The sequence below is a fragment of the Amycolatopsis sp. H20-H5 genome (assembly GCF_035828755.1).
Lineage (GTDB): Bacteria > Actinomycetota > Actinomycetes > Mycobacteriales > Pseudonocardiaceae > Amycolatopsis.
This window is the reverse complement of record NZ_JAYMZS010000016.1, coordinates 55915-111479: the sequence shown is the minus strand read 5'-3', so window position 1 is coordinate 111479 and position 55565 is coordinate 55915. Positions and strand designations below refer to the sequence as shown.

56 protein-coding genes and 3 pseudogenes (2 of these 59 only partly in view) are annotated in these 55565 nt (G+C 70.3%); 30 read left to right on the top strand and 29 right to left on the bottom strand.

Annotated features, from left to right (window positions below; translation table 11 throughout):
* The 6 genes from QMK34_RS12655 to QMK34_RS12630 form a co-directional block, all read left to right on the top strand.
* Positions 1–566: the final stretch of an acyl-CoA carboxylase subunit beta gene (locus QMK34_RS12655; RefSeq protein ID WP_326414024.1), read on the top strand. Its footprint begins 1033 nt before the window's first position; 566 of the gene's 1599 nt are visible here — the last part of the coding sequence; its start codon lies off the left edge, out of view; its stop codon occupies positions 564–566.
* Positions 567–740: 174 nt separating this feature from the next.
* Positions 741–2696, top strand: coding sequence for an acetyl/propionyl/methylcrotonyl-CoA carboxylase subunit alpha (locus QMK34_RS12650; protein ID WP_326414023.1), 1956 nt, complete (start codon positions 741–743; stop codon positions 2694–2696).
* 2 nt (positions 2697–2698) lie between these two features.
* Positions 2699–3856, top strand: coding sequence for an acyl-CoA dehydrogenase family protein (locus tag QMK34_RS12645; protein ID WP_326414053.1), 1158 nt, complete (start codon positions 2699–2701; stop codon positions 3854–3856).
* Between the two features lie 14 nt (positions 3857–3870).
* Positions 3871–4701 carry an SDR family oxidoreductase gene (locus tag QMK34_RS12640; RefSeq protein WP_326414022.1) on the top strand — a complete coding sequence of 277 codons (831 nt, stop codon included), beginning with the start codon at positions 3871–3873 and terminating at the stop codon, positions 4699–4701.
* Complete coding sequence (locus QMK34_RS12635; protein ID WP_326414021.1) at positions 4701–5324, top strand: TetR/AcrR family transcriptional regulator; 624 nt, start codon at positions 4701–4703, stop codon at positions 5322–5324. The genes QMK34_RS12640 and QMK34_RS12635 overlap by 1 nt, the downstream gene beginning before the upstream one ends.
* 105 nt (positions 5325–5429) lie before the next feature.
* Positions 5430–5690 (top strand): hypothetical protein, encoded by a 261-nt coding sequence (locus QMK34_RS12630; RefSeq protein WP_326414020.1) that lies wholly within the window; start codon positions 5430–5432, stop codon positions 5688–5690.
* Positions 5691–5723: 33 nt separating this feature from the next.
* Here the strand turns inward: QMK34_RS12630 and QMK34_RS12625 are convergent, their stop codons facing one another.
* Together QMK34_RS12625 and QMK34_RS12620 are read right to left on the bottom strand one after the other, a co-directional pair.
* Positions 5724–5957, bottom strand: coding sequence for a hypothetical protein (locus tag QMK34_RS12625; RefSeq protein WP_326414018.1), 234 nt, complete (start codon positions 5955–5957; stop codon positions 5724–5726).
* A gap of 729 nt (positions 5958–6686) precedes the next feature.
* Positions 6687–7280 (bottom strand): annotated as a pseudogene (locus QMK34_RS12620) (chitinase); the annotation flags it as partial.
* A gap of 230 nt (positions 7281–7510) precedes the next feature.
* Here QMK34_RS12620 and QMK34_RS12615 point away from each other — a divergent pair.
* Positions 7511–8821, top strand: coding sequence for a GGDEF domain-containing protein (locus QMK34_RS12615; protein ID WP_326414016.1), 1311 nt, complete (start codon positions 7511–7513; stop codon positions 8819–8821).
* Here QMK34_RS12615 and QMK34_RS12610 read toward each other — a convergent pair.
* Positions 8818–9774, bottom strand: a complete 957-nt coding sequence (locus tag QMK34_RS12610) for an isopenicillin N synthase family dioxygenase (protein ID WP_326414015.1) — start codon at positions 9772–9774, stop codon at positions 8818–8820. The two genes, QMK34_RS12615 and QMK34_RS12610, sit on opposite strands and share 4 nt — an antisense overlap.
* A 9-nt stretch (positions 9775–9783) precedes the next feature.
* Positions 9784–10245: a nucleoside deaminase gene (locus QMK34_RS12605; RefSeq protein WP_326414013.1), complete on the bottom strand. Its 462-nt coding sequence runs from the start codon at positions 10243–10245 to the stop codon at positions 9784–9786.
* Between the two features lie 109 nt (positions 10246–10354).
* On the opposite strand from QMK34_RS12605, the gene QMK34_RS12600 reads away from it, so the two are divergent.
* Entirely contained in the window at positions 10355–10771 is a 417-nt protein-coding gene (locus QMK34_RS12600) for a class I SAM-dependent methyltransferase (protein WP_326414012.1), read from the top strand.
* Positions 10772–11004: 233 nt separating this feature from the next.
* Here the strand turns inward: QMK34_RS12600 and QMK34_RS12595 are convergent, their stop codons facing one another.
* Both QMK34_RS12595 and QMK34_RS12590 read right to left on the bottom strand, forming a co-directional pair.
* Positions 11005–12369 (bottom strand): MFS transporter, encoded by a 1365-nt coding sequence (locus QMK34_RS12595; protein WP_326414011.1) that lies wholly within the window; start codon positions 12367–12369, stop codon positions 11005–11007.
* A 175-nt stretch (positions 12370–12544) separates the two neighbouring features.
* Positions 12545–13159, bottom strand: coding sequence for a TetR/AcrR family transcriptional regulator (locus QMK34_RS12590; protein ID WP_326414010.1), 615 nt, complete (start codon positions 13157–13159; stop codon positions 12545–12547).
* 117 nt (positions 13160–13276) lie between these two features.
* Here QMK34_RS12590 and QMK34_RS12585 point away from each other — a divergent pair, with 117 nt between their 5' ends.
* Positions 13277–14029 (top strand): SDR family oxidoreductase, encoded by a 753-nt coding sequence (locus QMK34_RS12585; RefSeq protein WP_326414009.1) that lies wholly within the window; start codon positions 13277–13279, stop codon positions 14027–14029.
* On the top strand, positions 14026–14817 hold the full coding sequence (locus QMK34_RS12580) for an SDR family oxidoreductase (RefSeq protein WP_326414008.1): 792 nt from the start codon (positions 14026–14028) through the stop codon (positions 14815–14817). Before QMK34_RS12585 ends, QMK34_RS12580 begins: the two co-directional genes overlap by 4 nt.
* Before the next feature lie 132 nt (positions 14818–14949).
* Here the strand turns inward: QMK34_RS12580 and QMK34_RS12575 are convergent, their stop codons facing one another.
* Complete coding sequence (locus QMK34_RS12575; protein ID WP_326414006.1) at positions 14950–15765, bottom strand: enoyl-CoA hydratase-related protein; 816 nt, start codon at positions 15763–15765, stop codon at positions 14950–14952.
* A 126-nt stretch (positions 15766–15891) separates the two neighbouring features.
* Between QMK34_RS12575 and QMK34_RS12570 the strand changes: the two genes are divergently transcribed.
* The 3 genes from QMK34_RS12570 (at position 15892) to QMK34_RS12560 (ending at position 19260) form a co-directional block, all read left to right on the top strand.
* Complete coding sequence (locus QMK34_RS12570) at positions 15892–17544, top strand: class I adenylate-forming enzyme family protein (protein ID WP_326414004.1); 1653 nt, start codon at positions 15892–15894, stop codon at positions 17542–17544.
* Positions 17545–17580: 36 nt separating this feature from the next.
* Positions 17581–18561, top strand: a complete 981-nt coding sequence (locus QMK34_RS12565) for a phosphotriesterase family protein (RefSeq protein ID WP_326414003.1) — start codon at positions 17581–17583, stop codon at positions 18559–18561.
* Between the two features lie 72 nt (positions 18562–18633).
* A complete protein-coding gene (locus QMK34_RS12560) occupies positions 18634–19260 on the top strand; it encodes a TetR/AcrR family transcriptional regulator (protein WP_326414002.1) in 627 nt (208 codons plus the stop codon).
* Between the two features lie 8 nt (positions 19261–19268).
* Here QMK34_RS12560 and QMK34_RS12555 read toward each other — a convergent pair whose 3' ends face one another.
* The 3 genes from QMK34_RS12555 to QMK34_RS12545 all read right to left on the bottom strand — a co-directional run bounded on the left by QMK34_RS12555 (position 19269) and on the right by QMK34_RS12545 (position 21665).
* Entirely contained in the window at positions 19269–19664 is a 396-nt protein-coding gene (locus tag QMK34_RS12555; RefSeq protein ID WP_326414001.1) for a DUF7715 family protein, read from the bottom strand.
* Between the two features lie 66 nt (positions 19665–19730).
* Entirely contained in the window at positions 19731–20723 is a 993-nt protein-coding gene (locus QMK34_RS12550) for a helix-turn-helix transcriptional regulator (protein ID WP_326414000.1), read from the bottom strand.
* Positions 20724–21104: 381 nt separating this feature from the next.
* On the bottom strand, positions 21105–21665 hold the full coding sequence (locus QMK34_RS12545) for a TetR/AcrR family transcriptional regulator (RefSeq protein ID WP_326413999.1): 561 nt from the start codon (positions 21663–21665) through the stop codon (positions 21105–21107).
* Positions 21666–21702: 37 nt separating this feature from the next.
* Between QMK34_RS12545 and QMK34_RS12540 the strand changes: the two genes are divergently transcribed.
* Positions 21703–22767 carry an alpha/beta fold hydrolase gene (locus tag QMK34_RS12540; protein WP_326413998.1) on the top strand — a complete coding sequence of 355 codons (1065 nt, stop codon included), beginning with the start codon at positions 21703–21705 and terminating at the stop codon, positions 22765–22767.
* An 80-nt stretch (positions 22768–22847) separates the two neighbouring features.
* Here the strand turns inward: QMK34_RS12540 and QMK34_RS12535 are convergent, their stop codons facing one another.
* The 8 genes and pseudogenes from QMK34_RS12535 to QMK34_RS47815 all read right to left on the bottom strand — a co-directional run.
* Entirely contained in the window at positions 22848–23981 is a 1134-nt protein-coding gene (locus QMK34_RS12535; protein WP_326413997.1) for an acyl-CoA dehydrogenase family protein, read from the bottom strand.
* Positions 23978–25171: an acyl-CoA dehydrogenase family protein gene (locus QMK34_RS12530; RefSeq protein ID WP_326413996.1), complete on the bottom strand. Its 1194-nt coding sequence runs from the start codon at positions 25169–25171 to the stop codon at positions 23978–23980. The genes QMK34_RS12535 and QMK34_RS12530 overlap by 4 nt, the downstream gene beginning before the upstream one ends.
* Positions 25168–26391, bottom strand: coding sequence for an acyl-CoA dehydrogenase family protein (locus tag QMK34_RS12525; protein ID WP_326413995.1), 1224 nt, complete (start codon positions 26389–26391; stop codon positions 25168–25170). The genes QMK34_RS12530 and QMK34_RS12525 overlap by 4 nt, the downstream gene beginning before the upstream one ends.
* Positions 26391–27416, bottom strand: coding sequence for a phosphotransferase family protein (locus QMK34_RS12520; protein ID WP_326413994.1), 1026 nt, complete (start codon positions 27414–27416; stop codon positions 26391–26393). Before QMK34_RS12520 ends, QMK34_RS12525 begins: the two co-directional genes overlap by 1 nt.
* Before the next feature lie 85 nt (positions 27417–27501).
* Positions 27502–27954: a MaoC family dehydratase gene (locus tag QMK34_RS12515; protein ID WP_326413993.1), complete on the bottom strand. Its 453-nt coding sequence runs from the start codon at positions 27952–27954 to the stop codon at positions 27502–27504.
* Between the two features lie 11 nt (positions 27955–27965).
* The gene (fabG, locus tag QMK34_RS12510) at positions 27966–28727 is read right to left on the bottom strand and encodes a 3-oxoacyl-ACP reductase FabG (protein ID WP_326413992.1); all 762 of its coding nucleotides are present in this window, start codon (positions 28725–28727) and stop codon (positions 27966–27968) included.
* Between the two features lie 174 nt (positions 28728–28901).
* Positions 28902–29765, bottom strand: coding sequence for an MFS transporter (locus QMK34_RS12505; protein ID WP_326413991.1), 864 nt, complete (start codon positions 29763–29765; stop codon positions 28902–28904).
* An 82-nt stretch (positions 29766–29847) separates the two neighbouring features.
* A pseudogene (locus QMK34_RS47815) lies at positions 29848–30144 on the bottom strand (MFS transporter); the annotation flags it as partial.
* A gap of 287 nt (positions 30145–30431) precedes the next feature.
* Here QMK34_RS47815 and QMK34_RS12495 point away from each other — a divergent pair.
* The 3 genes from QMK34_RS12495 to QMK34_RS12485 all read left to right on the top strand — a co-directional run bounded on the left by QMK34_RS12495 (position 30432) and on the right by QMK34_RS12485 (position 32070).
* The gene (locus QMK34_RS12495; RefSeq protein WP_326413988.1) at positions 30432–30812 is read left to right on the top strand and encodes a Na-translocating system protein MpsC family protein; all 381 of its coding nucleotides are present in this window, start codon (positions 30432–30434) and stop codon (positions 30810–30812) included.
* Positions 30813–31054: 242 nt separating this feature from the next.
* Complete coding sequence (locus QMK34_RS12490) at positions 31055–31642, top strand: cysteine dioxygenase (protein WP_326413987.1); 588 nt, start codon at positions 31055–31057, stop codon at positions 31640–31642.
* A complete protein-coding gene (locus QMK34_RS12485; RefSeq protein ID WP_326413986.1) occupies positions 31639–32070 on the top strand; it encodes a rhodanese-like domain-containing protein in 432 nt (143 codons plus the stop codon). Before QMK34_RS12490 ends, QMK34_RS12485 begins: the two co-directional genes overlap by 4 nt.
* Here the strand turns inward: QMK34_RS12485 and QMK34_RS12480 are convergent.
* Together QMK34_RS12480 and QMK34_RS12475 are read right to left on the bottom strand one after the other, a co-directional pair.
* Complete coding sequence (locus QMK34_RS12480) at positions 32044–32754, bottom strand: DUF998 domain-containing protein (protein ID WP_326413985.1); 711 nt, start codon at positions 32752–32754, stop codon at positions 32044–32046. The genes QMK34_RS12485 and QMK34_RS12480 overlap by 27 nt on opposite strands.
* A gap of 49 nt (positions 32755–32803) precedes the next feature.
* Complete coding sequence (locus QMK34_RS12475; protein ID WP_326413984.1) at positions 32804–33421, bottom strand: LysE family translocator; 618 nt, start codon at positions 33419–33421, stop codon at positions 32804–32806.
* Between the two features lie 77 nt (positions 33422–33498).
* Between QMK34_RS12475 and QMK34_RS12470 the strand changes: the two genes are divergently transcribed.
* Positions 33499–34128: a TetR/AcrR family transcriptional regulator gene (locus tag QMK34_RS12470; protein ID WP_326413983.1), complete on the top strand. Its 630-nt coding sequence runs from the start codon at positions 33499–33501 to the stop codon at positions 34126–34128.
* A 79-nt stretch (positions 34129–34207) separates the two neighbouring features.
* On the opposite strand, the gene QMK34_RS12465 is transcribed toward QMK34_RS12470, so the two are convergent.
* On the bottom strand, positions 34208–35305 hold the full coding sequence (locus QMK34_RS12465) for a J domain-containing protein (protein WP_326413982.1): 1098 nt from the start codon (positions 35303–35305) through the stop codon (positions 34208–34210).
* Positions 35306–35489: 184 nt separating this feature from the next.
* Here QMK34_RS12465 and QMK34_RS12460 point away from each other — a divergent pair, with 184 nt between their 5' ends.
* Positions 35490–36167 carry a TetR/AcrR family transcriptional regulator gene (locus QMK34_RS12460; RefSeq protein ID WP_326413981.1) on the top strand — a complete coding sequence of 226 codons (678 nt, stop codon included), beginning with the start codon at positions 35490–35492 and terminating at the stop codon, positions 36165–36167.
* A 48-nt stretch (positions 36168–36215) separates the two neighbouring features.
* Here QMK34_RS12460 and QMK34_RS12455 read toward each other — a convergent pair whose 3' ends face one another.
* On the bottom strand, positions 36216–37391 hold the full coding sequence (locus QMK34_RS12455) for an ROK family transcriptional regulator (RefSeq protein WP_326413980.1): 1176 nt from the start codon (positions 37389–37391) through the stop codon (positions 36216–36218).
* A gap of 112 nt (positions 37392–37503) precedes the next feature.
* On the opposite strand from QMK34_RS12455, the gene QMK34_RS12450 reads away from it, so the two are divergent.
* The 5 genes from QMK34_RS12450 (at position 37504) to QMK34_RS12430 (ending at position 45254) form a co-directional block, all read left to right on the top strand.
* Positions 37504–38964 (top strand): APC family permease, encoded by a 1461-nt coding sequence (locus QMK34_RS12450; RefSeq protein WP_326413979.1) that lies wholly within the window; start codon positions 37504–37506, stop codon positions 38962–38964.
* Positions 38961–41891 (top strand): glycosyl hydrolase 2 galactose-binding domain-containing protein, encoded by a 2931-nt coding sequence (locus tag QMK34_RS12445; protein ID WP_326413978.1) that lies wholly within the window; start codon positions 38961–38963, stop codon positions 41889–41891. The genes QMK34_RS12450 and QMK34_RS12445 overlap by 4 nt, the downstream gene beginning before the upstream one ends.
* The gene (locus tag QMK34_RS12440) at positions 41888–42790 is read left to right on the top strand and encodes an ROK family protein (RefSeq protein ID WP_326413977.1); all 903 of its coding nucleotides are present in this window, start codon (positions 41888–41890) and stop codon (positions 42788–42790) included. The genes QMK34_RS12445 and QMK34_RS12440 overlap by 4 nt, the downstream gene beginning before the upstream one ends.
* A 237-nt stretch (positions 42791–43027) precedes the next feature.
* On the top strand, positions 43028–44710 hold the full coding sequence (locus QMK34_RS12435) for a peptide-N4-asparagine amidase (RefSeq protein WP_442785143.1): 1683 nt from the start codon (positions 43028–43030) through the stop codon (positions 44708–44710).
* Between the two features lie 136 nt (positions 44711–44846).
* A complete protein-coding gene (locus tag QMK34_RS12430; RefSeq protein ID WP_326413976.1) occupies positions 44847–45254 on the top strand; it encodes a winged helix-turn-helix transcriptional regulator in 408 nt (135 codons plus the stop codon).
* Here QMK34_RS12430 and QMK34_RS12425 read toward each other — a convergent pair.
* Positions 45243–46409, bottom strand: a complete 1167-nt coding sequence (locus QMK34_RS12425; protein ID WP_326413975.1) for a glycosyltransferase — start codon at positions 46407–46409, stop codon at positions 45243–45245. The genes QMK34_RS12430 and QMK34_RS12425 overlap by 12 nt on opposite strands.
* 245 nt (positions 46410–46654) lie before the next feature.
* On the opposite strand from QMK34_RS12425, the gene QMK34_RS12420 reads away from it, so the two are divergent.
* Positions 46655–47929 (top strand): cytochrome P450, encoded by a 1275-nt coding sequence (locus tag QMK34_RS12420; protein WP_326413973.1) that lies wholly within the window; start codon positions 46655–46657, stop codon positions 47927–47929.
* A 138-nt stretch (positions 47930–48067) separates the two neighbouring features.
* The gene (locus QMK34_RS12415; RefSeq protein ID WP_326413972.1) at positions 48068–48463 is read left to right on the top strand and encodes an STAS domain-containing protein; all 396 of its coding nucleotides are present in this window, start codon (positions 48068–48070) and stop codon (positions 48461–48463) included.
* On the opposite strand, the gene QMK34_RS12410 is transcribed toward QMK34_RS12415, so the two are convergent.
* Positions 48441–49076 carry an alpha-ketoglutarate-dependent dioxygenase AlkB gene (locus QMK34_RS12410; protein ID WP_326413971.1) on the bottom strand — a complete coding sequence of 212 codons (636 nt, stop codon included), beginning with the start codon at positions 49074–49076 and terminating at the stop codon, positions 48441–48443. The two genes, QMK34_RS12415 and QMK34_RS12410, sit on opposite strands and share 23 nt — an antisense overlap.
* 45 nt (positions 49077–49121) lie before the next feature.
* Between QMK34_RS12410 and QMK34_RS12405 the strand changes: the two genes are divergently transcribed.
* The gene (locus QMK34_RS12405; protein WP_326413970.1) at positions 49122–49580 is read left to right on the top strand and encodes a hypothetical protein; all 459 of its coding nucleotides are present in this window, start codon (positions 49122–49124) and stop codon (positions 49578–49580) included.
* A gap of 10 nt (positions 49581–49590) precedes the next feature.
* On the opposite strand, the gene QMK34_RS12400 is transcribed toward QMK34_RS12405, so the two are convergent.
* Positions 49591–50178: an ArsR/SmtB family transcription factor gene (locus QMK34_RS12400; protein WP_326413969.1), complete on the bottom strand. Its 588-nt coding sequence runs from the start codon at positions 50176–50178 to the stop codon at positions 49591–49593.
* A gap of 54 nt (positions 50179–50232) precedes the next feature.
* On the opposite strand from QMK34_RS12400, the gene QMK34_RS12395 reads away from it, so the two are divergent.
* A complete protein-coding gene (locus QMK34_RS12395) occupies positions 50233–50661 on the top strand; it encodes a hypothetical protein (protein ID WP_442785144.1) in 429 nt (142 codons plus the stop codon).
* Between the two features lie 9 nt (positions 50662–50670).
* Here QMK34_RS12395 and QMK34_RS12390 read toward each other — a convergent pair whose 3' ends face one another.
* Together QMK34_RS12390 and QMK34_RS12385 are read right to left on the bottom strand one after the other, a co-directional pair.
* The gene (locus QMK34_RS12390) at positions 50671–51624 is read right to left on the bottom strand and encodes an RluA family pseudouridine synthase (RefSeq protein WP_326413968.1); all 954 of its coding nucleotides are present in this window, start codon (positions 51622–51624) and stop codon (positions 50671–50673) included.
* A gap of 28 nt (positions 51625–51652) precedes the next feature.
* Positions 51653–51971 (bottom strand): annotated as a pseudogene (locus tag QMK34_RS12385) (DUF5313 family protein).
* A gap of 69 nt (positions 51972–52040) precedes the next feature.
* Here QMK34_RS12385 and QMK34_RS12380 point away from each other — a divergent pair.
* Positions 52041–52754, top strand: coding sequence for a 2OG-Fe(II) oxygenase (locus tag QMK34_RS12380; protein WP_326413967.1), 714 nt, complete (start codon positions 52041–52043; stop codon positions 52752–52754).
* 3 nt (positions 52755–52757) lie between these two features.
* Here the strand turns inward: QMK34_RS12380 and QMK34_RS12375 are convergent, their stop codons facing one another.
* Positions 52758–53510: a thioesterase II family protein gene (locus QMK34_RS12375; RefSeq protein WP_326413966.1), complete on the bottom strand. Its 753-nt coding sequence runs from the start codon at positions 53508–53510 to the stop codon at positions 52758–52760.
* Positions 53511–53850: 340 nt separating this feature from the next.
* On the opposite strand from QMK34_RS12375, the gene QMK34_RS12370 reads away from it, so the two are divergent.
* Positions 53851–54747, top strand: coding sequence for a TIGR03854 family LLM class F420-dependent oxidoreductase (locus QMK34_RS12370; protein ID WP_326413965.1), 897 nt, complete (start codon positions 53851–53853; stop codon positions 54745–54747).
* Positions 54748–54750: 3 nt separating this feature from the next.
* Here QMK34_RS12370 and QMK34_RS12365 read toward each other — a convergent pair whose 3' ends face one another.
* Positions 54751–55565, bottom strand: partial view of an MDR family MFS transporter gene (locus tag QMK34_RS12365; protein WP_326413964.1) — the 3' portion only. 709 nt of this gene lie beyond the right edge of the window; 815 of the gene's 1524 nt are visible here — the last part of the coding sequence; its start codon lies beyond the right edge, outside the window — the gene reads right to left on this strand; it ends in the stop codon at positions 54751–54753.

The following is a 55565-nucleotide window of genomic DNA, read 5'->3' as shown; positions in this document are numbered from 1 at the left end:
TCGGTGAAGAGGCGCAGAAGGCGGCGCAGTTCATCCAGCTGGCCAACCAGATCGACACGCCGCTCGTGTTCCTGCACAACACCACCGGCTACATGGTCGGCAAGGAGTACGAGCAGAGCGGCATCATCAAGCACGGCGCGATGATGATCAACGCCGTGTCGAACTCGAAGGTCCCGCACCTGTCCGTCCTCATGGGAGCGTCCTACGGCGCCGGGCACTACGGCATGTGCGGCCGGGCCTACGATCCGCGCTTCCTGTTCGCCTGGCCCAGCGCGAAGTCCGCGGTGATGGGCCCGGCGCAGCTAGCCGGGGTGCTGTCCATTGTGGCGCGCGCCGCGGCGGCGAACCGGGGCCAGGAGTACAGCGAGGAGAACGACGCCGCCATGCGGGCCATGGTGGAGGGGCAGATCGAGGCCGAGTCGATGCCGATGTTCCTGTCCGGCATGCTCTACGACGACGGCATCATCGACCCGCGCGACACCCGCACCGTGCTCGGGCTCAGCCTGTCCACCATCCACAATGGACCAGTGAAGGGCGCCGAAGGCTTCGGCGTCTTCCGGATGTAGGGATGGGAAAGAACCGATGTCGCGGCAGTCAACTGAACCACGGCGCGCGCACTTGGCCGGAGGCCCCGCTATCGGGGCGGCAGGGCGCCCGTGCGAGACGTTCCTGTCAGCTTGGTCCTGGCGCCCTGGCGACACTATCGCGGAGCGCGCAAGCTCGCGAAAGGAAGGAGTGACATGATCCAGAACCTGCTGGTCGCCAACCGCGGCGAGATCGCCCGCCGTGTCTTCCGGTCCTGTCGTGACGCCGGGATCGGCACCGTCGCCGTCTTCTCCGACGCTGACGCCGACCTCCCGCACGCGCTTGAGGCCGACGTCGCCGTCCGCCTGCCGGGCAACGCGCCGTCCGAGACGTACCTGCGTTCCGAACTGCTGGTGAAGGCCGCGGCCGACACCGGCGCGGACGCGATCCACCCCGGGTACGGCTTCCTGTCCGAGAACGCCGCGTTCGCGCGGGCCGTGCTCGACGCCGGGCTGACCTGGGTCGGCCCGCCTCCCGAGGCCATCGAGACCATGGGCTCCAAAGTGGAGTCGAAGCGGCTGATGTCCGCCGCTGGTGTGCCCGTGCTGTCCGAACTGGACCCCGCCGAGGTCACCCAAGCCGATCTTCCCTTGCTGGTCAAGGCTTCCGCCGGTGGTGGCGGCCGCGGGATGCGTGTCGTCCGCGAACTGAGCGAACTCGCCGAGGCTGTCGAAGGTGCGAGTGCCGAGGCGGGTTCCGCGTTCGGTGACTCGACGGTGTTCTGCGAGCGGTACCTGGAGACCGGGCGGCATATCGAGGTCCAGATCATGGCTGATCGCCACGGCACGGTGTGGGCGCTGGGGGAGCGGGAATGCTCGATCCAGCGGCGGCACCAGAAGGTCGTCGAAGAGGCACCTTCGCCGCTCGTCGATTCCGCGATGCGTGAGGAACTGTTCGGGGCCGCGCGCAAGGCGGCCAAGGCCATCGACTACGTCGGTGCCGGGACAGTCGAGTTCCTCGCCGGGCCGGACGGCCGGTTCTACTTCCTGGAGATGAACACCCGCCTGCAGGTCGAGCACCCGGTCACCGAGTGCACCACCGGCGTCGACCTGGTCGCGGTGCAGCTGAGCGTCGCCGAGGGGGCGCACCTGCCGCTCGACCCGCCGCCCACCACCGGGCACGCCATCGAGGTCCGCCTCTACGCCGAGGACCCGGCCGCCGGGTGGCAGCCGCAGAGCGGCACCCTGCACCGCTTCGAGGTACCGGACGTCGACCTGGAATTCCGGCACGGGCCGGGTTTGCGTGTCGACTCCGGGTTCGTCAGCGGTTCCGTGGTCGGAGTGCACTACGACCCCATGCTCGCCAAGGTGATCGCCTGGGCGCCCGACCGGGCCGAAGCCGCGCGCAGGCTCGCGAAAGCCTTGGCAGGGTCGAAGATCCACGGTGTCGTGACCAATCGGGATCTGCTGGTCACCATCCTCCGGCACGACGCTTTCCTGGCGGGGGAGACCGACACCGCGTTCTTCGACCGGCACGGACTCGACGTCCTGTCGACACCATTGTCCACTGAGGACTCTGTGAAGCTGTCCGCTCTCGCCGCCGCGTTGGCCGAAGCGGCGGGCAACCGTGAGGCAGCCACGACCTGGGGACGGCTTCCCAGCGGCTGGCGCAACGTCCGGTCCCAAGGACAGCAGAAGCGGTACAGCCACGGCGATACCGAGTTCGAAGTGCGCTACTCGCTGACCCGCGACGGCCTGAAAGCCGAAGGCTACGAGGACATCGCGTTGGTGAGCGCCGAGACCGGCCGCGTCGTGGTCGACGTTTCCGGCGTGCGCAGGACCTTCGAGGTGGCTCGCTACGGCGACGCCGTCTACGTGGACTCGTCGCTCGGGGCGGTCACCCTGGCCGCCGCGCCGAGGTTCGCCGACCCGTCGGCCGCGCTCGCCGCGGGCTCGCTCGTGGCGCCCATGCCGGGAACGGTCGTCCGGCTCGCGGTGTCGGCTGGTGACACCGTCGCCGCCGGGGATCCGTTGCTGTGGCTGGAAGCGATGAAGATGGAACACAAGATTTCCGCGCCCGCCGACGGCGTGGTCGCGGAGCTGCCGGTGCGGGTGGGACAGCAGGTCGAAGTCGGAGCAGTGCTCGCGGTCGTGGAGGCGAAAGACGCATGACGATGAACTTCAGTGAGTCCGAGGAGCGCGTGGCGCTGCGCAAAGCCGCGCTGGACCTCGGGAAGAAGTACGGCCACGAGTACTACCTCAAGCAGGCCCGCACCGGTGGCAAGACCACCGAGCTGTGGGACGAGGCCGGGCAGCTGGGCTACCTCGGCGTCTCCGTGCCCGAGGAGTACGGCGGCGGTGGCGCGGGCATCGGCGACCTCGCGGCGGTGTGCGAGGAGCTCGCCGCGGCCGGGGCGCCGTTGCTGCTGATGGTGGTCTCCCCGGCGATCTGCGCGACGGTCATCGCGCGATTCGGTACCGACGAGCAGAAGAAGCGCTGGCTGCCAGGGTTCGCCGACGGCAGCGTGCGGATGTCCTTCGCCATCACGGAACCCGACGCCGGGTCGAACTCGCACCGCATCACCACCACCGCCAAGCGCGACGGCGGCGACTGGGTCCTCAATGGACGCAAGGTCTACATTTCCGGCGTCGACGAGGCGGACGCGGTGCTGGTCGTCAGCCGCATGGAGGACGCCAAGACCGGCAAGCTGAAGCCCGCGCTGTTCGTCGTCCCGACCGACGCGCCTGGGTTCGAGTTCCGGCAGATCGACATGGACATCGTGGCGCCGGAGAAGCAGTTCGGCCTGTTCCTCGACGACGTCCACCTGCCGTCCGAGGCGCTCGTCGGGTCAGCGGATGCCGCGATCGCGCAGCTGTTCGCCGGGCTCAACCCCGAGCGCATCATGGGCGCGTCGTTCTCGCTCGGCATCGCGCGGTACGCGCTCGACAAGGGCGTCGCCTATGCCAAGGAACGCAAGGTGTGGGGCGCGCCGATCGGCACGCACCAGGGCCTCGCGCACCCGTTGGCGCAGGTCAAGATCGAGACGGAACTCGCGAAGCTGATGACCCAGAAGGCCGCCGCCCTGTACGACTCGGGTGACGACTTCGGCGCGGGCGAGTCGGCCAACATGGCGAAGTACGCGGCCGCGGAGGCCGCGATTCACGCTGTCGACCAGGCCGTGCAGACCCACGGCGGCAACGGGCTCGCCTCGGAGTACGGCCTCGGTACGCTGGTTTCGGCCGTGCGGCTGGGCCGGATCGCGCCGGTGAGCCGCGAGATGGTGCTCAACTTCGTCGGCCAGCACAGCCTCGGCCTGCCCAAGTCCTACTGATCCTGGAGACACCCATGACCACGCTCGCCGGTAAGACCCTCATCATGTCCGGCGGCAGCCGGGGAATCGGCGAGGCCATCGCCCTGCGCGCGGCCCGCGACGGCGCCAACATCGCGCTGCTCGCGAAGACGACCGAGCCCCACCCGAAGCTGCCGGGCACGATCTACACCGCCGCGAAGGCCATCGAAGAGGCGGGCGGGCACGCCCTGCCGATCGTCGGCGACGTCCGGGACGACGAGGGCGTCGCGTCCGCCGTGGCCCAGGCGGCCGCGCAGTTCGGCGGCATCGACATCGTGGTGAACAACGCCAGCGCCATCGACCTCACGCCGACCGAGTCCGTCAGCATGAAGCGCTACGACCTCATGCAGGACATCAACGCGCGCGGGTCGTTCCTGCTGGCCAAGACCGCTATCCCGCACCTGAGGAAGTCGTCGAACGCGCACATCCTGACGCTTTCGCCGCCGATCAGTCTCGACCCGAAGTGGTTCGAGGCCGGGCACCTCGCGTACAGCATCGCGAAGTACTCGATGAGCCTCGTGACGGTCGGGCTGGCCGCCGAGCTGCGCAAGGACGGCATCGCGGCGAACTCGCTGTGGCCGCGCACCACCATCGACACCGCGGCGATCCGCAACGTCGTGGGCGCGGAGCTGGCCGACCGCTCGCGCACGCCGGAGATCATGGCCGACGCCGCGTACGTGGTCCTGACCAAGCCGAGCACCGAATCGGGGAACTTCTACCTCGACGACGAGGTGCTGGCCGCCGAGGGCGTCACGGACTTCGCGAAGTACCGCGTCGGCGGCACCGAGGAGGACCTCCAGCTCGATTTCTGGGTCGAGCGGGCCTGATGCTCCGCGAACCCCAGCAGGAACGCAGCCGCACCACCCGGCGGCGGCTGGTCGAGGCCGCCGTCGAGTGCATCGGCGAGCTGGGCTGGAACGGGACCACGGTCGCGGTCATCGCCGAGCGCGCCGGGGTCTCGCGGGGCGCGGCCCAGCACCACTTCCCGACCCGTGAGGACCTGGTCGCGGCGGCCGTCGACCTCGTCGGCGAGGTGCAGATCCTCGAGCTGCGGGCCAGGGCGGCGAAACTGCCGTCCGGGCCAACGCGGATCGAGCACGCGGTCGACATGGTGCTCGGCCTCTACGCCGGGCCGCTGTTCCGCGCCGCGCTGCACCTGTGGGTCGCCGCGTCCACGGACGAGGCCCTCAGAGCCACGCTGGTGCCCTTGGAGGCCAGGGTCGGCAGGGAGGCACACCGGGTGACCGTCGAGGTCCTTGGCGTCGACGAGACGCACGAAGGCGCCCGCGAACTGGTCCAGGCCACTCTGGATCTTGCCCGTGGCCTGGGCCTGGCCAACCTGCTCACCGACGACACCAAGCGACGCAAGCAGATCGTGCGGCAGTGGGCGAGGGTGCTGGGGGCGGCCGTGGGGGAAGAGCCGCCGGTCCAAACGGGCACTACAACCTAGGTGAACCAAGTAGGTCTGAACAACGTATGTAATCTCGTTAACACTTTTGGAGCAGCGGGCGATAACCCCGAGTAAGTGCTCCTGTTGCGAGAGAGGTCGAGTCCGGTGTCCGGATCAAGCGTGGAACTGTCCCACCGAGCCATGGCGATGCTGCGAGCGGTCGCGGCCCGCCGAGCCAAGATGTCCTGCAGCTGCGAGCCCGACCTGTTCATCGACGGTTTCGCGTGCTGCGACCAGATGACGGCGCACGACCTCGCCCGCGGCGGCTACATCCGCCCGGCCGACCTCACCGTCGCCACGGGCCTCGTGCCCGCCGAGCTGACCGAGGCAGGCGTGGCCGCGATCGCGATCACCGCGGCCGCCTGAACCACTTCGCCCGTTTAGGCCATTCGTGGCGTTTCACCTGCCGTAGTCGGCGCGATATGACTCAGCGTGGCCTACGCCGTAGAGCGCTTGGTTGGCGAACAGGCCGATGAAGACGAGCAGCCCGGCGAGGAACGCACCGAAGCCCGCCCAGTCGCGACAGCCGCGGTCCAACAGGAGCGACCCGAGCGTCTCGCCGCGCCGGAAGTACTGGTCCAGGAGCACCGGCCGTCGGCACCGACCCGCGGACGACTTGGCAAAGATGACCACGCGGGTGACGTCCTCACGTCACTAGACCACAACACAGACCACCAGACCAGCTCACCACAGTTTGCCGCAACCACAGCGTCTTCCCGAGCCCCGCGAGGGAAGACTTCACCGCCGCGCGCCCTCTTTCGGGCCCGCCAGGGCCCCCGCTAGTGCGACGGCACCCCGGCCCCGTCCCTCCACAACCCGCGCGCGCATGCGGAAGTCAGGGCCGGGGTGGCGGCGCACTCGCGGAAGCGCGCTGGCCAAAAAACACAGGCTTCTCACCGCGTCTCAGGACGTGACCACGGTTTTTGGGGATACGTCACGAACTTTGGTCGCGTCCAAAGGTCTGTCTAGGAGACCGCTGAATAAGTCGATCTGAAGATCAATTGAAGTCGCCTGACCAGCGCTTTCATATTTGATCAATCATCCGAACGCTGTTATTCAGCAGTCTCCTAGAAGCCTGTGTTTGTTGGCCAGCGCGCTCACATACTCGCGCCGCCACCCCGGCGCGACCTTCGTACGTAACTCACGTTGAGCTCGAAGGGCGCCGGGGTACCGTCGCGATTCTGGACGACCCTTCGGGTCGTGAAAGAGGGCGCGCGGCGGTGAAGTCTCCGCTCGCGGAGCTCGCGGAGACGCTGGGGTTGCGGCAAAACTGTGGTGGGCGGGTTTGGTGGTTTGTGTTGTGGTCTGGTGATGCGGGATTGGGGCCGGTGGCCGTCGCCGATGTGGTGACGGCCGGTGAGGCTTGCTGTGGTTGATCAGGCGCTTGCCGGTGGCGCTCGGGCCGCCGGTCTCGGTGCCGATCGTGATGACGGCCTTGAGGCCGGGGTTGTTCTGCTTGACGATCTTCACCGCCTTGAGGATCCGGTCCTGCACGGTGTTGTTCTTGAACTCGTCGGTGTTTTCGATGTCGAGGTCGATCGCCTTGAGCTTGTACTGGGTGATCACCTTCTGGTACGCCCCGGCCGGCGCGGCGGCCGGGGTGCACTTCGTGCCGAGCTTGGTGCCGGACCAGCCGCCGAACGACGGGATCACGTCACCGCCCGCGGCCCGGATGTTGTTGATCATCGTGTTGTCGGTGCCGGTCAGCGACCGGGAGCCGTCCCACTGGGGTTGCAGGTCCCGTCGGACAGCATGAAGGCCAGAGTAAACGCTTTCACGCCGGTCGCGCTCATGGCCGTCGTGGGGCTCGTCTGGCCGCCCCAACTGGTATAGGTAGGGCGAAGCGAGCACCGGGTCGGGCGCGGCGGCCGAAGTCGGCGGGGCGAGCACTACGGACGTGGCCAGCGCCGCGCTGGCGGCGGCCACCAGGGTGACCAGGCGTCGTATGGATTTCATCGGTCCTCCAACGAGATTCACGCGCCCATGACGGGCGCGGTGAGTGGAGCACCCTCGATGCCTGACGCGGCGGAATCAACCAGGAGGTCACTATGTGCTTGTCACGGTGGACTAGACCAATAACGGTGTCAAGAGAAACCGTGCTGTCAAGGGGCAAAGGTCGGATCTTTATCGCGTCATGACCCGGAAGACGGAGTGACACCGCACGGCGTATCCGCTAGTTTGCCGTGATGGTGGGGGATTCCACGGTCGCAGCGGGCACGGGAAGCCGTCGTGGTGCGCTTTTTTCGTTCCGGGCGATCCCGATGTACCTCGGGCGCTGGACGCTGTGGAGCCTGCCCCGCCGTGGGCTCATCTGCTACCTGATCGCCGTCGAACTCCTCGCGTCGTCCGCGACGGTCTTCGCCCTCGTCCGCGTGCCGCCCGCGAAGACGACGTTGCTGCCGTTCGTGGTCCTGGTCGTCGGCATGCTCGTCTCCGCGGAACTCGCCCGCCCGCTCGAGCGTGTCCACTCCGACGGCGACACCGCGGCCGGGCTGGACGCGATCTGGCTGTTCGCCGGGGTGCTCCTGCTGCCGCCGGGACTGGCCGTGGGCCTGATCGTGATCGCCTTCCTCTACCGCGGAATCCGGTTGCGCCGCCGGGTGCCGCACCGCCAGGTCTTCGGCGCGGCCGCGGCCGTCGTCGCCGGGCTGCTCGCTTTCAGCGTGCTCGCCGCGACCGGCGTCCATCCCCTGATCGGGGCGACCAGGGACGCCAGGACGTTCTTCTTGATCGTGCTCGCCGGTGCGGCTTTCCTCGCCTGCACCACCGCGCTGGCCGCCGCCGCGGTGTTCGGCGGGGCGCCGGGGTCGAGCCTGCGCTCGTCGTTCGGGGAGCCCGCCTGGTACGCCTTCGACGCGGTGGCGCTCGCACTCGGCGTCCTGCTCGCCTGGACGCTGGCCGACTGGCCGCTCGCCGCCGTCCTGATCATCGGCATCGTCCCGGTGCTCCAGCGCGGCGGGCTCGTGCGCGGGCAGCGGGAGCAGTCCCGCGTCGACCCGGCGACCGGACTGCTGACGGCAGGCTCCTGGGCCCGCGCGGCCCAGGTGGACCTGGAGCGGGCGGGACGGCGTGAGGCGAGCCTGCTCATGCTCGACCTCGACCACTTCGACCAGCTCAACGAACGGCATGGCCGTCGCGTCGGCGACGAGGTCTTGCGGGCCGTCGCGGACACGCTGCGCGCGGAGGTCCGCTCGGCCGACCTCGTCGGGAGGCTCGGCGGGGACGAGTTCGTGGTGCTGCTGCCCGGCAGCACGCCGTTCGACGCGATGGCGATCGCCGAGCGCATCCGGCTGCGGATCGCGTCCACCGCGGTGGCGCTGCGCCCGCGCGCGGGCGGCTCCCAGTTCGCCGGATCGACGGTGTCGATCGGCGTGGCCGCCCAGCCGGGCGACGGGACCACAGTGGACGGACTGCTCGAAGCCGCCGAACACGCGCTGCGGCGGGCCGAACAAACCGGCCGCAACCGGACGGTCTGCACCGACGCCCTCGGTTTTTAGGACAGGGTGATCGCGTCCAGCTTCTCGCGCAGGTAGTCGGCGGCGACCACCTCGGGATAGCGCGTGTGCCCCAGCGGCGGCGCCAGCGAGCTGATGCGGGCGTCGTGATCGGTCTCGTAGAAGAAGATCAGCGACACCAGGTCCTCCTCGGGCGCACTGGCGTCGGGCGGCAGCACCCGATGCCGGGTCGAGCGCCAGCGGTCGCCCGTCCAGCGGGCCATCAGATCGCCGATGTTGACCGTGAACGCGTCCGGATCGAACGGCGCGTCCTCCCAGCGCCCGTCGGCGGCGCACACCTGCAGCCCGCCGACCCCGGCCTGGCGATCGAGCACGGTGACCGTGCCGAAGTCGGTGTGCGGGCCGATCCGGAACTGCCCGGCCTCCGGGGCGCCGACCCTGGTCAGCGGCGGATACCAGTTGATGTTGAACGTGTACGTCGGATGCCCGGTGTGCCGGGTGAAGTGGTCCTCCGGAAGCCCCAGCGCGACGGCGAACACGGTCAGCAGCTCGTCCGAAAGCGCCCGCATCCGGTCCATGTACTCACTGGCCGCGGCGGCGAGCGCGGGCACCTCGGCGGGCCAGGCGTTCGGCTGGAACCAGAACGCGTCGGCCTCGGTGTCACCGGTTTCCGTGTCCGCTCCCGCGGAGAAGGACTCCTTGAGGTCGGGCGGGGTTTCGGTGCCCTCGGCGTAGCCGTTGGCCTCGACGCCCGGCGGCAGCCAGCCGCGGCCGCCGACAGTCACGGCGTAACGCCGCTTGGCTTCCTCTGGCAATGCGAAGAACCCGCGGGAGAGCTCGCGAGTCCTCGCGCGCAGCTCGGCGGGAACACCATGGCCGGTGATGAGCAGGAAACCGGAGTCACGCAGGGCGAGGTCGACCTGCGCGGCCACCGCGGCCCTGCCCTCGGGGGTACCTTCGAACCAGGGAGCCAGATCGACGAGCGGGACGGGCATGGCTGCTCCTCAGGTGTCCTGAGTGGACTTACCGATGTCCTCGAACCACAGCTCGGGACGTTTCTCGATGAATTCCGACATCAGCGCGATGCACGCGGGGTCGTTGAGCAGCGTGATCTCCACGCCGTTCTCGGCCAGCCAGGTGTGCCCGCCCCAGAACGTCGTCGCCTCGCCGATGATCACCTGACCGATGCCGAACTGGCGGACCAGGCCACTGCAGTACCAGCACGGGGACAGGGTCGTGACCATGATCGTGTCCCGGTAGTGCGGGCGGCGGCCCGCGTTCCTGAAGGCCGCTGTTTCGGCATGGGTCGACGGGTCGTCGTCCTGGATCCGGCGGTTGTGGCCCTGACCGAGGAGTTCGCCCGCGGTGGTGAACAGGGCTGCCCCGATCGGGACCCCGCCCTCGGCTTTGCCGAGCTCCGCCTCGGTGCGAGCTGTCGCCAGGAGGTCCAGAGGGGATTTGTGCATGGCTGATTGTATTTGCTTTTCTTGATGGTCGCGTCCTGAAGTGCGGGTGAGGTTCGCCGCCGGACCGGCCGTGGCCGGGTACGCTCCCAGGTCGACAGAGGAAGGGCCGATGCCGAGCCCCGATGAGATCCGAGACGGTCAGCGAGCGACGTGGGCGGGGCTCTCCGCGGGTTGGGAGAAGTGGGACTCGGTCATCATGGATCAGCTGGGCCCGGTCGGCACGGCGATTGCCGAGCGTCTCGACATCGCCTCGGGCACGGGCGAGCCGGGTTTGAGCATCGCGAGACTCGCGCCTGAGGGACGCGTCGTGCTGACCGACCTCGTGGCGGAGATGCTGGACGTGGCCGCGCGACGAGCCAGGGCGCAGGGGGTCACCAATATCGAGACGAAGGTGTGCAGCGCCGAAGACTTGCCGTTCGGCGACGCCGCCTTCGACAGCGTCTCCGTGCGTTTCGGCTACATGTTCGCGACCGAGGCGCGGGCCTGCGCGACATCGCTGAGTGGGACGTCCCCGTCGAACTCGTGACGGGATCGCCCGCGCAGTATTGGGAGATGATCAGTGAGCACGTCTCGCTGGCGGTCGCGGCGCTTGCGCGGGTCGACGCACCGGCGCGGGACGGATTCGGGCACAGGCCATGTCGGCGGTGAGCGCGTTCGAGACGGACGGCAAGATCCGGGTTCCGGGCGTGGCACGGTGCATCGTGGGAACGAGACCGCGCGATGAACGGACCTTTTAAGGCGTTTCCGCCGCGGGAGCGGTTACGGCTGGTCGCCGACCGCCTCGCGCGCGCGATCCGTGGACCGGGCCGGGATCGGTGGCACCGCCCGCGCCCGCTTGGCGAGCACCGCGATCGACGCGAGCGCGATGACCGCCAGCCCGATGATGTACGCCGAGACCGACATCGACGTCCCGGTGGCTTCCAGCAGCAGCACCATCACGAACGGCGCGAGCCCGCCGCCGACGACAGCGCTGAGCTGGTAGCCCAGCGAAGCGCCCGTGTACCGCATTTCCGGGGTGAACAGCTCGGCGAACAGCGCCGCCTGCGGGCCGTACATGATGCTCAGGAACAGGCTCCCGACGAACGACGCCACCACGAACCACAGCAGTGACGCGGTGTCGATGAGCAGGAACATCGGCACCGCCCAGACCAGCAGCCCGACGGCGCCGAAGGCGTAGATCCTGATCCGGCCGATCCGGTCGGACAGGCTCGCCGACAACGGGATGATCGCCAGCTGGGTGCAGCTGATGAGCAGCGTCGCGGTGAGCACCGTGGTCCGTGACATGCCGAGATCACGGGTGGCGTAGTCGAGGGTGCCGGTCAGCAGGATGTAGAACGTCGCCGTGTTGACCGCGAACGAGCCGCCGGCCAGCAGCACCGTGCCGAGGTGGTGGCGCAGCACCTGCCGCAGCGGCGACGGGCCGCGCTCACGCTGCTGCGAGGCGAGTTTCGCTTCCGCCGCAAGGTATTCGGGCGTCTCGTCGACCTTGACGTGGATGTACCAGGCCAGCCCCAGCACGAGGATGCCGATCAGGAACGGGATCCGCCAGGCCCAGGACAGGAAGTCCGACGGCGGCGCGAACTTGGCCGCCAGCAGGAACACGGAGTTCGCGAGCACCACACCGATCGGGACGCCCAGCTGCACCAGGCTGCCGTACAGCCCGCGCTTGCCCGGCGGCGCGTATTCGGTCGCCAGCAGCATCGCGCCACCCCACTGCGCGCCGACGGCGATGCCCTGCACGAGCCGCAGCAGCACCAGCAGGATCGGCGCGGCGATGCCGATCGAGGCGTACGTCGGCAGCAGGCCGATGCCGGTGGTCGCCAGTCCCATCAGCGCGACCGCGAGCACCAGCACCGGTTTACGGCCGCGTTTGTCGCCGAGGTTGCCGGCGATGGCGCCGCCGATCGGCCGGGCGAGGAACCCGACGGCGAAGGTGGCGAAGGAGGCGAGCACTCCCGCCGCAGGGCTGGCGGAGGGGAAAAAAGTCTTGCCGAACACGAGTGCCGCGGCGATGCCGAAGACGAAGTAGTCGTACCACTCGACCGAGGCGGCCAGTGCCGCCGCGGTGGCCGCGCGACGGCGTTGCCGGGTGGAGGTGGACAGGGTCGGGGAGAGCTCGGCCATGTCTTGCGCCCTTCGGTCGAAGGTGACCACGGCTTCGTGGTCCGTGCGGCAGTCCGCGCAAGTTACCAACCGCTTAGTATGTGGTCAACGTCTCATCGGGGGTACTTCTGGATACCGACCAGTTGGTATGCCGGGTGAGTGCCGGTAGGGTTCGGCCGAGTCGGCGCGGACGAGGTCAGGAGGTGCTGGTGCCCAGCATGCGCAGCACGAGCTCGCGGTACTCCTGCCCGAGTTCCTGCGGGGTCTGCCGCGAGCGGTCGCTGTACCAGCGCGCCACGTCGACCCCGAGCGAGAGCACGGCCCGTGCCGCGGTGTGCGGGTCGCCCACGGTGAACAAGCCCGAACCGGCGCCCTCGGTGATGACCTCGCGCACGATCCGCTCGATGCCGCGGCGCAGCTCGGCGACGACCTCGTACTCCTCGTCCGGCAGGGCCTGCAGCTCGTACTGGACGACCCGGGCGACGGTGTGCCGCCGCGCGTGCCAGGCCACGAAGTCCTCGACGATCAGGCCGATGCGCTCCACCGGGTCGGCCACCCGCGCGACGACGTCCTCGACCAGCCCGAGCGTCTGCTCGTGCCCGCTGCGGCTGATCGCGAACAGCAGCGCCGCCTTCGACGGGAAGTGCACGTACAGCGCGGCGGGGCTCATCCCGGCCGCGCTCGCGATGTCCCTGGTCGTGGTCGCGTGGTACCCCCGGCGCGCGAAGGACTCGACCCCGGCCAGCATCAGCCGCCGTGCCGCTTCGGGCTGGACCTCCGGCCACAGCTCCGCGGACAGCGAGATGGTCATCGGCCGATCCTTCCAGATTCCCGCGTCAGCGGTGGCGGGCTTGACAGGTCTGCCCGATCCTTTCCATTGTAAGCGGGCGCTTAGCCAGCATAGGCGGCAAGAACAGGAGACACAGCAGTGAACTCGTTCAAGGATCGCGTCGCGATCGTCACCGGCGCCAGCCGCGGTATCGGGCTCGGCATCGCGAAGGAACTGGTCGAGCGCGGCGCCAAGGTGTGCATCACCGCGCGCAAGCCCGAAGCGCTGGCCGAGGCCGTCAACGAGCTCGGCGGGCCGGGCGTGGCCATCGCGGTGCCCGGCAAGGCCGACGACACCGCCCACCAGGCCGACGCCGTCGAGAAGACGATCGAGGCTTTCGGCAGGCTGGACATGCTGGTCAACAACACCGGCATCAACCCCGTCTACGGCCCGGCGCTCGACGTCGACCCCGAGGCCGCGGCCAAGATCCTCGCGGTCAACGTGCTGGCCCCGCTCGCGTGGACCAAACGGGCCCGCGACGCCTGGATGGGTGAACACGGCGGCTCGGTGGTCAACGTAGCCTCGGTCGCCGGGATCCGCGCCTCGCAGGGCATCGGCATGTACGGCGTGAGCAAGGCCGCGCTGATCCGGCTGACCATGGAACTCGGTGCCGAGCTCGGCCCGAAGATCCGCGTCAACGCCGTAGCCCCGGCCGTGGTGAAGACGAAGTTCGCCACCGCGCTGTACGAGGGCCGCGAGGAGGAGGTCGCCTCGGTGTACCCGATGAAGCGGCTCGGCGTGCCGTCCGACATCGCGGGCGCGGTCGCGTTCCTGCTTTCGGACGAGGCGGGCTGGATCACCGGGCAGACGCTCGTGCTCGACGGCGGCATCACCCTCGGCGGTGGCCTGTGACCAGCGGGATCTCCGGCGCCGGGGTGGTCATCACCGGCGGTGGCGGTGGCATCGGCCGGGCACTGGCCCGCCGCTTCGCCGCCGAGGGCGCGAGACTGGTCGTGGCTGACCTCGACGAGGGCAAGGTCACCGAGACCGCGAAGGAGGTCGGCGGCACGGCGATCGTGGGCGACGTCGCGGGCGAAGCCGGTGTCGCGAGCCTGATCGAGCAGGCGCGTGAAGCGCTGGGCGAGATCGACGTCTTCTGCGCCAACGCGGGCATCGCGCCGCGGGGCGGTGAAGAGAGCCCCGAGGATGTGTGGGCGCGCACCTGGGACGTCAACGTCATGGCGCACGTCCGCGCCGCGAAGCTGCTGCTGCCGACCTGGCTCGAGCGCGGTCGCGGGCACTTCATCGCGACGGTCTCGGCCGCCGGGCTGCTCAGCAGCCTGGGCTCGGCGCCGTACTCGGTCACCAAGCACGGCGCGCTGGCGTTCGCGGAGTACCTGTCCGCCACCTACCGCCACCGGGGCCTGACCGTGCAGGCGGTCTGTCCGCAGGGCGTCCGCACCGCGATGCTGGAGGGTGCCGGGAAGGCGGGCGACCTGCTGATGGGCGCCTCCGCCATCGAGCCAGAGCAGGTCGCGGACGCGCTGTTCACGGCCATCGACGAGAAGCGGTTCCTGGTGCTGCCGCATCCGGAGGTCGCCGAGTACTACACGGCGCGCGCGACGGACACCGACCGCTGGCTCGGCGGGATGAACAAGCTGCAACGCAAGATCGAGCAGGTGCTCAGCGAGCAGGAGTAGGGGCCTGCGCAGTGACCGTCCGCCGGATCTGATGGTCCCTGAAGGCCACCATGACGGCGTTTAACGCCGTCATGGTGGCCTTCAGGGACCATCGAGTTCGGGTGTGGCGCGGGTGTGGCCGCCATGGCGTGGCTAAGTGGTGGTGTGCGGGAGGAAGTGCGGTGGGCGGCGTTCGTTCCAGCTTGCCAGGCCCTCGGACAGTTCGGGGCGGGTGAAGGATTCGAGCATCAGGGCCGTCGCCTCGCGGGCCGCGTCCTCCAGTGGCAGCCCTGGCTCGCGGGCGAGCTGCTGCTTCATGATCGCCATCGACCGTGGGGCGCTGTGGGTCGCCAGCTCGCGGGCGTAGTCGTGAGCCGTTTCGTGTAGCAGTTCCGGTGCGACGACTTCCTGTACGAGGCCGTATTCGAGGGCTTGTTCCGCGGTGAAGGTGCGGCCGGACAGCAGCAGGTCGAGCGCCCGGCCGCGGCCGAGCAGCTCGGTGAGCAGCTTCGCGACGCCGTACTCGGCGATGAGCCCGCGCCGGGAGAAGGCGGTGGTGAACTTGGCCCCGGCTGCCGCGAACCGGACGTCGGCGGCGCAGGCCAGCACGAAGCCGAGCCCGGCGCAGCCGCCGTTGATCGCGGCCACGACCGGCACGCCCACCAGTGCGGCGGCCAGCACGTTGCGGAAGCCCTCGTGTTCGCCGGTTCCGGTGGGTGGCGCGTTCGAGATGTCGCCGAGCAGGCCGAGGTCGGCGCCGGGGCAGAACGCGCGGCCCCGGCCCGTCACGACCACCGCGCGGACCGCCGGGTCGGCGTCCGCGGCGCGCAGCAGCGAGCCGTAGCGGACCTGCATCGGCTGGTCCATCGCGTTGCTGCGCTCGGGCTTGTCGAAGGTGAGCGTGGCGACGGTGCTCGTCACCTCGTACCGCACACCATCCACAAACGACTCAGTGAGCGACTCGGGCACAGTGACCTCCTTTGGTCCCCTTGATGCTAAGGGTTCGCTTAGTGCTCTCGTCGAAGGCTTGACGGCGGCTGAGAACGCTTCTAGCGTCGGCATACCGACTGGTCGGTGCCTGACGGAGGTCGCTGAGTGAGTAGCTGGTACGAGACGAAACCCTGGCTGGTTTCCTACGATGAGCGGACAAGGGTGGCCGCACCGGTGGCGGCGACCACCATGGTGGCGGCCTTCCGCCGCACCGCCGACCGCTCGCCGGACGTCACCGCCATCAGTTACTTCGACGCACACCTGACCTACCGCGAGGTCGACGAGCTCTCGAACGGGGTGGCGCAGTACCTGCTGGCCCAGGGATTCACCGCCGGGGACCGGCTGGCGATCATGCTGCAGAACATCCCGCAGTTCGTGCTCGCCCTGCTCGGGGCCTGGAAGGCGGGCGGCATCGTCGTCCCGGTCAACCCGATGTACCGCGAACGGGAACTGGAGCATGTGCTCTCCGACGCCGGAGTGCGCGCCTTCGCCGGTTCGCAGAGCGGGTGGAACCGCCTCGCGGGCGTGGTGGCCGAAAGCGAGGTCCGGATCGCGCTGACCACCAGCGAGCTCGACTTCCAGACCCGCGACGACCCCCGCGTCTTCGCCAAGGTGCGCCGCCAGGCCACCGAGGGCGCGGTGGATCTGCTGGAGGTCGCGCGCGCGACTTCCGTGCCGCCGCCGGACCCGGGGCTCCTGCCCGGCGACGTCGCCCTGATCAGCTACACCTCCGGCACCAGCGGCAGGCCGAAGGGCGCCACCAACACACATGGCAACGTCGCGACCAACGCGGCCGTGATGAGCTCCTTCGGTGGCCTCGGCGCCGGAGCCGTGCTGTTCGGCCTCGCGCCGCTGTTTCACATCACCGGGCTCGTGGGCGAGATCGCCTCGGCGATCGACACCGGCGGTAAGCTGGTGCTGGCCTACCGCTTCGAACCGGGTGTCGTGCTCGACGCCTTCCTCGAGCACAAACCCACCTACACCGTGGGGCCTTCGACGGCCTACATGGCGCTGATGGCGCATCCGGACGTCAGCACTGAGCACTTCGCCTCCTTCACCATGCTGTACTCCGGCGGCGCCGCGCTGCCACTTGCCGTGGTCACCACCTTCCGGGAACGGTTCGGCCACTACATCCACAACGGCTACGGACTCACCGAGACCACCGCGGGCTGCGTCGTCGTACCCGGCACCAGGGAGGCGCCGATCGACCCGGCCTCGGGCACCATCTCGATCGGGCTGCCGATGCCGGACACGATCGTGCGCATCCTCGGCGAGGACGGCCGGGAGCAACCGCCCGGCGAGGCGGGCGAGATCGCCGTCGAGGGCCCGATGGTCGTGCCGGGCTACTGGAACCAGCCCGAGGCCACGGCCGCCGCACTGCCGGGCGGGCGCCTGCTCACCGGGGACATCGGTTTCATGGACCCGGACGGCTGGGTCTACGTCGTCGACCGCAAGAAGGACATGATCAACGCCTCCGGGTTCAAGGTCTGGCCGCGCGAGGTCGAGGACGTGCTCTACACCCACCCGGCGGTGCGGGAGGCCGCCGTCGTCGGGGTGCCTGACGACTACCGCGGTGAGACCGTGAAGGCGTACGTCAGTGCTCGGCCGGGTTCCACGGCCGATCCGCTGGAACTCGTCGCCTACTGCAAGGAACGGCTCGCGGCCTACAAGTACCCGCGCGACGTGGTGGTGCTCGACGAGCTGCCGAAGACGGTGAGCGGCAAGATCCTGCGCCGCGAACTGCGGGACCGGAAATAGGGACGGAAATAGGGACGGAAATAGGGAGAAGCCAGCATGCCGACGGTGGAGACCGCGACCGGCGCGCTGGACACGGCGGCGCTCGGCCGGGTGCTCATGCACGAGCACCTGTTCGTGCTGAGTCCGGAGTTCGTCGAGAACTACCCCGCGCACGAGGGGTTCGACGAGCGGGAGCAGATCCCCGCGGCGATCCGGAAGCTCACCGAGCTGGCCGCCGCCGGGATCGACACCATCGTCGACCCGACGGTGATCGGCCTCGGCCGCTACATCCCCCGGGTGGCGCGGATCGCCGCCGAGGTCGACGTCGCCATCGTGGTCGCCACCGGGCTCTACACCTACAACGACGTGCCGCACTACCTGCACTTCCGCGGTCCTGGCACGATGCTGGGCGGCGAGGACCCGCTGGTCGGGATGTTCGTCGGGGACATCACCGAGGGCATCGCGGGCACCACGGTGAAGGCGGCCTTCCTCAAGTGCGCGACCGACGCCGAGGGGGTGACGCCCGGGGTCGAGCGGGTGCTGCGGGCCGTCGCGAAGGCGCACCGGACGACCGGGGCGCCGATCATGACCCACTCGCACGCGGTCTCCCGGCGGGGACTGGAGCAGCAGGCGGTGCTCGACTCCGAAGGGGTCGACCTGGGGCGGGTGCTCATCGGGCACTGCGGCGACACCACCGACCTGGACTACCTGACCGAGCTCGCGGACCGGGGTTCGCTGCTCGGGATGGACCGCTTCGGGCTGGACCTGCTCCTGCCGTTCGAAGACCGGGTCGCCACCGTGGCCGCGCTGTGCGAGCGCGGGTACGCGGGCAGCATGGTGCTCTCGCACGACGCCTCCTGCTACATCGACTGGCTCGACCACGACCAGCTGCCCGTGCTCGCACCCAACTGGCACTACCTCCACATCACCCGCGATGTGCTGCCCGCGCTGCGGGAACGCGGGGTCTCCGAAACGGACATCACCACGATGCTGGTGGACAATCCCCGGCGGTTTTTCGAGCACTCCGGCGGCTACTGACCGCGTCTTCACGGGGTACTGGACAGACCGACCGGTATGCTCTGGACCGGGCAAGACGAAGGGGGCCCGGCGATGACTCGAGCCAACACCCGCAAGCCGCTGGGCCAGGTCTCCGGCGAAGACCAGTCCTCGGTGCCGAGGCGGCTGCTTTCCCACGCGACGAAACTCTTCGCCAAGAAGGGGTTCGACCGGACCTCGGTGCAGGAGATCGTCGAGGCCGCGGGCGTCACCAAGGGCGCGATGTATCACTACTTCGGCTCCAAGGACGACCTGCTCTACGAGATCTACGCCCGCGTCCTGCGCGAGCAGACCGAGCAGCTGGAAAAGGTCGCCTCCTCGGCGGCCCCGGTGCGGGAGCGCCTCGCCACGGCCGCCTCCGACGTCGTGGTGAGCACGATCGCGAACCTGGACGACAACACCATCTTCATGCAGTCGATGCACCAGCTCGGCACGGAGAAGCAGAAGGCCGTCCGCGCCGAGCGGCGCAAGTACCACGAGCGCTTCCGCACGCTGGTCGAAGAGGGCCAGGCGACGGGGGAGTTCCGCGGCGACAAGCCCGCCGACGTCATCGTCGACTTCTTCTTCGGCTCCGTGCACCACCTCGGCTCCTGGTATCGGCGCAGCGGCTCGCTCTCGGCGCGCCAGGTCGGCGACCACTACTCGGACCTCCTGCTGGACGCGCTCCGCCCGCCTCAGTGAAAGTGAGTTCACGGGCGGTCGCCTTCCCGCGACGGCCGGGGGACGAACTCGTCCAGCCGTCTCTCCACCACCGTGCCGGGTGGCCAGTCACGGATGAGCTCGAGCTGGCCGTGGGCTATCTCCTCGGCGAGGCTCGGGTCCCAGCCCTGGTGGCCGATGCTCGACCGGATGGCCTCGACGTAGTCCCCGGCGCTGAACCCCGGCACCTCCGCCACCAGCGCCGTCGTCGTCGAGCGGCGGGAGTCCAGCCCACCGAACGCCCGGCCGCACCCGCAGCCGCCGTCGGGGTCCTGTTCGTCGGCGGTGCACACCATGCCGATCCAGACGAGCTCGCCCTCCACGCAGAAGTGGAAGTCGTTCTTCCGGCGGCCCTGGGTCCTGGCCGTGGCCACGAGCAGTTTCATCCTGGCTTCCTCCCTGTTCGATCACTTGTTCGAACAGGAATACCAGTGGGCACCGACAGTTTGTGATCAGCTCGCGGAAAGTGTTGGCACGCAATAGATCCTGGCTAGTTCGGCGGCGGTGCGAGTGAGCCGTTCGCGCAGCTCCGGAGGGCCGAGCACCTCGACCTCGCCGCCGAAACGCAGGAACTCGCCGAGGGCGTGGCCGAGCGATTCGAACGGCACCACGGCCTGGACCCAGCCCTGTGCGTCGGGCGCCTCGGCGGTCCGTTCGATCGAGCGCCGGGCCACCGTGCCCAGCATGTCGGGCAGCTGGAGCAGCGCGGTGGGGGAGAACCGGACCACGGCTTCGCCGGTATGGCGCCGGAGTTCGAAATCGGCCAGCGAGGACTGCCAGTGGGCGGCGAGGTCGAAGCCGTCGGGGCGGGGGAAGTCCTCGTCCAGCACGGTCAGCTCGAGGATCTGCGACACCCGGTAGGTGCGGACGCGGCCGTCGGCGCCCGCGACCAGGTACCAGCGCCCGGCCTTCAGCACCAGCCCGTACGGGTCCAGCGTGCGGGTGACGTCGGTGGGTTCCTTCCAGCGCCGGTAGTGCACCCGGATCCGCCGCTGCGTCCACACCGCGTTCGCGGCGCCGGTGAGCCGCGGGGTCTCCTCGCCGTCGGTGTACCAGTTCGGCATGTCGAGGTGGAACCGTTCCCGCAGCCGACCGGCCCGGTCGCGCAGTTCCGGCGGCAGCGCGGCGGTCAGTTTCAGGCGCGTGGCGGCGACGGCGGTGCCGAGCCCGAGTTCCGCGGCCGGGCCGGGCAACCCGGTGAGGAACAGGGACTCGGCCTCTTCGGTGGTCAGGCCGGTGAGCCTGGTGTGGTAGCCGTCGAGGAGCTGGTAACCGCCGGCGTGCCCGGCGTCGCCGTAGAGCGGCACGCCTGCGGTGTGCAGGGATTCGACGTCCCGGTAGATCGTCCGCACCGACACCTCGAGCTCGTCCGCGAGCTGCCGCGCCGTCAGCCGCCCCCGGGTCTGCAGCAGGAGCAGGAGGGAGACCAGCCGGGACGCTCGCATGTCGTGAGTGTCGCGCCCGGGGTGAACCGGACGCAACTCACTGGCGCGCGAGGCGGTCCAGCAGGAGCGGAATCACGCGGCTCCCTTGGGCATTCGTCGTCCGTCGCGCCGCGGTACCGGTTCAGGGTGCAGGTGAGCGCCCGGTTTGGTGAGTCGCGCGCGGCCCCGCATCGGAGACTCTTCGGGGGTGTCGGTGGAGCGTGGTCTGTTTCGCTCGAGTGTGGGACTCGGCTTCCTGAGTGTGGGACTCGCGGAGGAACTGCGCGCCGTGCGGCGAGTCCCACACTCAGGCATGCGAGTTCCACGTTCACGGGGGCGAGTCCCACGCTCGGACACACGAAAATCGCCAAGACCCCCCGAAGAACCTCCGAAACCAACCACTCAGCCGTCGGCCAGGCGCTGGATCGTCGCGCCGAGCCACGCCTCCAGGGCGGCGGGCTCGCCGAGTTCGGCGCGCAGCACGCGGCGGCGGGTCGAGACGCCGAGCACGAAGGCGTCGATCGCCGCGGCCCGGCCGCGGGCGCTCGCGTCGTCCAGGCCGCTGTCGCGCAGGTGGTGGTGGAGCGGCTCCAGCGAGTTCGCGTCGAGGAAGGACGCCAGCGCCTCCGCCGCCTCCGGGCGCTCTCCCGCGGCGCGCTGCAGCACGAGCAAGGGGTCCTCGCCGGGCGCGCCGAACCAGCGCCGCACGATGCTCGCGGCCAGGCGTGCGCCGAGCGTGGACCGGTCGCCGTCGAAGGAGTCCGAGACCGGGAGCTCCACCCGGGTCGCCGCCAGGAAGAGGCCGTCCTTGCCGCCGAAGTAGCGGGTGATGAGGTTCGGCGACACGCCCGCGGCGTCGGCCACGCCCTTGACGGTGATCGCCGCGTACCCGTGCCGGGCGAACCGGCGTCGCGCGTGCTCCAGGATCCGCTGCCGGGTGGCGGCCGCGTCGCGAACTGTCATGTGTACGAGCATACACTTTATGTGTACGCTCGTACACATGAACCACGACCTACGCGAACGACTCCGGCTGACACGGCGCGTCGAGACGCCGTGGAGCGACGACCCGGCACGCGGCATCGGCGGCGCCCGCGTCGACGAACTGCTCGGCCGCTGGGCGGACGGGTACGACTGGGGCGTCCACGAGCGCCGCATCCGCGAGCTCCCCTGGGTGACAGTGCGGGCACGCGGCACCGAGCTGCGCGCGATCCACCAGCGAGCCGCGGATCCCGCTGCCCCGGCGGTCGTGCTGCTGCACGGCTGGCCGGACTCCGTGCTGCGCTTCGAGCGCGTCCTGCCCCTGCTCACCGACGTGCACGTGGTGGTGCCCGCGTTGCCGGGCTTCCCGTTCGCGCCGCCGCTCACCACGCCCGGCATGTCGGCCGGGCGGATCGCCGTGGTCGTCGCGGACGCCCTCGACGAGCTCGGCTACCCGCGCTACACCGTGTCCGGCGGCGACGTGGGCGGCACCGTCGCGGAGATCCTCGCGGCCGCGCACCCGGACAGGGTGGCGGCCCTGCACCTGACGAACGTCTCCCCCCAGCGTGCGGCCACCGCGGACCCGGCGAAGCTCCCGCCCGACGCGGTCGCGTACCTCGGCCGGGCGGCACAGTGGTTCCGGGCCGAAGGCGGGTACATCGCCGAGCAGTCGACGCGGCCGAACACGCTCGCCGTCGCCCTCGGAGACTCGCCCGCGGGGCTCTTGGCGTGGCTCGCCGAGAAGCTGGAGGCCTGGTCCGGCGAGTCGGCCTTCACCCCGGACGAAATCCTCACCTGGGTCACCGCCTACTGGGTCAGCGGCACGATCGGCAGTTCGTTCGCCACCTACACCGAGCCGTGCGCCCTCCCCGAGCGCGTCGACACGCCGACCGTGCTCTCCCTGTTCCCGCAGGACATCAAACCGGCGCCACGCGGCTACGCGGAGGACTTCCTGAACGTCCGCGAGTACGTGGAGCACCCCGCCGGAGGCCACTTCGCGGCCTGGGAACAGCCCGAGGCCTTCGCCGACGACCTCCGCCTCGCCGTCAGGCTGGCCGAAGCGGGGGTGCGGGCCGTCGGGAGGTGATGCGGCTCCAGGAAAGCGCGGCAACGGCTGACGTGTGTCGTGACTGGAGCCGCGACCCGGCTCCAGTCACGACACCAGCCTCAGAGGGTGAGGTCGATCAGCGTGGCGAGGTGCGCGCGGTGCCGTCCCGCCGTGCCGAGCGCGATCTCGTCGCTCTTGGCACGCTTGAGGTACAGGTGTGCCGGGTGCTCCCAGGTCATCCCGATCCCGCCGTGCAGCTGGATGGCCTCCTCCGCGGTGTGCACCGCGATCGGCGAGCACCGCGCCTGCGCGACGGCGACCGCGATCTCGACGTCGTCACGTCCGGCGGCCAGCGTGTCGGCGGCGTACCGGGCGGCGGCGCGCGCGTTGACGACCTCCAGGTACAACGTCGCCATGCGGTGCTTGAGCGACTGGAACGAACCGACCGGACGGCCGAACTGGTAGCGCTCCTTCACGTACTTCACCGTTTCGGTGAGGCACCAGTCCGCGATGCCCAGCTGCTCGGAGGCGAGCAGCCCGGCGGCCGTCGTCAGCGCGTGCTTCAGCGCGGCCGGGGCGTGCGCCGCGTCCGAGACCTGGCGGGCCGGGGCGTTGTCCAGGACGACGTCGGCGATGCGCCGGGTGAGGTCCAGCGAGATCACCTCGGTGACCTGTGCGGCGGGCGCCTCCACGGCGTAGAGCCCCGGGCCGTCCGCGCCCGTCGCGGGCACGATGAGGACTTCGGCGGCTGAGGCGTCCGCGACCGAGGTGACCCGGCCGGACAGCGTGCCGTCGGCGTCGACCTTGACCGACTCCGGGAACGCGGAGTCCGGAGTGGACGAAAGCGGGACTGCCAGCGCGCCGATCAGTTCACCGGCGGCCAGCTTGGCCAGCAGCTCGACGACGACTTCGTGCGTGGTGTCGGCGCCGAGCAGCGCCGAAGTCGCCAGCACGACGCTGCCGAGGAACGGCACCGGCGCCAGGCTGCGGCCCAGTTCTTCCATGACCAGCGCGGTTTCCCTGGCCGACGCGCCATGCCCGCCGAGTTCCTCGGGCACCGCCAGCCCGGCCGCGCCGAGGTCGGCGGCCAGCGTGCGCCACAGCTTCAGGTCGTACGGCTCGGATGTCTCGGTCCTGGCCAGGACGGCCGCCGCGCCCGCCTGGTCGGCGAACAGGTCGCGCACGCTGGCGCGCAGGTCTTCCTCGACCTCTGAGTAGAGCAGGTCCGGGGTGCCGGGCTCAGTGGTCGTCATCGGGGGAGGTCCTTCCAGGCGACGTCCTTGTCGACGCGCGGTTCCGAGGGCAGGCCCAGCACGCGCTCGGCGATGATGTTGCGCAGGACCTCCGAGGTGCCGCCCTCGATGGAGTTCCCCTTCGCGCGCAGGTAGCGGTAACCGGCTTCGCGGGCGGTGAAGTCGACCAGCTCGGGCCGACGCATGGTCCAGTCGTCGTACCGCAGGCCGTCCTCGCCCTGGAATTCGACCTCCAGCCCGGTCAGCGCCTGGTTCAGCTCGGCGAAGGCCAGCTTCATCGCCGAGCCTTCCGGGCCGGGCTGCCCGGCGGCGAGCTGCTGGCGCAGCCGTCCACCGGCGAGCCGCAGCGTTTCGGCCTCGACCCACAGCTTGAGCAGCCTGTCCTGCAGCTCCGGCGTCCGCTTCCCGGGGTTGTCCCGCCACGCCTTCGCGACGATGCCGAGCAGCCCGCCCTCACGCGGGATCGCGGTGCCGCCGATGGCGACGCGCTCGTTCATCAGCGTGGTCTGCGCGACCTTCCAGCCCTCACCGACCGCGCCGAGCCGGTAGGTGTCCGGGATCCGCACCCCGGTCAGGAAGACCTCGTTGAACTCGGCCTCGCCGGTGATCTGACGCAGCGGCCGGACCTCGACGCCCTCGGCGTGCATGTCGCAGACGAAGTACGTCATGCCCTGGTGCTTCGGCACGTCCGGGTCGGTACGGGTGACCAGGATGGCGAACCGCGCGGCGTGCGCGCCCGAGGTCCACACCTTCTGGCCGGTGACGACCCAGTCGTCGCCGTCACGCACCGCGCGGGTGCCGAGTGCCGCCAGGTCCGAGCCCGCGCCGGGCTCGGAAAACAGCTGGCACCACACCTCCTCGCCGGTCCACAGTGGACGGAGGAACCGCTCGCGCTGTTCCTGGGTGCCGAAACCGAGGATGGTCGGGGCGGCCATGCCGAGTCCGATGCCGATGCGGCGCGGGTCGTTGTCCGGCGCACCGGCCGCGGCGAATTCCTTGTCCACAACGGACTGCAGGGAGCGCGGAGCGTCGAGACCGCCGAGGCCGACCGGGAAGTGGATCCAGGCCAGCCCGGCGTCGAACCGCGCCTGCAGGAACGTCAGCCGTTCCGTGGTCTGGGGGTTGTGCTCGGCCAGCAGCGCGCGGGCGCGTTCGCGCAGCTGGTCCGCGCCGACGGTGGTGGTGGTCATCGGGCGCTCTCCGTCCGGTACTTCTTGAGTTCGCGGTGCGCCAGCGAGCGCTTGTGCACCTCGTCGGGGCCGTCGGCCAGGCGCAGCGTGCGGACGCCCGCCCACAGCTCGGCCAGCGGGAAGTCCTGGCTGACGCCACCGGCGCCGTGGGCCTGGATGGCCTTGTCGAGGATCCACTCGACCGCCGACGGGGTGGAGATCTTGATGGCCTGGATCTCGGTGTGCGCGCCGCGGTTGCCGACGGTGTCCATCAGCCACGCGGTCTTGAGCACCAGCAGTCGTTGCAGCTCGATGCGCACACGCGACTCGGCGATCCAGTCCTGCACCACGCCCTGTTCGGCGATCGGCTTGCCGAAGGTGCTGCGCGACATCGTCCGGCGGCACAGCAGTTCCAGCGCGCGCTCGGCCATGCCGATCAGGCGCATGCAGTGGTGGATCCGGCCCGCGCCGAGGCGGGCCTGCGCGATGGCGAAGCCGCTGCCCTCCTCGGTCAGCAGGTTCTCCGCGGGCACCCGGCAGTTCTCGAACTCGACCTCGGCGTGGCCGCCGTGGTCGCCGTCGGTGTAGCCGAACACGTGCATGCCGCGCTTGACGGTCAGGCCGGGGGTGTCGCGGGGGACCAGGATCATGCTCTGCTGCTGGTGCGGAGCGGCTTCCTCGTCGGACTTGCCCATCACGATGAAGATCTGGCAGTTCGGGTTCATCGCGCCGGAGATGTACCACTTGCGGCCGTTGATGACGTACTCGTCGCCGTCACGCTTGATGCTGGTGGAGATGTTGCGCGCGTCGGAGGAGGCGACGTCGGGCTCGGTCATCGCGAACGCGGAGCGGATTTCGCCGTCCAGCAGTGGCTGCAGCCACTGCTTGCGCTGCTGGTCGCTGCCGAACATGGCCAGTACTTCCATGTTCCCGGTGTCCGGCGCGGCGCAGTTGAGCGCGGTCGGCGCCAGGTGCGGGCTGCGGCCGGTGATCTCCGCGAGCGGCGCGTACTGCAGGTTCGTCAGTCCCGCGCCGTGGTCGCCGGGCAGGAAGAAGTTCCACAGGCCACGCTTGCGGGCCTCGGCCTTGAGCTCGGCCACGATCGGCACCGACGACCACGGGTTCTCGCGCTCCTCGAGCTGCTGGCGGAAGACGGGCTCGGCGGGGTAGATGTGGGAGTCCATGAACGCGAGGAGCTTCTCGCGCAGTTCCTCGGTCTTGGCGTCGTAGGCGAAGTCCATCAGCTCTCCTCTTTGAGAATGTCGTTGCCGTGTTCGATGAGCGGCAGGACACCCGCGCCCATCTCCTCGAAGCCGAACCCGACGGTCTGGCCCTGGGTGAAGCGGAAGTAGATGCCTTCAAGGATCACCGCGAGCTTGAAGAAAGCGAAGCCCACGTACCAGTTGAGCTGCGACACGTTCCGTCCGGAACGGGCCGCGTAGCGCGCGATGACCTCGTCGGTGCCCGGGTAGCCGGGTGCGGCGCTGACGTTGGACACGAACTTCAGGCCTGCCGACGCGCGCTCGGCGTAGGCCACCATGAGCGCGATGTCGGTCAGCGGGTCGCCGAGGGTGGACATCTCCCAGTCCAGCACCGCGGTGATCCGGTCGTCGCCGTCGACCAGCACGTTGTCCAGCCGGTAGTCGCCGTGGATGATCGACGGCTTGCCGGACTCCGGCACCCGCGCCGCGAGCCGGTCGTGCAGCTCGTCGATCCCGGGCAGGTCCCGGCTGCGGGAGCCGTCGTACTGCTTCTTCCACCGCCGCAGCTGGCGATCCAGGAACCCTTCCGGGCGCCCGAAACCGCCGAGCCCGACCGAGGCCGGGTCCACCGCGTGCAGGTCGACGAGTGTGTCGACCAGCGAATCCGCGATGGCACGCGTGCGCTCCGGGCCGAGCGGGATCAGCTCGGTGTCGGTCCGGTAGGGCGTCCCGGCGACGAACTCCATCACGTAGAACGGCGCCCCGAGCACGTCGGTGTCCTCGCAGAGCAGCAGCGCCTCCGGAACCGGGACGGCGGTGTCCGCCAGCCCGGAGATCACCCGGTACTCGCGTTTCATGTCGTGCGCGGTGGGCAGCACATGCCCGAGCGGGGGCCTGCGCACGACCCAGTTCGCGTTGCCGTCGCCCACCACGTAGGTGAGGTTGGAACGGCCACCCTGCACGACCTCGGCCACCAGTTCCCCGGTGACGAGGCCGGGCAGGGACTCGTCCAGACGGGCGCGCAAGCGGCCCAGGTCAAGGCCCGGCGGGTCGGTCCGGCTCATCTCGCCTCCTCAGGCTATCCGTTCACAGTACCGACCAGTCGGTATGTCGTACAGGGCGCTTACTCGATCGGGGTAGATGCCCAGGTCAGGCGATCAGGCGGGCGACGGTCTCGGCGACGCAGGCGGGTTTGGCCTCGCCGTCGATCTCGATCGTCCAGCGCACCACGACCTGCTTGCCGCCGGGCACGTCGGTCGCTTCGAGCAGCTCGCCACCGGCGCGGATCTTCGCGCCGACCCGCACCGCCTGCGGGAAGCGGGCCTTGTTGAGCCCGTAGTTGACGCCCATCGTCAGGTTGTCGACCCGGTAGATCTCCGGGCCGAACATCGGGATGAGCGACAACGTCAGGTAGCCGTGCGCGATCGTGCCGCCGAACGGGCCCTTCGCGGCCCGTTCGGTGTCGAGGTGGATCCACTGGTGGTCGTCGGTGGCGTCGGCGAACAGCCGCACCCGCTCCTGGGTGATCGTGTGCCATTCGCTGTAGCCGAGGTGCTCGCCGACGGCGGCGGTGAACTCGTCGAGTCCGGAGAAGACGCGCATCTGCTTACCCCCTAGTCCTTCGGCCCGCCGGCGACGTAGATGACCTGGCCGGAGATGAACCCGGCACCCTCGCTGACCAGGAAGGACGCGAGGTTCGCGATGTCCTCGGGGGTGCCGACACGCTGCACCGGGATCTGCGACGCGGCCGCGGCCTTGAAGTCCTCGAAGGACATGCCGATGCGCTCGGCGGTCGCCGCGGTCATGTCCGTGGCGATGAAGCCGGGCGCGATCGCGTTGGCGGTGACGCCGAACTTGCCCAGCTCGATCGCGAGGGTCTTGGTGAAGCCCTGCATGCCCGCCTTGGCCGCGGAGTAGTTGACCTGGCCGCGGTTGCCCAGTGCGGAGGTGCTGGACAGGTTGACGATCCGGCCCCACTTCTCCTTCGTCTGGTAGGCCTGCACGGCGCGCGTCATCAGGAACGAGCCCTTGAGGTGCACGCCGAGTACGGAGTCCCAGTCCTGCTCGGTCATCTTGAACAGCAGGTTGTCGCGGGTGATCCCGGCGTTGTTGATCAGTACCGTCGGCGCGCCCAGCTCCTCGGCTACCTTCGTGACGGCCGCGTCGACCTGCCCGGCGTCACAGACGTCGAGGGCGACACCGACCGCCTTGCCGCCCGCGGCGACGATGTCCTTGGCGCCCTGTTCGACGTTGGCCTCGTTGAGATCCAGCAGGCCGACGGCGAAGCCGTCCGCGGCGAGGCGCTGGGCCACGGCGGCGCCGATGCCCTGGCCGGCACCGGTCACGATGGCCACGCGGGTGGGGGACTCGGTCACAAGGACCTCCTCTTCGTCGAGAAGTGAGTGATGTTCGCCCGAGTCTGCCGTACTAAGCGCCCGCTCACCAGTGACCCCTTCGATGTGTGCCCAACGTGGTGAGACGCTTCCTCGATCCCGGCCCGCGGACCCCCGCCCCGGTGATCACGCTAGGTCACGATCGCACGCAGCCCGTTACCCTCCGATACCTTCGGTCTGGGGTGCCCAGCGGGCCGGTTCACCCGCCAGGGTCTGCAACCACCTCGATGCCAGTGGTGCGCCCAGAATGAGCACCGCGACGCCCGACACGGCGATCGCGGTGGCGGGGGACAGCCACTGCGCGACCGCACCCGTCAGCAGGGCCCCGAGGCCCTGCGCGGTGACGACGGTGGTGCTGTAGAGCCCCATCACCTGGGCGCGACGTTCGTTGGCGGTGCCGCGGGCCAGCGCGGCGCTCATGGGAACCAGGTACATCGTCGAGAGCACCCCGACCATCGCGAACGCCACCAGTGAGACAACCAGCCCCGGCCGGGTGAAACACACCAGCAGCGGCAAGCCCGTCGCCGCCGCGAGAACGCCGATGCTGTTCAAACGCCACCGTTCGGGAACCCTCATCACGAGGAGCGCGCCCAGCACCGATCCGGCGGGATCCGCGGCCATGATCAAACCGACCGCGAAGCCGTCGTCGGAAAGTCCTGCGGCGTAAGGGGCCGCGATGCCCTCGGGTGCCATGTACAACCCCGCCAACGCGGCCAGCCCGATCAGTGAACTCAGCCCCCGGTCACCCGCGCACAGCCGGACGCCATGCCAGGCCTGCCACAGGATGCTGTGCTTCGCCTCGGCCTCGGCGGCCGGGCGCAGCTTGACCCCGGCCAGCACCAGCACGCCCGACAAGGCGAACGTCACGGCGTCCACGATCAGGCCGCCCTGCGGGGAAAGCGCTGCCACCAGCAGGCCGCCACCGGCGAACCCCGCCAGCTGCGCGGTCTGCACGGTCACGTTGCGGACCGCCATCCCCGCGACGTACAGCTCCCCGTCGCCCAGCACGTCGGGCAGCAACGCCTGGTAGGCGGCGGAACGGCCCGCCCACCCCGACGACGACGGCGAGCAGCACCATCAGCACCCAGAGCGGCATACCGGAAATGGCCATCGCGGCCACGAAAGCGGCTCGCGCGCCGTCGCAGACGATCATCACCGTGCGGCGGGGACAGCGGTCCGCCAGCGAACCGAACACCGTGCCGCCGATCAGCGTGGGCAGGTACGTCAAACCGTAGGTCAGCGCGGTGAGAAACGTGGAATTGGTGCGTGAATACACCAAGATCGACAAGGCCACCCTGGCAAGTTGGTCACCGGCTTGGGAAAGGGCTTCCGCGGCCCACAACGCCCGGAACTCCCCGACCGCGAACACCTCGCGGTATCTCACGCGCACCCCGGACATCACAGACCCCTCCCCGCCGCCTCGATGCCATCCCGATGTCATAGTGTCACCGATCGACTACCGGCGTGCCGGTATCGGGGATTTGCCCTACGAAGGTCGCCGGCACAATCGGCATCGGGTCACTGGGCACTGGGGCGAATGGTCCAGTCTCCGCCGACCTTCGCCGATCGTCCGTCCACAAGGGATTTGGCACGACCGTGTCAGCCGCGACACGCGCCGCCGGGTGGACACCGGTACCCTTTGCCTGCCGCCTCCGAGCGGTACTGACGGGGAAGGGATCGGTCGGCGTGGAGATCACTCGGGCACAGCGCAACGCGGTCGCGGAGCGGGTCACCCAGCTCGAACGATCGTTCTACGGCCGGGGCCCGAGCAACGTCAAGGTCTCGGTGAGTCAGGAGGACCCGGTCAGCCTCGTCGTGCTCTCGATCGACAGCCTGACCGCGGCGGACAGCGTGCTCGGCGAGCGCGGGTACCGGGAGGCCGTCCTGCGTCACCACGAGGCGCTGCACGAGGCCACCATGGCGGATTTCATCGGTGCCGTCGAGGAGATCGTCGACGCCAGGGTGCACGCCTACCTCGCCCAGGTCCACCCGGAGACCGGGCACGCGGTGCGGGTGTTCATCTTCGCCGACCTCGGCGACTCGCTGGAGCTGGAGCACCAGGCTTGACCGCTCCGCACGGACGGTCGATTTCCCGGCCGGGCGGAAGGGTTTAGACTGGAGGTGCGCCGCCCGTATGCGGTCGCCAATCCTGATAATTCCATACCAGTCATCGGGTTGTTCGGCAGTGCCTCCGGGAAACCGGGGACCGCGGCGGGACGGCTCGGGACGAGATGGCCCGCAGGTGGGCCCGAGGCAGGCGTTCGCGCCGGTGTCGGCACGCCGCGGGTTCAAGCGGAGGAGCTTGTCTCGTGACGACATCGAACATTCCGAACGCGCCCGCGCTCCCGGCGAAACTGCTGCCGAGCCCTGCCGAGTTCGACGGTGACCAGGTCCGGCCGGACGCCCTGCGCCGGATCGCGGCCGCCGTGGCCGCCCGGCCGGAAAGCTGGGCGAGCCTGGTCAGCTTCGACCTCGCCGAACGTTATTTCACCCGCCTGCACCACGACGAGCGCTTCGAGGTGTGGCTGATCTGCTGGGAACGGGGCCAGGACACGCTCCTGCACGATCACGGCGGCAGCGTCGGCGGGTTCGCGGTGGCCAGGGGCACCCTGGTCGAGGACCACGCCGAACCCGCGGCCCGGCGGCTGCGGACCCGGTCGCACCGGGCGGGCGACAGTGTCGCGTTCGGCGCCCGGTACCTGCACAACCTGGTCAACGTCGCCACCGAACCCGCGATCACCGTGCACGCCTATTCCCGGCCATTGCACACGATGAACTTCTATTGCTGGCTGCCTTCGGGGGCGCACCATCTGCGGGAGATCGCGTGCGCTTCACCGGAACCCGACACCGCCGACCTCGAACGGGTCGCCGCGCGCACCAGGGCACTGAGCCGATGACCACACCGCACTACGAGGACCTGATCTCGCGGCGGCTGGCCGAGGCCCGCGAGCGGCTGCTCCGCTACACCCCCGTGGAGGCCGCCGAGGCGCTGCGCGACGGCGCGCTGCTCGTCGACCTGCGCCCGGTCGAGTACCGCTTCCGTTTCGGCGAGATCCCCGGTGCCGTGGCGGTGTCCCGTCACGTCCTCGAATGGCGGCTCGACGTCGGCAGTCGGTGGCGGCTCAAGGAGCTGGAGCGGGGCGACACCGGACGCCGGATCATCCTCGTGTGCAACGAGGGGTACACCTCAAGCCTCGCTGCCTTCCAGGTGAAGGGCTCGCTCGGCCTGACCGAGGTCGGCGACGTCCTCGGTGGCTTCGCCGCGTGGCGCGCGGCGGGCCTCCCGGTGACCCCCCGGTCACCGGGCCCGGGTGAGCTCGGTTGAGGACTCTTCGGGAAGCCCCGCCGGACCGGCCGTCACGCCGCGACCGGCGGGGAAGATCAGGGAAATCAGCGCGAGTACCTCCGTCAGCGCCATCCCGGGCTCGACCAGGCCGAGCGGGATGAGCTCCCACCAGCGGCCGCCGCTGCTCGCGGCGACCGCGACGGCGCCGAGGATGACCGCGAACCACAGCAGCGACGCCAGGGCGAGGGCGCTCGACAGGGTGCGCCTGCGCGGTGTGTGCGGGAAGACCTTCTTCGCCGCGAGCAGCACGCAGATCGGCAGGCAGACGAAGGCCACCACACTGGCGGCGCGGTGGATCGTGCCGCTGCCGCTCGAATTCGGTCCGAGCGCCCAGTCGTGTTTGGGGAACGCGATGACGGCCAGCAGGCCGACTGTCCACAGTGCACAGAACACGGTGGCGGCCGATCGTGCGGGGACGCGGCACTGGCGGATCAGCGCCCCGAAGCCGAGCGCCGAGCCGAGCGCGACCAGCACGACCGCGAGGTCGAACACCCAGCCGATGTCGCTCAGCGCGTACTCGCTGATGGTGCGCCGCAGCGCGCTGATCTGGTTGGTCGGCGGCACGACCTGCAGTACCAGGAGCAGAGCCGCCCCGGCGGCCATCGCCACCACCCCGGTGAGGGGGAGCGCGGCCGATCGCCTGGTGATGGAGGTGGTCGTCATGGATTCGACAGTAGCCACCCAACCTGTGCGTTTCGTGAACCGGAAACTGTCAGGTCACTGTGAATGCGACGCCCAGCGCGGCCAGGATCACCCCGACCACCCGGTTGAGTGACGGCTTCGCCCTGCCGTACCCCTTTTGCACCGAGGCGGACGAGAACAGGAGCGCCACCCCGAGGTGCCAGGCCGTCGAACCGACGACGATCAGCGCGATCGCGGCCAGCTTGAGCACCACCGGTTCGGTGGGCGGGAGGGTGGCGGTCAGCACGCTGCCGAAGAAGATCGCCGCCTTCGGGTTGGTGACGTTGCCGAGCGCGCCGCGCCGGAACGCTGTCCACCAGCCGGGTGGCGCGGCACCCGGCACCCGGACCGGTTCGGGGTCACGCGCGTGACGCCACAGCTGGACGCCCAGGTACGCCAGGTAGAGCCCGCAGACGATCCGCAGCGTGTGCGCGAGCCACGGGGTGCTCGCCAGCAGCGTGCCCAGCCCCAGCACGGCGACGCTCGCGAGCAGTCCACCGGCGGCGACGACGCCGAGCGCGACGGCGACCGCGGCCCGGCGTGAACCGGCTGCCGCGGTGTGCGCGATGAGGACGAAGTTGGGGCCGGGTGTCACCGCGGCGGGCACGTAGACCAGCGCGACAGTGCCCAGGGTGGCTGCGGCCGACACGAGCGCCGATCGTACGCCCGGTCCGGCGGGCCGCAATTGTGGGAGACTGTCCGACACTTCGCGGGGGACGGGTGCGGATGACGGAATCAGGATTCGGCCGGAGCTTGCCGGCGCCGGGCAGGGAGCGCGCGCTGGACGCGGCTTACGAGCTGTTCAGCAGGCACGGCATCCGCGCGGTCGGGGTGGAGGCCGTCGTCGCGCGGGCCGGGGTCGCGAAGATGACCCTCTACCGGCACTTCCTGTCGAAGGAGGAGCTGGTACTGGCCTTCCTCGAACGCCGGGAGACCCGCTGGACCGACGAGTGGATCCGGGCGGGCACGACCAGGCTGTCCGCCACGCCCGCCGGCCGGCTGCTCGCGGTGTTCGACCTGTTCGACGGCTGGTTCCGCGAGCCGGGGTTCGAGGGCTGCCCGTTCATCCGGGTGCTGCTCGAACTGGGGGACGAGGACGGCCCGGTGCGCCAGGCGAGCATCCGCCACCTCGCCAACGTCCGCCACTACCTCGCCTACCTCGCTGAAGCCGCCGGACTGACGGAGCCGGACGCGGTCGCCCGCCAATGGCACCTGCTGATGAAGGGTTCGATCATCTCCGCGCTGGAAGGTGACCACGAGGCCGCCCTGCGGGCGAAGGAGATCGGGGCCTTGGTCCTGCTCAGCCAGGGTGGCCGCACCCGCCACCCGCCTGCCCACCCCGCTGACGGTCCCTGAAGGCCACCATCACAGCGTCTAACGCCGTGATGGTGGCCTTCAGGGACCGTCAGATCCGGCCGGAGCCGCCCCTGAGTGTTCAGCGCTGGGCGCCGACGACCTGGCCGCGGACCGCGCGCACCGCTGCCGCGTCCACAGTGGACGGCTCGGTGGCCAGCCAGCCGCCGATCTCGTGCAGGAACTGCTCCGGGGTCATCGGCGGGGCGGGCGCTTCGGGCTCGTCGGCGGCGCTGAGGTCGCCGGGACGGCTGGGGTAGATGATCATCGCGCCGCGCAGGGCCACGCCGGGCAGCAGCTCGCGGTACGCGGCGAGGCTCTCGGCCAGCCTGCTGCCGCCGCCGCGGAAGGCACGGCCGTTGCGCAGGAGACGATCGTCCTCGCCGGTCTCATAGTGGCCAGGCAGCCAGAGTTTCGACTCGATCAGCACCAGCCTCTTGCCGCACAGGACCGCGTGGTCGACGTCGGCGAACACCGACCCTGGCCAGGACAGCCCGTGGAAGATCCGGGCGCCGGGCAGCCGGGTCAGGTACTCGTCGAGCAGCTCGGCGGTGAGCCGCTCGGCCAGCTCGTCGGCCTCGGTGCCGGGCGCGCCGAACACGATCCGCCCGCCGAATTCCTCCGCGAAGCGCTCCCGTGCCCGTGACGCGGCGAGGTAGCCGCGGGCCAGCTTGTGCACCAGCAGCGCCGTCCCGGCGGTGAGCAGGAGCCAGACGATCAGCACCGGTGCGGAGAAGCCGACCCCGGTCAGGACCGGGAGCAGCACCAGCACCATGCCACCGACCGCGGCGACCACCGGCGTGTGCCCGGGGCCGCGGCGGCGGCCGTGCCGCACCCGCGCGTCCTGCCCGGCGAACGGCCACCACTCGAGGTCCTCGGGCTCCAGGTCCGGCAGGCCGGGGACGAAGCCGGGCTCCTCGCCGAAGCGGCGGCGGGGCCGGGGCGCCGTCTTGGCCGCCGTCCTGACCAGGACGGGCGCGGCGTGCCCGGCGTCGTAGCCCGCCCGCCGGACGGGGTCGCTGAGCGTGTCGTAGGCCTCCCGCAGCAGGCGGAAGGTGCCGACGGTGCCGCCGGTGTCGGGGTGCAGGGTCTTCGCGAGCTTGCGGTAGGCGGTCTTGATCTCCGACGGCGAAGCCGTCCGCCCGACGCCGAGCACTTCGTAGAAGTCGAGTACGGGCACGATCGGGTTTCACCTCCGGTGTCAGCCCGGAAAACCTTATGGGGTCGGCTTTCGTGTCCGGCAACCGCCTCGGCGGCGCGTCCGGGTGACGTCGTCCCACCTGCCCCGACGCCGGATTCATCACTTCGCGCAAGGTTGCGCCGCGATCGGCCGCAGTGGCCGCTCTACACCGCAGACTGGCTGGATGCGGAAGATCAAGACCACGCGCCGGGCGGAGATCGTCGACGCGGCGCTCGCCCTCGCGGCGGACCGCGGTCTCGAGGCGCTGTCGATGCGCGCGGTCGCGGCGTCGATGGGGGTCACGCCGATGGCGCTCTACGGCTACTACCGCGGCAAGGACGACCTGCTCGACGCCGTCGCCACCCGGTTGCTGACCCTGCTTCCCGAGCCCGATCCGGGGCTGCCCGGCCTCGACCGGCTCCGGGCCTTCGCGCACGGTGTGCGCGGGCTCGCGGGGGAGTATCCGGCGGTGTTCACCCTGCTGTTCACCAGACCCGCGTCGAGCGGGGAGGCCGTCCGGCTGGCCGATCGGCTCTACCAGGCGCTGCTGGACGCCGAGGTGCCCGAAGCGGCGGCCGCGCGGCTGGAGCGGCTGCTCACCACGTTCGTGTTCGGGTTCGCCGTCTCCGAGGTGAGCGGGCGGTTCGACGGCGGCACCCGGAACATGTGGGCGCGCCGCGGGCAGCTCGGCCCCGGCGAGCTGCCCGCGCACCACCGGCTGGGCAGGCTTCTCGACCCGCCCGTCGACTGGGCGGCCGAGTTCGAGGCCGACCTCGACGACGTCCTCCACGCCGTCACCACCGCCACCCACCCCGCCATCCCCACGCAAGTCGTCGACGACTCGTGGTCTCTTGGCGACTGAGAGACCACGACTCGTCGACGAATCGCGGGGACGAATCGCGGGCGGGGGTCAGGACGTGAGGCGGCTCCGGCGGTCGAAGACGAGGTCGCGGGCGGTGTGCAGGGCGGTCGAGATCGCGCCCGCGAGCACCGCCTCCTCGCTCAGCTGTCCGGCGACGATGTCCGGCGCCATCGGCGTCGTGCGGGCGAGCGCTTCGCGCAGCGGCGTGACGAGCAGATCCGCGCTGGCCCCGATGCCGCCGCTCAGCACCACCAGCTCGGGGTCGATCACCGCCGAAACCGACGCGACGACGAAGGCCAGCTTCCCGGCTTCGTCCTTGACGATCTTCCGCGCCCGTTTGTCGCCTTCGCGGGCCAGCCGGAACACGTCTTTGGCCGTGCGGGCGGCGAGTCCGTGGCTCGCGGCAGAGCCGACCACCGCGCGGGCGGCCGCGGCGACCTCCATCAGGCCTTGGCGAGGTGCGCCCGCCTCGCGCGGCCTGCCATAGGGCAGGTACGCGATCTCGCCCGCCGCGCCGTGAGCGCCGCGGAACAGCTTGCCGTCGACCAGAATGCCGAGCCCGAGCCCGGTGCCGACGGCGACGCAGACGAGCGACCGCACGCCCAGCCCGGCGCCCAGCTCGTACTCGCCGACCGCCGAGAGGTTCGCGTCGTTCTCGACCACCAGTCCCGGCCCGAGCGCCGCTTCGAGCTCGCCGAGCAGGCCCTTGCGCTCCCCGCCGGGCAGGTTCGGCGCCCGGTGCAGCGTCGCGGACCCGAGGTCCGGCACGCCGGGAGTGCCGATGACGGTCGCGACGACGTCGTCGCGCGTCAGGCCCGCTTGGGCGATCGCCCGTTCGGCGCACCCGCTCACCGTGCGCACCAGTGCGCTCCCGGAGCGGCACCGGTTGGGCTCGTCGAGCCGCGCGACGATGCTGCCGCCGAGGTTCGCGATCGCGACCCGGATCGACTGGCGGCCGATGTCGATGCCCACCACGTGCCCGGCCGCCGGGTCGGCCTGGTAGACCACCGCCGCCCGGCCGGGCCCGGCGAGCAGCCGTCCCGCGGTGCGCACCAGCCCGTCCTGCTCCAGATCCAGCAGCGCCTGCCCGATCGTCGGCTTCGACAGCCCCGTTCCGGCGGCGAGCTGCGGGCGCGTCGCTTCGCCCTGTTCGCGCAGTCTTTCCAGCACCAGGCGCTGATTGAGCTCGCGCATGCTCGCCGGATTCCCCACCTGCCCCACCATGTTCGGTCCACCCCTCGAATCCTGCGTTGCGGCAACTTTACGAACGGAACCCTTCCGGGTGCGCTCGATTTATGTTAAGAAACTTTACTAACTATTGGAATGGAGGCGCGGCGTGAGTTCACCCACCCGGCCGGGCGGCAGCGGGGCGGCGGTTTCCCCGCAGTCCGGGCTCGAACGAAAGATCGGTCCGCTGCAGGCGACCGCCATCAACATGACCCAGATGTGCGGTATCGGCCCGTTCGTCACCATCCCCGCGATGGTCGCGACCATGGGTGGCCCGCAGGCCATGTTCGGCTGGATCATCGGCGCGATCATCGCGCTCGCCGACGGGCTCATCTGGGCCGAGCTCGGCGCGGCGATGCCCGGCGCCGGCGGCACGTACGTCTACCTGCGCGAGGCGTTCCAGTACCGCACCGGGCGGCTGATGCCGTTCCTGTTCGCGTGGAGCGCGGTGCTGTTCATCCCGCTGATCATGTCCACCGGCATCATCGGCCTCGTCCAGTACCTGGGCTACCTGTTCCCGGCCATGACCGACGACAGCGGCACCACCGGCCTCGGCAAGATCGTCGGCATCGGCGTCATCCTGCTGATCGTGCTGGCCCTGTTCCGCAAGATCGGCCAGATCGGCAAGCTCACCACCGTGCTGTTCGCGATCATGCTGTTCGCCGTGCTGTCCGTGATCGTGGCGGCGTTCTCGCACTTCAGCGCCGCGCAGGCCTTCGCCTTCACCCCCGGCGCGTTCGACCTGTTCGGCGGCGGCGCGTTCTGGACCGGCCTCGGCGCCGGCCTGATCATCGCCATCTACGACTACCTCGGCTACAACACCTCCGCCTACCTCGGCGGCGAGGTGAAGAACCCCGGCCGGACGCTGCCGCGCTCGATCATCTTCTCGATCCTCGGCATCATGAGCCTCTACTTCCTGCTGCAGGTCGGCGTGCTCGGCTCCATCCCGCTCGAACAGCTGGAGAAGGCCACCTCGGTCGCGTCCAGCGTGCTGGAGCAGGCCTGGGGTACCGGGGTCGCCAAGACCATCACGGTGTTCATCGTGATCGCCGCGATCGGGTCCGTCTTCGCCGGGCTGCTCGGCGGCTCGCGGGTGCCGTTCGAGGCCGCGCGGGACAAGGTCTTCCTGCCGGTGTTCGCCAAGCTGCACCCCAAGCTGAACCTGCCGACCGCGGGCGTGCTCGCGATGGGCCTGATCACCGCGATCGGCTCGCTGTTCACCCTGACCACCGTCATCAACGCGGCCGTGACCGTCCTGGTGCTCATCCAGTCGGTCGCGCAGATCGCCGCACTCGTCGTGCTGCGGCAGCGGCGGCCGGACCTGCGGCGCCCGTACCGCCAGTGGCTCTACCCGATCCCGACGGTCATCGCCGGGATCGGCTGGGTCTACATCTATGTCTCGGCCAGCTGGCTTTCGATCGGCCTGTCCGTGGGCTGGATCGTGCTGGGCGTCATCGCCTTCGGCATCTACGCCAAGGCCGAGCAGACCTGGCCGTTCGGGCCCAAGACCATCCACGAGGCCTTCGCCGAAGGCGACGGATCCACTCGAATCGAAGGGGCACAAGCATGACGAGGTCGTCCTTGGCCCGGCTGGCGGCGGGAGCCGCGCTGATCCTGCTGCCGGGCGTGCTCAGTGTGGCGAACCCCGCCGCGGCACAGCAGGCGGATCTGCGGTCGGCGGCCGCCAAGCCGCGGGCGCGCACGCCGATCGGCACGCAGGGCTGGCAGGTGCTCACCACCGCGTCCGTGACCGACGGCGGCGACAAGGTCTCCACGCCGGGCTACGGCACCTCGGGCTGGCTGAAGGTCAAGCCGGACGACGCGGGCGCGCCGGGCACCGAGCTCACCGCGCTGGTGCAGAACGGCAAGTGCCCGGACGTCTACTTCTCCGACAACATGCGCAAGTGTTTCGGGTACGTCGACAAGCTGGGCCCCGTGGTCACCAAGCCGTTCTCCGACCCGTGGTGGTACCGCACCGACTTCACCCCGGCGTACAAGCCGGGCCAGAACGCGAAGCTGACCATCCCCGGCATCATCGGCGAGGGCGACGTCTGGGTCAACGGCAAGCAGATCGCCACGAAGGACGTCGTCAGCGGCGCGTTCGCCGGGCACACCTTCGACATCACGAAGGTGATGCGTCCTGGCGTCAACACCGTGGCGATCAAGGTCTATCCGAACGACCCGCTGAAGATGTACACCCTCGATCAGGTCGACTGGGGCCAGCTCCCGCCGGACAACAACACCGGTGTCCAGTTCGCCCCGCAGCTGCAGATCTCCGACGCGCTCACCGGCGACAACGCGCACGTCAACCAGAACACCGCGGCCGACGGCGCCACCTCGGCGCTGACCGTCGAGGTCGACGTCACCAACAACGCGGGCTCCGCGCAGACCGGTGACGTCAGCGCCACCGTCGTCCCGCCGTCCGGCGGCGGCGCGCCGATCGTGGTCAAGAAGTCGGTGACCGTCCCGGCCAACAGCAAGCAGACGGTGTCCTTCACGCCGCCGAAGATCGTCCAGCCGAAGCTGTGGTGGCCCTACTCGATGGGCGACCAGCCGCTGTACACGCTGAAGACCGCCGTCGCCCAGAGTGGTGTGGTCTCGACGTCCTCGGAGAGCACCTTCGGCATCCGCTCGATCAGCTCGAAGCTGGTCGGCAAGTCCACGCAGCTGCTACAGGGCGCGCGCCAGTTCGGCGTCAACGGCAAGGAATTCGTGTTCCGCGGCGGCGGTTTCGCCCCGGACCTGTTCCTGCGCTACGACCAGGCCGACGCGGCGCACCAGATCGCGCTGATCAAGAACCTGGGCCTCAACGGCATCCGCCTCGAGGGCCACGACATGCCGCAGGACTTCTACGACCAGGCCGACCGCGCGGGCCTGCTGGTCATCGGCGGCTTCCTCTGCTGTGACGCCTGGCAGCCCGAGGACGCGTCGAAGCTGACCGAGCGCGACTACCGGATCATGCACGACTCGGCCTACACGATCGGCCAGATGGAGCGGAACCACCCGAGCGTCTTCAACTACGGGTGGAGCGACAACGAGCCCCTCCCGCGTCAGGAGAGCGAGACGCTGAAGGCGTTCAAGGAGGCTGATTTCCAGGTCCCCGTGATCGCTTCGGCGGAGTACAAGAGCACCCCGACGCTGGGCCAGTCAGGGGAGAAGGAGGGGCCGTACAACTGGGTCCCGCCGACGTATTGGTACGACACCACGCATTTCGACGCCGGTGACTCCAGCCGTACCAACGTCGGTGGCTCGTGGGGCTTCGCGAGCGAGCAGAGCGCCGGGCACACCGTGCCGACGCTGGACTCGATCAAGCGTTTCCTCTCGCCCGCCGAGCAGGAGAAGCTCTGGAAGGACCCGGAGTACAACCAGTACCACGCGAACTTCGAGCCCGGCCACGGTGGCTACAAGTTCGGCACGCTCTACAACCTCGACAACTCCATCACCCATCGCTACGGCAAGTGGAACTCGCTGGAGTCCTACGTCAAGCAGGCGCAGCTCGCGAACTACGAGAACACCCGCTCGCAGTTCGAGTCGTTCCTGCACCACTCGACGGACAAGGCCAACCCGGCCACCGGCATCGTCTACTGGCAGCTGAACAAGGGCTGGCCGACACTGCTCTGGTCGCTCTACAACAACGACGGTGACCAGGCGGGCGCGTTCTACGGCGCCAAGACGGCCAACAAGCCGCTGCACGCGATCTACGGCTACGACAACGGCTCGGTGACGCTGGACAACCTCGGCGCCGGGAACCAGTCGGGTCTTTCGGTGCAGGCCAAGGTGTACGACACCGCGGGCAAGGTGCTCGACGACCAGACCGCGAACGGCGTCTCGCTGGGCAGCCAGGTCGTGAAGAACAACGTCCTCAAGCCGAAGGTCCCGGCCGAAACCAAGGCCCCCGCGAAGGCGCAGGTGTACTTCGTGGAGCTGCAGGTCAAGCAGGGCGGCAAGGTCGTCGACCGCAACGTCTACTGGCTCTCGACGCAGAAGGACGTCGTCGACTGGTCGAAGACCCTGGGCGAGCCGGACGCGACGCTGTCGCAGTACAGCGACCTGACGGGGTTGCAGAACCTGCCGAAGGGCAAGGTCAGCGCGACCGCGACGACGAAGCGTCAGGCCGGTCCGAACGGGGACGACACCGTCACCTCGGTGACCGTCACCAACACCTCGGACACGCCGGCGGTCGGGTTCTTCCTGCGGGCCGATGTGCGCCGCGGGACCGTCGACGGTCGCGAAGCGTCCGGGGACAACCAGCTCCGCAACGCGACCTGGGACGACAACGACACCACCCTGTGGCCCGGTCAGTCCCAGACGCTGACCGCGACGTACCAGGCGGCGGACCTCCAGGGGTCGGCGCCGGTGGTCAGCATCGACGGGTTCAACACCGGCCGCGTCGTCGTCACGGCCATGGGCTACGGCCACCACACCGCGGGCACCGGCACCGCGCCCGTCGCACCGGCGGCCGACCAGCGCCCGGTGACAGAGGGGACCAAGGAGTGACCACCCGATCAGAGGTGATTCTCGGGATCGATTTCGGCGGCACGAAGGTCGCGCTGGGCATCGCCGACCGCGACGGGAACCTGCTGGCCACCCGCCGGCTGGACACCGACGCGGCGGCGGGAGCCGCGCAGGTGGTCACCCGCGCGCTCGCCGGGGCCAGGAGCCTGCTGGCCGACGAGGACGCGACGGACCGGGTGATCGCGATCGGCGTCGTCAGCCCCGGGATCGTGCTACCCGACCGGATCCTGCTGGCGCCGAACGTCCCCGGCTGGGAGCGGCTGCACCTGCGCGAGCTGGTCGCGGCGGAGTTCGGCGACCTCCCGATCGAGGTCGGCACCGACGCGAAGGCGGCGGCGCTGGCCGAAGCGAAGTGGGGAGCGCTGAAGGACGCCGATCCCGCGGTGTTCCTCTCACTGGGCACCGGTATCGCCGCGGCGATACTGGTGGGCGGCCGGCTGCTGGCCGGCGCCAACGGAGCTGCGGGCGAGATCGGGTACAACCTGCTCGCCCCGCAGGACACCGAGGGTTTCGCCAGCGGAGCGGCGCCGCTGGAGGAAGCCGTCGGTGGGCGTGGGCTGGGCGGCCGGGCGAGCAGACTGCTCGGCCGCCCGGTCAGCGCCGGTGAGCTGTTCGCCCTGGCCAGGGAGAACGTCGCCGCCAAGGAACTGGTGACCGCGGCGCTGGACGAGCTGTCCATGCACGTGGCGAACCTGGCGCTGGCCATCGATCCCCAGCGGATCGCGGTCGGCGGCGGGCTCGTGCGTTCGGCGGACGTGCTGCTGCCCGCACTGCGCGACCGGCTCGCCCACGCCGTGCCGTTCCCACCCGAGCTGGTGGCGGCCCGGTTCGACCAGGACGCCGCCCTGCTCGGAGCCATCGCACTGGCCCTGGATAGCTGAACGCCTGGACGGCGCGCCGGTGCCCCGACCCGGCGCGCCTCCAGGGACCACCCGCCGTTGCCGGGCTGGATCTGCTTCCGGTGGCTCGGCCCCTAGTGTCATGAAAGGGTCTTTCAGGGCAAAAATTGCCCTGAAAGACCCTTTCATGACACTCACAGCGGGCCGGGTTCCCGCCGTTCGTCGTGCCCGCGCCGGGTTAGGCTGCGAAGCGGTGATCAACCCGGTGAAGGGGTACGCGTGAGGGTTCTTTCCGTGGTTCTGGCGGCTTTTCTGGCGTTGTTCCTCGCGGCTGTGCCCGCGTCGGAGGGGGTGGCCGAGGGGGTGGCCATGGGGGTGGTCGAGGGCGATACCGACAATCCGGTCGCCGCGGCTCCGTCGGTGTCCCGTCCGGCGACGCACAGTTGTCAGGTCACGCTGGCCGACAAGTTCCTCTCCAACGCCACCGACGGCTCGCAGCGGTTCTACTCCGGCACGCTCGCGCCGCCGAAGTCGTGCCCCGGTCCGTGGGCGAAGGTCGTGCTCGACCAGACGATCACCGTCAGCGGCCGTCAGTACGACCGCATCGGTGACCTGGACATCGGCGGCACCGAGGTCTACTGGGGCACCACCGAGGAGCCGAGCGGGGAGGGCAAGCGGGCGATCACCTACCACTTCGACAAGGACGTCACGCGCTACAGCGCCCTGCTGCGCACGCCGCAGCCTTTCAAGGGCGGCATCGGCAACTACACCTCCTCGGTCTACACCGGGATCTACGCCCAGACGGTTACGCTGACCTACTACCAGGCCGACCGGCACACTCCGGCCGCCGAGGTCGCCGACCACGTCGCCGGTTTCCCCCACCAGGACGCGAACGCAGGCGCGGGCACCGTCCACTTCAAGCTCGAGGACCTGCCGCGCAACATCACCCGCGCCTACCTCGAGGTGACGCTGGAGGGCGGCGCCTGCGACGAGCAGTGGTTCGACGCCGTCCCCGACACCGTCTCGGCACGCTATCCGGCGGCGGGACTCTGCGGGCACGGGCCGTTCCGCGAGGCGAACGCCGCGCTCGACGGCGTCGCGGTCGCCGGGGTGCACACCTTCCCGCATATCTACTCCGGTGGCATCGTGCCGACGCTGTGGCGCCCGGTGGTCGCGATCGGCACGTTCAGCCTGCTCGCCGAGACCGTCGACGTCACGCCGTTCGCCGGCACCCTCGTCGACGGCAAGAGCCACGACCTGTCCTTCGACATCGCGAACATTGGCGGCAGCTGGAGTGTCAGCCCGACGCTGCTGCTGTTCACCGACAAGGGCGCGACCCGCACGAGCGGCGCGCTGACCCGGCACGACGTCGCACCGGTCGCGGCGCAAAAGACCGCCGAGAAGGAGATCAGCGGCGGGGTGAACGCGACGGTCACCGCGCGGCGCGACGACGTCACGGCCGGATATGTGGACACCTCGGCCGGGCGGGTCTACACCCGCGTCGAGCGGACCAGGGACTACCGCAACAGCGGCGACATCACCGGGAACGGCTTTGTCCAGCACGTGGCGCAGACCGACGCCGGGCAGCAGACGTCGGTGTCCACTGTGGACGGCCGCGTTGGGGCGGCGGACCGGCATTCCTGGTCGTATCCGCTCACGGTCGACTCCTCGGCGGCGGATTTCGTCGACGACCAGAACTTCAAGCTCACCGGCACGGTCGAGATGACCCAGATCCTGGGCGACGAGACCGGCGACGGCCGCCACTGGCGCCCGGTGGCCGGGTCCCGGGAGTGGCTGAGGTCCACCGGCGTGCTGGCCAGGACGAACGGGGTCAACACCGAGTCCGACGGCAGTTCCCGCACGCTGTTCACCGGCACGGACGACCGCGGGCGGCCGTATTTCCACGAGATCGCCACCGAGCACGGCCTCGTCACCCGTGACCGCCAGTTCCCCCTGCACTGACTTCCGGCGCTCCCGGCCCGTGGCTCCGCCTGGTAGCGTCGACCACGACGTGGTCTAGACCAAGCGGTCCCAATGGCGGATCTGGTCCGGCCGTGTCCCAGTGGACAGGACACCGGGGCCGTGGGGGGCGAGTGCTGTGGGTCGGTATCGGAAACCGGTCGCACCGGGGGCGGCGCGGTTCGCCGGGACCCCGCTGGCGCGGGTGCTCGGCGCGCTGACCGGACGTTGGTCGGTGCTCGCGCTCGAAGCGGTGCACGAGGGTTGCAGCCACTTCAACGAGCTCCAGCGCCGCCTCGACGGGATCAGTCACAAGGTGCTGGTCGACACGCTGCGCGCGCTGCAGCGGGACGGTTTCGTCCACGGCCCGCTGACCTGCGAGGGAAGATCCGAGTACCGGCCGACCATGCTGGGAGCCGAGCTGGTCGCCCTGATCGGCGGGATCAGGGCGTGGTCCGACGAGCGCGGTGACGAACTGGCCACCGTGCGCGCGCGGTTCGAAGACGGTGGGCTCCCGTCGCGGGCCGCGGGCTGGTCACGAGCTTGACACCAGCCGCTCGACATCGGTCAGCAGCTCGGTGACCGGGGGCAGCGTGAGCATCCGGCGTCGCATCCGCGCGATGTTCTCCTGATAGGACGGCCGGCTGAGCACGCTCGCGCAGACCTCACGCACCGACTCCCGCGTGACGGCGTCGGGCGGCAGCACCGCGGCCATCCCGGTTTCGGCGCAGCGGGCGGCGTTGGCCAGCGAGGCGGGGCATCGGGGCAGGACCACCATCGGCACCCCGCAACGCACACTCTCGCGGACACTGGTGAAACCACCGTGGTGGACAAACAAAACCGCGGCTTCCAGTGCGAGCGACCGCGGAATCCGTTCCACCACCCGGACCCGGCCCGGGGCCTTGCCGAAGCTCGCCGGATCGGTCCCGACCGCCACGATCGCGGGCCTGCCGAGCGCGGCGAGACCCGCGACGACCGCCTCGGCCACCGGCCGCCAGGACACGTCGAGCGGGTGCGGCCTGCCGAAGACGGCCAGCACCGGTGCCTCGTCCAGCCCGGCCACCCAGTCCGGCAGGCGTGCGCCCGGCAACACCGGGTTCTCCTGCCGGTAGCAGCGGACCCCGGGGATCGCCAGCTCGCCGGGGTCGTACTCGCCGGGCATCAGGTTGGCGTGCAGGTACGCGTGGATCCGGCGGCCCCCGGGATCCGGCGGGAGCCGCAGCACGGACCGGTTGACGTCGAGCGCGGGCGCGAGCACGGCCGGGTCCAGGTGCGCCGCCGAACCGCCGGAGGCGCCGACGGATACGTGCGGGACGTCCAGCACCTCGGCGGCCAGGTACGCGCCGAACTCGGCGTTCTCGCGCACGACGACGTCGGGTCGCCACGAGCGCGCGTGATCCAGCAGGTCCTGGGCGGTGCGCAGGGCCTCTGGCCCCGGATAGCCGGTCGTGCGGAGGAACCGGGTGCGGCGTTGTCCCTGGTCCGGCGGCGGGCAGCTCCCGCGGGCGACGCGGCGGACGTCGGCGCCGACCCAGTCCCGCCCGGCGGGAAGGTGCTCCAGGCCGTACGCGGTGACCTGTGCCTTCGCGGTGCCCGGTGTGGCCACCCGGACGTCGTGCCCGGCGAGCAAGGCCGCCCTGGCGAGCGGGACGAGCGCCCGGAGATGCCCGGCGGCGGCCATCGCCGAGAACAGGACGCGCATCAGCGCACCGGCTCGCTCGTCATCAGCCGAGTTTCGCAGTGCCGAGTGCCCGCGCGGCAGTACGCACTTTGAAGTACCTCACCATCGTGACGGAGCCCACCACCGGGCGCGGGAACCCGGTGCCGCGTCCGTCCGACCACTGTGGAGTGAACAACTGTGGAAGAGGCCCGCGTACCGTTCCCCGTGAGCTGGAACACGGTTCGGTGGCGGGGATTCCGTTCCGGATCGTGCGGTAGTCTCGGATCATGAGCACTATCCGCTCACGAGTTCTCGCCTGGGTCGGCCGTCGTTATCTCGCGCGTCAGCAGAAGAACGGTTTCGACCTGTCGAAAATCTCGTTCCTGCCCGAGGCGGCGTTGATGCCGCTCAAACGGGACGGCCTCGACCCGGTGCCGGACCTGCGCCAACGGCGCGAGGAAGCACCGATAGCCAAGCTGGATCTGCCTTTCGGGATGAATGCCTGGCTGGTCACCGGTTATGAGGAATCGAAGGCGATTCTCGGCCGGGTGAAGGGATTCAGCACTGATTTCACTAATCTCGTCGGCAGCGCGGGGGTGACGGCCGAGCAGAATCCCGGCGGCCTCGGTTTCGCGGATCCGCCGGTGCACACGCGATTGCGCAAACTGCTCACCCCGGAATTCACGATGCGCCGCCTCTCGCGGCTGACCCCGCGGATCGACGAGATCGTCGCCGCCCAGCTCGACGCGATGGAAAACGCCGAAGGACCGGTCGACCTCTGGGAGTCCTTCGCGCTGCCGATCCCGTCGCTGACCATCTGCGAGCTGCTCGGGGTGCCCTACGAGGACCGTGAAGAGTTCCAGCGCCTGAGCACCGCGCGGTTCGACCTGTTCGGCGGCGCCGGTGCCTCGCTGGGCGCGATGACCGAATCGCTTTCGTACCTGATGGACGTCGTCAAGAAGCAGCGCGAGCAGCCCGGCGACGGCCTGCTCGGCATGTTGATCAAGGACCACGGCGACGAGATCGACGACCGCGAGCTCGCCGGGCTCGCCGACGGAGTCCTGACCGGTGGCCTCGAGACCACGGCGAGCATGCTCGCGCTCGGCGCGCTGGTGCTGCTGCGCGACCCCGGCGCCTTCGACGCCGTGCGCGGGGACGACGAGTCGGTGCACAAGTTCGTCGAGGAGCTGCTGCGCTACCTCACGGTGGTGCAGATGGCGTTCCCGCGTTTCGCCACCGAGGACATGGAGATCGGCGGGGTCCGGATCGCCGAGGGCGACATCGTGCTCGTCTCGCTCAGCGGCGCGAACCGGGACCCCGCGCTCGGCGGCGGCCTCGAAAGCTTCGACGGCGGCCGCGCGGCGACCTCGCACCTCGCGTTCAGCTACGGCATCCACCGCTGCATCGGCGCCGAGCTGGCCCGGATGGAACTGCGCGCCGCGTACCCGGCCCTCGTGCGGCGGTTCCCGAAGATGCGTCTGGCCGTCGAGCCCGAGGACCTGGCCTTCCGCCAGGTGTCCATCGTCTACGGCGTCGACGCCCTGCCCGTGCTCCTCAAGTAGCCACGCCGCTCCTAACCACGCCGCTCCTAACCACGCTGTTGTAACCACGCTGCTGTGACCGCCGGTTGGAGTTAGGGTGGTCTGACGGGTTCAGCCAGCAGCCCTCCGGTCCGTGACGGAGTGCGAGGAGCTGTGCCCATGTCGAGAACCCTGGCCCGCGAAGGTGTGTCCACCCCCAGCCGAAGCCTGTTCCACCTGCGCGCCAGCCGCCCCCGCAGCGGGGTCGTGGTGCTCACCGTGACCGGTGAGCTGGACAGTGCCACCGTTCCCCAGCTGCGTGAGCTGCTGCTGCCGCGGCTCGGCACGGCGCTGCGGGCCGTTGTGGTGGACCTGACCGGCGCCGGTTTCGTGAGTGCCACGGCGTTCTCGCTGCTCATCGAAGCCGAGATCCTGGCACGGCGGGCCGGCCAGTCGCTGCGGGTGGTCCACACCGGCCGGACACAGCCCCGGCTGCTGCGGCTGACGAAGGTCGACACCGTCGTCCGCTGCTACGCCGACCTGGACGAAGCTCTCATCGGACTCCCCTCGGCCTGAACTGGACGCTGATCCGCGGGCCCACCGGCCTGCCCGTCTTCGGAATCGCGTGTTCCCAGGTGCGCTGGCACGAGCCGCCCATGACGATCAGGTCGCCGTGGCCGAGCGCGTGCCGGACGATCTCCCCGCCGCCACCGCGCGGGCGCAACGCCAGCTGCCGGGGCGCGCCGACCGAGACGATCGCGACCATGGTGTCCTCGGTGAGGGCCCGGCCCAGCGTGTCGCCGTGCCAGGCGACGCTGTCCCGGCCGTCGCGGTAGTAGCAGAGCCCGGCGGTGCGAAACGGCTCGCCGAGCTCCGCCGCGTAGTACGCGGACAACGCGTCGCGCGCTTCGGCGAGGACGGGATGGGGGAGCGGATCCGCTTCGCGGTAGAAGCTGAGCAGGCGGGGCACGGCCACCACGCGGTCGTACATCCGCCGCCGCTCCGCCTGCCAGGGCACCTGCTCGGCGAGCCCGCTGAACAGCTCGTCCGCGCCGGTGAACCAGCCGGGCAGCACGTCGATCCACGCGCCTTGGCCCAGCGTCGTCCGCAGCGGCGAGTGCGCACCGAGCGGCCGGAAGCCGAGCGGCTCGCACTCGCCGAACAGCGAGCCCTGAAGTGCCTGTGACATGACCCCACCCTACACCGGGATCGAACAGGTGTTCTAGAATGAGGCATGACCGAGCCCGACGAGTGGATGATCCGGATCGGCCACGGCATCGAGCTCGCCCAGCGGGGTGAGGCCGAGCGGGCCCGTGAGGTGTTCACCGTGCTCTGGGCGGAGATCGAGCCCGGCGGGGACCCGTTCCATCGGCTCTCGCTGGCCCACTGGATGGCTGACCTGCAGGAGGATCCGCGCGAAGAGCTGAAGTGGGATCTCCGCGCGCTGGACGCGGCGGGCCTGGTGACCGACGAGCGCGCCCGGCGGGCCGGGGTCACCGCCACGGTGGCGGCGTTCTTCCCGTCGCTGCACCTGAATCTCGGCGAGGTCTACCGCAAGCTCGGCGACTTCCCCGCGGCCCGTCGGCAGCTCGAGCTTGGTCTCGCCGCGGTGGGGGAGCTGGGTGAGGACGGCTACGGCGCGATGATCGCGCGGGGGCTGGACGGCTTGGCGGAACGACTTTCCGGCGCCTGACGCCGCGCGGTCACGACGGCGCCCGGGGGACGGGATGCGCGGCCACCAGCAGCCGGTGCGCGCGGCTGCCCGGCGCGTTTTCGTCGTGGTAGCGCGAAACCAGGCCGGCGACGGCGTTCGCGAGGTCGTCGGCGAAGGCGGATCGCTCCGCCGCGGAGCGGAACCGGATCTCGGTGTCCAGCGCCAGGGTGGCCAGCGGTTTGTCCGCCTTCCTGGCGCGGCGGGCGAGCCCGCCCACCTCGCTCACCACCCGCGCCGCGAGCGCGATCAGGTAGCACGAGGAAAGCTGGTCCGGGGTGGCTCCCGGAGCACTCGCGAGTTCGCCGAGCGCGTCCGGGGAAACCACGTACGACGCGGCGGTGGCGGCGAAGAGCCGTTCGGTGAGGCCGCCCCACCGGCGTTCCCCGACCAGGGTCACCAGCCCGTGGGCTTCGAGCGCCCGGAGGTGGTAGTTCACCTTCTGCCGGGTGAGGCCGACGCGGGTGGCCAGCGTCGCCGCGGACGCCGGTTCGCCCAGTGAAGCCAGCAACCGGCCGCGAACGGGGTCCAGTGCCACGGCGGCGGTGGCCGGGTTCTCGATCACTTCGACGTCCAGCATGCAGGCAGCCAAGCAGTGACAAATAAAATCGTCAAGGCGGGCCGGGAAACCTCGGTGGCCCTTGGCGGAACCGAGTCCGGCTCGTACAGTCTCTTTCCAGGTCCTGTCGGCCGAAAGATCTGGACCTTTTGCTGGATCTCCGAGTCGCCCTCGTACACGGTGCAGGAACGCGGTTGCGGGGTGGCCAGCGGCCTCACCTTCCAGCTGACCTGCTCCACGAACAGCGGTGACCAGCGGGCCGAGCGCCGGTACGCCACCTACGGCGGCGGCCGGATGTACGCGGTCGAAGGCGGCCAGACGCTCGCCAGCGGAGCCACCGTGGGCACGAGCGTGCGCGTGAACACCGTCAACATCCCCGGCCAGACCCACAAGGTCTACCTCAACGGCTCGCTCAAGCAGACCATCTCCAGCCCGAGCGGCAGCTACTACGACAAGTTCGGCGCCTATCGCACCAGCAGCGGAGCGGGCCCGGCCACGCCATGAACGGTCCGTTCATGGCGCGCTGGGGAGCGCGGGCGGGGCCGCCCACTCGGCCAGCGAGGTCCACGCGCGCAACGTGAGGCGGCTTTCGAACCGCCTCGGCTCGCCGGTGATCGGGTCGTCGAAGGCGAGCACCTTGGCGAGCAGCTGCAGGGGCCGGGTGAAGTCGTCGAGGGGGGTTTCGGTGAGCACCGGGTAGAAGTCGTCGCCGAGGATCGGCACGCCCAGCCCGCTCATGTGCAGCCGGAGCTGGTGCGTGCGGCCGGTCGTGGGCAGCAGGCGGTAGCGGCCGAGGCCGTCGCGGTGCTCGAGGAGCTCGACGCGGGTCTCGGCGTTCGGCGGCCCGTCGACCTCCTGGGCGGTGATGATCCCGCGCTCCTTGATGATGCGGCTGTGCACCGTGCGCGGCAGCGCGAGCTCGGCGTCGTACCGCGCGATCGCCTCGTATTCCTTGTGCACCAAGCGATCCCGGAACAACGTCTGGTACGCGCCGCGGCGCTCGGGAGTGCTCACGAGCATCACCAGCCCGGCCGTCACGCGGTCGAGGCGGTGGGCCGGGACGAGCTGGGGAAGGCCGAATTCGCGGCGCAGCCGCACCAGCGCGGTCTCCAGGATGTGGCTGCCGCGGGGAATGGTCGCGAGGAAGTGTGGCTTGTCCACCACCAGCAGGTGTTCGTCGCGGTGCACGACGCCGATCTCGAACGGCACCGCCACCTCCTCGGGCAGGTCGCGGTGGAACCAGATGAACGAGTCCGGCACGAACGGCGCGTCGACACCCAGCGGCCCGTCGAGGCCGACGATCAGGCTTTCGCGCAGCATCTCGTCGATCCGGTCCTGGCTGACCCTCGGCAGCCGCTCGACGAGGTGCTCCCGCAGCGTCGTCCACGGTCCTTCGGCGGGCATCTTGAGCCTGGCCGGATCGAGGCCGTGCCGCTGGGGCAGTGGCGACTGGAGCTTGCGTCTCATCGAGGCGCACTCTAGCCGTCGCCCCAATTCAGTTCTGCCGGTAGCGCGCGAGGTACCGCTCGCGGATCTCCGACTCGGCCTCGGCGCGGATCCGCTTGCCGGTGCCGCCAGGGTGACCGGTGCTTGGCCAGCCGGTGTTCGGCGCTCTCCTCCAGTTAGGCGAAGGAGCAGAAGTACGCCACCAGCACCAGGGAAAGCCGCAGGCCGAGCGGGCCGGGCAGCAGCAGCCACACCGCGCTGAGCGGGGCGATCAGCACGGTGGCGCGGGCCAAATGCCGCCAGCGCCAGGTGCCGGTGGTGAGGTCGTGCACCACCCAGCTCCGGCAGCGCTCGGGTAGCCGGGTGATCGAGGCGACCGCCTGACGCGGCGTCCGATTTCCGCCGGACCGGGCGCGTCACCGGTGGTCGAATGAGCCATGCCCGTCTCCACCGCGCCCGCTCCCGCCGCGCTCGACTGGGCGGCGCTGGCCGCTGAACTCGACGAATACGGCTCCGCACCGACCGGCCCGCTGCTCACGCCCGCTCGATGCCGTGAGATTTCCGGCCTGTACGACCAGGTCCACCACTTCCGGTCGACCATCGACATGGCGCGCTACCGGTTCGGCTCCGGCCAGTACCGGTATTTCGCGCGGCCCCTGCCCGAGCCGGTGCTCCGGCTGCGCGAGGCTTTCTACCCCCTCCTGCTGCCCATCGCCCGTGACTGGGCGGCCCGGCTCCGCCGTCCCAGCCCGTGGCCGGACTCGTTCGAGGAGTGGCTGGACCGCTGCCACCGTGCCGGGCAGACGAAGCCGACCCCGATCCTGCTGCGGTACGGCCCCGGGGACTGGAACGCGCTGCACCGCGACCTCTACGGTGACCTCGTCTTCCCGCTGCAGGTGGTGATCGGGCTCGACGAACCGGGCGTCGATCACGTCGGCGGCGAGTTCCTGCTGGTGGAACAGCGCCCGCGGGCCCAGTCCCGCGGTACCGCGCACGTGCTGCGCCAAGGCCACGGCCTGATCTTCACCACCCGCGACCGCCCGGTCCGCTCGGTCAGGGGGTTCTCGGCGGCGCCCATGCGGCACGGGGTCTCGACCGTGCGCTCGGGTGTCCGGCACACGCTGGGACTGGTGTTCCACGACGCGGCCTGAAGCTCAGGGGGTGACGCCCAGCCGGTCGGTGAGCACGCGCAGCACAGCCGCGTTCTGGTCGTTGAGGTAGAAGTGGCCGCCGGGGAACGTGACCAGCTCGAACGCCCCGGACGTGTGCCGCCGCCAGGCACCGACCTCCTCGGCCGTGGCCTTCGGGTCGGCGTCGCCGACCATCGCCACCACCGGGCAGCTCACGTCCGGGCCGTCCTGGTAGCGGTAGGTCTCGGCGGCCTTGTAGTCGTTGCGCACCCACGGGAGCACCATCGCGACGATGTCCTCGTCATCGAGCAGGCGGGAGTCGGTGCCGCTGAGCCGCTTCATCTCGGCGACCAGTTCGGCGTCGGTGCCCAGGTGCTGCCGCTCGTCGCGCGGCGCGGTCGGGGCGCGGCGCCCGGAGACGAACAGCGCGGACGGCGTCACCCCGCGCCGCTCCAGCCGCCGGGCGACCTCGAAGGCGAGACTGGCACCCATGCTGTGGCCGAACAACGCCAGCGGCTTCCCGGCGCGCGCGGCGACCAGGTCGACGAGGCGGTCGGCGAGCACCGTGAGGTCGTCGATCAGCGGCTCGGAGCCACGGTCCTGCCTGCCGGGATACTGCGTGGCCAGTACCTCCACCCGGGGTGACAGCGCGGCCGACACCGGGTGGAAGTAGCTCGCCGAGCCGCCCGCGTGGGGGAAGCACAGCAGCGTGATCGCGGCTTCCGGTGCGGGGTGGTAACTCCTGATCCACAGGCTGTCCTGCGTCGCCGCCGTCATGTTCGTCCCCCGGTTCGTCCCTCGAAGGCCCAAGTCTGGCATCGGACGCTCCCGCGTCAACCCCTGTCCCGTGTTGTACGGGTCTTGTACGGGTGCCGCCCAAGCTCGTCCCGGACGGACAGCCGACGCCGGTTCAGGAGGACGAACAGTGAAGAGCACCATGGGACTGTCGCTGGCGTCGATCGGGCTCGCCGTGGTGGCGACCGGGCCGTCCGCCTGGTGATCCTCCCCCTCCCGGGGACAGGACAGCCATGCCGGGCGCGGAATGCCTCGCGCCGGGTGCGACTTGAACCAGGGGAGGCCGCCGGGGCGCGGCCGCCGGACGGGGAGAGGAGCCGCGGTGGCGGACGAGCTGAAGATCAGGATCGGCGTCGGGATCGACGGGGGGACCGGGGCAGGCGAGTTCGGCGCGCGCGTCGACCTGCTCGAAAAGTTCGGCGTCGACTCGCTTTGGCTGCCCGAAGCGGTTTATTCGGAGCGAATCGATCCGCTCATCGGGATGACCCACGCGCTGGCCCGCACGTCGAAGCTGAAGGTCGGCACCGGGGTGTCGGTGCTGCCCGGCCGCAACCCGGTCCTGGTCGCCAAGCAGCTCTCGTCGCTGGCCGGGCTCGCGCCCAAACGGGTCCTGCCGGTGTTCGGCCTGCAGCCCGCGCGAAAGGCGGAACTGGACCTGTTCCCGGTGCCGCAGGGTCAACGGGGAGCGGTGTTCGACGAGTCGCTGATGGTGATCCGCGCGCTGCTGGAGCAGGACGTCGTGAGCTTCGACGGCGAGTACTTCCAGCTCGACGGCGTCAGCCTGAGCGCACGCCCGGCCAACCGGCTCGACCTCTGGCTCGGCGGCAGCGCGCCCGCCGGGCTGCGCCGGATCGGCAGGCTGGCCGACGGCTGGCTCGGCAGCTTCCTCACCCCGCCCGACGCGCGTGCGGCCCGCGAGTCGATCCAGGCGGCCGCCGCGGAGGCGGGCCGCGAGATCGAAGCCGACCACTTCGGCATGTCCATCGCGCTGGCCCCCGGCGGCATCCCGCCCGAGCTCGCGGCGTCGGTCGCGCGCCGCAAGCCCGGCAACGACCCGGCCGCGCTGGTGGCCGGGAGCTGGGCCGACGCGCGCCGCCTGGTCGAGCAGTACGTCGAGGCCGGGCTCACCAAGTTCGTGATCAGCCCCGTCGGGCACCAGGACTCGTACGAGAGCTTCCTCGAAACGTTCATGACCGAGCTGGTGCCGCTGCAGAACTGACGCCTAGAGGAAGGTCAGCTGCTCGGTCTTGCGCGGCATGAGCAGCAACGCCACGACGCTGAGCACCGCGACCGCCACCAGCGCCAGGAACACGTGGTGGGTCGCGTCGGCCAGTGCGGACCGGACGAAGCCGATGGCCACCGGATCGCCGGCGGCGTGCCCGCCGAGCACCAGGCTGGTGGGGTCCGCGGTGGCGGGCAGCCGCCCGGCGACCTCGGCGGGCGGGTGCGCGAACCGGTCGGCGAGGGTGGCGTTGGCGATCGCGCCGAACACCGCCGCGCCGACCGCGCTGCCCAGCGAGCGGCTGAACATGTTCGTCGCGGTGACCACCCCGCGCCGTTCCCAGCCGACGGTCGACTGGACGGCGACCACGGTCGGGCTCGACGCCAGTCCCAGCCCGAGGCCGAGGACGAACGCGGCGGCCGCGGCTTGCCACACCGCCGAGTCCGCCGACAGCAGCGTGGTGAGCGCCGCGCCCGCGATGATGAACACGCTGCCGATCAGGGCGGTGTCCCGGAAGCCGATGCGCATGTAGACCCGGCCCGACAGCGAGGCCGAGATCGGCCAGCCGACGGTCAGCGCCGCGAGCGAGAACCCGGCGACCAGCGCGCCGGTGCCGAGCACCCCCTCGGCGAAGGTCGGCAGATACGAGGTCATCCCCATCAGCACCGCGCCGACCACCACGGCGATCAGGTTGCCGCCGATCAGCGTGCGGTGCTGGAAGACCCACAACGGCAGCACGGGCTCGGCGGCGCGGCGTTCGACGAACGGGAACGTCACCAGCAGCACCACGCCGAAACCGAAGATGACCAGGCTCG

Coding starts and splice junctions, on each gene's coding strand:
- QMK34_RS12650 (WP_326414023.1), top strand. CDS start 741: ATGATCCAGAACCTGCTGGTCGCCAACCGCGGCGAGATCGCCCGCCGT.
- QMK34_RS12645 (WP_326414053.1), top strand. CDS start 2,699: ATGAACTTCAGTGAGTCCGAGGAGCGCGTGGCGCTGCGCAAAGCCGCG.
- QMK34_RS12640 (WP_326414022.1), top strand. CDS start 3,871: ATGACCACGCTCGCCGGTAAGACCCTCATCATGTCCGGCGGCAGCCGG.
- QMK34_RS12635 (WP_326414021.1), top strand. CDS start 4,701: ATGCTCCGCGAACCCCAGCAGGAACGCAGCCGCACCACCCGGCGGCGG.
- QMK34_RS12615 (WP_326414016.1), top strand. CDS start 7,511: ATGGTGGGGGATTCCACGGTCGCAGCGGGCACGGGAAGCCGTCGTGGT.
- QMK34_RS12610 (WP_326414015.1), bottom strand. CDS start 9,774: ATGCCCGTCCCGCTCGTCGATCTGGCTCCCTGGTTCGAAGGTACCCCC.
- QMK34_RS12605 (WP_326414013.1), bottom strand. CDS start 10,245: ATGCACAAATCCCCTCTGGACCTCCTGGCGACAGCTCGCACCGAGGCG.
- QMK34_RS12600 (WP_326414012.1), top strand. CDS start 10,355: ATGCCGAGCCCCGATGAGATCCGAGACGGTCAGCGAGCGACGTGGGCG.
- QMK34_RS12595 (WP_326414011.1), bottom strand. CDS start 12,369: ATGGCCGAGCTCTCCCCGACCCTGTCCACCTCCACCCGGCAACGCCGT.
- QMK34_RS12590 (WP_326414010.1), bottom strand. CDS start 13,159: ATGACCATCTCGCTGTCCGCGGAGCTGTGGCCGGAGGTCCAGCCCGAA.
- QMK34_RS12565 (WP_326414003.1), top strand. CDS start 17,581: ATGCCGACGGTGGAGACCGCGACCGGCGCGCTGGACACGGCGGCGCTC.
- QMK34_RS12560 (WP_326414002.1), top strand. CDS start 18,634: ATGACTCGAGCCAACACCCGCAAGCCGCTGGGCCAGGTCTCCGGCGAA.
- QMK34_RS12555 (WP_326414001.1), bottom strand. CDS start 19,664: ATGAAACTGCTCGTGGCCACGGCCAGGACCCAGGGCCGCCGGAAGAAC.
- QMK34_RS12550 (WP_326414000.1), bottom strand. CDS start 20,723: ATGCGAGCGTCCCGGCTGGTCTCCCTCCTGCTCCTGCTGCAGACCCGG.
- QMK34_RS12545 (WP_326413999.1), bottom strand. CDS start 21,665: ATGACAGTTCGCGACGCGGCCGCCACCCGGCAGCGGATCCTGGAGCAC.
- QMK34_RS12540 (WP_326413998.1), top strand. CDS start 21,703: ATGAACCACGACCTACGCGAACGACTCCGGCTGACACGGCGCGTCGAG.
- QMK34_RS12535 (WP_326413997.1), bottom strand. CDS start 23,981: ATGACGACCACTGAGCCCGGCACCCCGGACCTGCTCTACTCAGAGGTC.
- QMK34_RS12530 (WP_326413996.1), bottom strand. CDS start 25,171: ATGACCACCACCACCGTCGGCGCGGACCAGCTGCGCGAACGCGCCCGC.
- QMK34_RS12525 (WP_326413995.1), bottom strand. CDS start 26,391: ATGGACTTCGCCTACGACGCCAAGACCGAGGAACTGCGCGAGAAGCTC.
- QMK34_RS12520 (WP_326413994.1), bottom strand. CDS start 27,416: ATGAGCCGGACCGACCCGCCGGGCCTTGACCTGGGCCGCTTGCGCGCC.
- QMK34_RS12515 (WP_326413993.1), bottom strand. CDS start 27,954: ATGCGCGTCTTCTCCGGACTCGACGAGTTCACCGCCGCCGTCGGCGAG.
- QMK34_RS12485 (WP_326413986.1), top strand. CDS start 31,639: ATGACCACACCGCACTACGAGGACCTGATCTCGCGGCGGCTGGCCGAG.
- QMK34_RS12480 (WP_326413985.1), bottom strand. CDS start 32,754: ATGACGACCACCTCCATCACCAGGCGATCGGCCGCGCTCCCCCTCACC.
- QMK34_RS12470 (WP_326413983.1), top strand. CDS start 33,499: ATGACGGAATCAGGATTCGGCCGGAGCTTGCCGGCGCCGGGCAGGGAG.
- QMK34_RS12460 (WP_326413981.1), top strand. CDS start 35,490: ATGCGGAAGATCAAGACCACGCGCCGGGCGGAGATCGTCGACGCGGCG.
- QMK34_RS12455 (WP_326413980.1), bottom strand. CDS start 37,391: ATGGTGGGGCAGGTGGGGAATCCGGCGAGCATGCGCGAGCTCAATCAG.
- QMK34_RS12445 (WP_326413978.1), top strand. CDS start 38,961: ATGACGAGGTCGTCCTTGGCCCGGCTGGCGGCGGGAGCCGCGCTGATC.
- QMK34_RS12425 (WP_326413975.1), bottom strand. CDS start 46,409: ATGCGCGTCCTGTTCTCGGCGATGGCCGCCGCCGGGCATCTCCGGGCG.
- QMK34_RS12420 (WP_326413973.1), top strand. CDS start 46,655: ATGAGCACTATCCGCTCACGAGTTCTCGCCTGGGTCGGCCGTCGTTAT.
- QMK34_RS12415 (WP_326413972.1), top strand. CDS start 48,068: ATGTCGAGAACCCTGGCCCGCGAAGGTGTGTCCACCCCCAGCCGAAGC.
- QMK34_RS12410 (WP_326413971.1), bottom strand. CDS start 49,076: ATGTCACAGGCACTTCAGGGCTCGCTGTTCGGCGAGTGCGAGCCGCTC.
- QMK34_RS12405 (WP_326413970.1), top strand. CDS start 49,122: ATGACCGAGCCCGACGAGTGGATGATCCGGATCGGCCACGGCATCGAG.
- QMK34_RS12400 (WP_326413969.1), bottom strand. CDS start 50,178: ATGCTGGACGTCGAAGTGATCGAGAACCCGGCCACCGCCGCCGTGGCA.
- QMK34_RS12390 (WP_326413968.1), bottom strand. CDS start 51,624: ATGAGACGCAAGCTCCAGTCGCCACTGCCCCAGCGGCACGGCCTCGAT.
- QMK34_RS12380 (WP_326413967.1), top strand. CDS start 52,041: ATGCCCGTCTCCACCGCGCCCGCTCCCGCCGCGCTCGACTGGGCGGCG.
- QMK34_RS12375 (WP_326413966.1), bottom strand. CDS start 53,510: ATGACGGCGGCGACGCAGGACAGCCTGTGGATCAGGAGTTACCACCCC.